This window comes from Aestuariivivens sediminis (assembly GCF_022662105.1).
GTDB lineage: Bacteria > Bacteroidota > Bacteroidia > Flavobacteriales > Flavobacteriaceae > Aestuariivivens > Aestuariivivens sediminis.
In genome coordinates this window covers 807,398-865,068 of record NZ_JAKMCP010000002.1, presented here as the reverse complement: position 1 = coordinate 865,068, position 57,671 = coordinate 807,398, and the positions used below count along the sequence as shown (strand labels likewise).

40 protein-coding genes (1 of these 40 cut by a window edge) are annotated in these 57,671 nt (G+C 33.9%); 27 read left to right on the top strand and 13 right to left on the bottom strand.

The window, feature by feature from the left end:
• The 15 genes from MR054_RS07880 to MR054_RS07810 all read left to right on the top strand — a co-directional run.
• Positions 1-661, top strand: the 3' portion of a protein-coding gene (locus MR054_RS07880) for an AAA family ATPase (RefSeq protein ID WP_242157341.1). 233 nt of this gene lie to the left of the window's left edge; the window shows 661 of its 894 coding nt (coding positions 234-894); its start codon lies off the left edge, out of view; it ends in the stop codon at positions 659-661.
• Complete coding sequence (locus tag MR054_RS07875) at positions 618-1,622, top strand: DUF3871 family protein (protein ID WP_242157340.1); 1,005 nt, start codon at positions 618-620, stop codon at positions 1,620-1,622. The genes MR054_RS07880 and MR054_RS07875 overlap by 44 nt, the downstream gene beginning before the upstream one ends.
• A 27-nt stretch (positions 1,623-1,649) precedes the next feature.
• Entirely contained in the window at positions 1,650-1,901 is a 252-nt protein-coding gene (locus MR054_RS07870; protein ID WP_242157339.1) for a hypothetical protein, read from the top strand.
• A 781-nt stretch (positions 1,902-2,682) separates the two neighbouring features.
• The gene (locus MR054_RS07865) at positions 2,683-3,783 is read left to right on the top strand and encodes an AAA family ATPase (protein ID WP_242157338.1); all 1,101 of its coding nucleotides are present in this window, start codon (positions 2,683-2,685) and stop codon (positions 3,781-3,783) included.
• A 96-nt stretch (positions 3,784-3,879) separates the two neighbouring features.
• Positions 3,880-4,524, top strand: coding sequence for an NUMOD1 domain-containing DNA-binding protein (locus tag MR054_RS07860; protein WP_242157337.1), 645 nt, complete (start codon positions 3,880-3,882; stop codon positions 4,522-4,524).
• Positions 4,525-4,795: 271 nt separating this feature from the next.
• Positions 4,796-5,518, top strand: coding sequence for a DUF6577 family protein (locus MR054_RS07855; protein WP_242157335.1), 723 nt, complete (start codon positions 4,796-4,798; stop codon positions 5,516-5,518).
• A gap of 2 nt (positions 5,519-5,520) precedes the next feature.
• The gene (gene mads2, locus MR054_RS07850) at positions 5,521-7,539 is read left to right on the top strand and encodes a methylation-associated defense system DNA methyltransferase MAD2 (protein ID WP_242157333.1); all 2,019 of its coding nucleotides are present in this window, start codon (positions 5,521-5,523) and stop codon (positions 7,537-7,539) included.
• Complete coding sequence (locus MR054_RS07845; RefSeq protein ID WP_242157331.1) at positions 7,529-8,935, top strand: restriction endonuclease subunit S domain-containing protein; 1,407 nt, start codon at positions 7,529-7,531, stop codon at positions 8,933-8,935. Before mads2 ends, MR054_RS07845 begins: the two co-directional genes overlap by 11 nt.
• The gene (gene mads6 / locus MR054_RS07840; RefSeq protein ID WP_242157329.1) at positions 8,923-13,395 is read left to right on the top strand and encodes a methylation-associated defense system protein kinase MAD6; all 4,473 of its coding nucleotides are present in this window, start codon (positions 8,923-8,925) and stop codon (positions 13,393-13,395) included. Before MR054_RS07845 ends, mads6 begins: the two co-directional genes overlap by 13 nt.
• Before the next feature lies 1 nt (position 13,396).
• On the top strand, positions 13,397-14,965 hold the full coding sequence (mads7, locus tag MR054_RS07835; RefSeq protein WP_242157327.1) for a methylation-associated defense system protein MAD7: 1,569 nt from the start codon (positions 13,397-13,399) through the stop codon (positions 14,963-14,965).
• Positions 14,962-20,334 carry a methylation-associated defense system ATP-binding protein MAD8 gene (mads8, locus tag MR054_RS07830; protein ID WP_242157325.1) on the top strand — a complete coding sequence of 1,791 codons (5,373 nt, stop codon included), beginning with the start codon at positions 14,962-14,964 and terminating at the stop codon, positions 20,332-20,334. The genes mads7 and mads8 overlap by 4 nt, the downstream gene beginning before the upstream one ends.
• A complete protein-coding gene (locus MR054_RS07825; protein ID WP_242157324.1) occupies positions 20,331-21,038 on the top strand; it encodes a PP2C family protein-serine/threonine phosphatase in 708 nt (235 codons plus the stop codon). The genes mads8 and MR054_RS07825 overlap by 4 nt, the downstream gene beginning before the upstream one ends.
• A 393-nt stretch (positions 21,039-21,431) precedes the next feature.
• On the top strand, positions 21,432-22,934 hold the full coding sequence (locus MR054_RS07820) for a DUF2779 domain-containing protein (protein WP_242157322.1): 1,503 nt from the start codon (positions 21,432-21,434) through the stop codon (positions 22,932-22,934).
• A 15-nt stretch (positions 22,935-22,949) separates the two neighbouring features.
• On the top strand, positions 22,950-24,254 hold the full coding sequence (locus MR054_RS07815; protein ID WP_242157321.1) for a hypothetical protein: 1,305 nt from the start codon (positions 22,950-22,952) through the stop codon (positions 24,252-24,254).
• Positions 24,255-24,431: 177 nt separating this feature from the next.
• A complete protein-coding gene (locus tag MR054_RS07810) occupies positions 24,432-25,547 on the top strand; it encodes a Swt1 family HEPN domain-containing protein (RefSeq protein ID WP_242157320.1) in 1,116 nt (371 codons plus the stop codon).
• A 483-nt stretch (positions 25,548-26,030) separates the two neighbouring features.
• On the opposite strand, the gene MR054_RS07805 is transcribed toward MR054_RS07810, so the two are convergent.
• Complete coding sequence (locus MR054_RS07805; protein ID WP_242157319.1) at positions 26,031-26,990, bottom strand: hypothetical protein; 960 nt, start codon at positions 26,988-26,990, stop codon at positions 26,031-26,033.
• 605 nt (positions 26,991-27,595) lie between these two features.
• On the opposite strand from MR054_RS07805, the gene MR054_RS07800 reads away from it, so the two are divergent.
• Positions 27,596-28,312 carry an SGNH/GDSL hydrolase family protein gene (locus MR054_RS07800; RefSeq protein ID WP_242083540.1) on the top strand — a complete coding sequence of 239 codons (717 nt, stop codon included), beginning with the start codon at positions 27,596-27,598 and terminating at the stop codon, positions 28,310-28,312.
• Positions 28,313-28,422: 110 nt separating this feature from the next.
• Here the strand turns inward: MR054_RS07800 and MR054_RS07795 are convergent, their stop codons facing one another.
• Both MR054_RS07795 and MR054_RS07790 read right to left on the bottom strand, forming a co-directional pair.
• Positions 28,423-28,902, bottom strand: coding sequence for a hypothetical protein (locus tag MR054_RS07795; RefSeq protein WP_242157318.1), 480 nt, complete (start codon positions 28,900-28,902; stop codon positions 28,423-28,425).
• 469 nt (positions 28,903-29,371) lie between these two features.
• Positions 29,372-30,184, bottom strand: a complete 813-nt coding sequence (locus MR054_RS07790; RefSeq protein ID WP_242083533.1) for a cyclase family protein — start codon at positions 30,182-30,184, stop codon at positions 29,372-29,374.
• A 406-nt stretch (positions 30,185-30,590) separates the two neighbouring features.
• Here MR054_RS07790 and MR054_RS07785 point away from each other — a divergent pair, with 406 nt between their 5' ends.
• Positions 30,591-31,010: a hypothetical protein gene (locus MR054_RS07785; RefSeq protein WP_242157317.1), complete on the top strand. Its 420-nt coding sequence runs from the start codon at positions 30,591-30,593 to the stop codon at positions 31,008-31,010.
• 214 nt (positions 31,011-31,224) lie between these two features.
• Here the strand turns inward: MR054_RS07785 and MR054_RS07780 are convergent, their stop codons facing one another.
• The 5 genes from MR054_RS07780 to MR054_RS07760 form a co-directional block, all read right to left on the bottom strand.
• A complete protein-coding gene (locus MR054_RS07780; protein WP_242157316.1) occupies positions 31,225-33,393 on the bottom strand; it encodes a hypothetical protein in 2,169 nt (722 codons plus the stop codon).
• Between the two features lie 11 nt (positions 33,394-33,404).
• The gene (locus MR054_RS07775; protein WP_242157315.1) at positions 33,405-35,567 is read right to left on the bottom strand and encodes a family 10 glycosylhydrolase; all 2,163 of its coding nucleotides are present in this window, start codon (positions 35,565-35,567) and stop codon (positions 33,405-33,407) included.
• 45 nt (positions 35,568-35,612) lie between these two features.
• Complete coding sequence (locus MR054_RS07770) at positions 35,613-38,417, bottom strand: Kelch repeat-containing protein (protein WP_242157313.1); 2,805 nt, start codon at positions 38,415-38,417, stop codon at positions 35,613-35,615.
• A gap of 79 nt (positions 38,418-38,496) precedes the next feature.
• Positions 38,497-39,162 carry a 3-keto-alpha-glucoside-1,2-lyase-like domain-containing protein gene (locus MR054_RS07765; RefSeq protein WP_242157311.1) on the bottom strand — a complete coding sequence of 222 codons (666 nt, stop codon included), beginning with the start codon at positions 39,160-39,162 and terminating at the stop codon, positions 38,497-38,499.
• Between the two features lie 264 nt (positions 39,163-39,426).
• The gene (locus MR054_RS07760) at positions 39,427-40,179 is read right to left on the bottom strand and encodes an SDR family NAD(P)-dependent oxidoreductase (protein WP_242157309.1); all 753 of its coding nucleotides are present in this window, start codon (positions 40,177-40,179) and stop codon (positions 39,427-39,429) included.
• Positions 40,180-40,274: 95 nt separating this feature from the next.
• Here MR054_RS07760 and MR054_RS07755 point away from each other — a divergent pair, with 95 nt between their 5' ends.
• Genes MR054_RS07755 through MR054_RS07740 form a run of 4 tightly spaced genes read left to right on the top strand, consistent with a single transcriptional unit; the run spans position 40,275 to position 43,731 of the window.
• Positions 40,275-40,904: a GntR family transcriptional regulator gene (locus tag MR054_RS07755; protein ID WP_242157307.1), complete on the top strand. Its 630-nt coding sequence runs from the start codon at positions 40,275-40,277 to the stop codon at positions 40,902-40,904.
• Positions 40,905-40,942: 38 nt separating this feature from the next.
• Complete coding sequence (locus MR054_RS07750) at positions 40,943-42,217, top strand: MFS transporter (RefSeq protein WP_242157305.1); 1,275 nt, start codon at positions 40,943-40,945, stop codon at positions 42,215-42,217.
• Positions 42,210-42,752: a D-lyxose/D-mannose family sugar isomerase gene (locus MR054_RS07745; protein WP_242157303.1), complete on the top strand. Its 543-nt coding sequence runs from the start codon at positions 42,210-42,212 to the stop codon at positions 42,750-42,752. The genes MR054_RS07750 and MR054_RS07745 overlap by 8 nt, the downstream gene beginning before the upstream one ends.
• Before the next feature lie 19 nt (positions 42,753-42,771).
• On the top strand, positions 42,772-43,731 hold the full coding sequence (locus MR054_RS07740; protein WP_242157302.1) for a sugar phosphate isomerase/epimerase family protein: 960 nt from the start codon (positions 42,772-42,774) through the stop codon (positions 43,729-43,731).
• 503 nt (positions 43,732-44,234) lie between these two features.
• Here the strand turns inward: MR054_RS07740 and MR054_RS07735 are convergent.
• Complete coding sequence (locus MR054_RS07735; RefSeq protein WP_242157301.1) at positions 44,235-46,739, bottom strand: cation-translocating P-type ATPase; 2,505 nt, start codon at positions 46,737-46,739, stop codon at positions 44,235-44,237.
• Between the two features lie 326 nt (positions 46,740-47,065).
• The gene (locus tag MR054_RS07730; RefSeq protein ID WP_242157300.1) at positions 47,066-47,770 is read right to left on the bottom strand and encodes a DUF4382 domain-containing protein; all 705 of its coding nucleotides are present in this window, start codon (positions 47,768-47,770) and stop codon (positions 47,066-47,068) included.
• 230 nt (positions 47,771-48,000) lie between these two features.
• Here MR054_RS07730 and MR054_RS07725 point away from each other — a divergent pair, with 230 nt between their 5' ends.
• Entirely contained in the window at positions 48,001-48,657 is a 657-nt protein-coding gene (locus MR054_RS07725) for a DUF6090 family protein (RefSeq protein WP_242157299.1), read from the top strand.
• 483 nt (positions 48,658-49,140) lie between these two features.
• On the opposite strand, the gene MR054_RS07720 is transcribed toward MR054_RS07725, so the two are convergent.
• Together MR054_RS07720 and MR054_RS07715 are read right to left on the bottom strand one after the other, a co-directional pair.
• Positions 49,141-50,589 (bottom strand): CehA/McbA family metallohydrolase domain-containing protein, encoded by a 1,449-nt coding sequence (locus MR054_RS07720; protein ID WP_242157298.1) that lies wholly within the window; start codon positions 50,587-50,589, stop codon positions 49,141-49,143.
• Between the two features lie 259 nt (positions 50,590-50,848).
• Positions 50,849-51,028, bottom strand: a complete 180-nt coding sequence (locus tag MR054_RS07715; RefSeq protein WP_242157297.1) for a hypothetical protein — start codon at positions 51,026-51,028, stop codon at positions 50,849-50,851.
• 253 nt (positions 51,029-51,281) lie between these two features.
• On the opposite strand from MR054_RS07715, the gene MR054_RS07710 reads away from it, so the two are divergent.
• The 4 genes from MR054_RS07710 (at position 51,282) to MR054_RS07695 (ending at position 55,147) form a co-directional block, all read left to right on the top strand.
• On the top strand, positions 51,282-52,442 hold the full coding sequence (locus MR054_RS07710; protein WP_242157296.1) for a glycosyl hydrolase family 18 protein: 1,161 nt from the start codon (positions 51,282-51,284) through the stop codon (positions 52,440-52,442).
• A gap of 870 nt (positions 52,443-53,312) precedes the next feature.
• On the top strand, positions 53,313-54,278 hold the full coding sequence (locus MR054_RS07705; RefSeq protein ID WP_242157294.1) for a Gfo/Idh/MocA family protein: 966 nt from the start codon (positions 53,313-53,315) through the stop codon (positions 54,276-54,278).
• 232 nt (positions 54,279-54,510) lie between these two features.
• On the top strand, positions 54,511-54,864 hold the full coding sequence (locus MR054_RS07700) for a hypothetical protein (RefSeq protein WP_242157293.1): 354 nt from the start codon (positions 54,511-54,513) through the stop codon (positions 54,862-54,864).
• Positions 54,851-55,147: a hypothetical protein gene (locus tag MR054_RS07695; protein WP_242157292.1), complete on the top strand. Its 297-nt coding sequence runs from the start codon at positions 54,851-54,853 to the stop codon at positions 55,145-55,147. Before MR054_RS07700 ends, MR054_RS07695 begins: the two co-directional genes overlap by 14 nt.
• Before the next feature lie 201 nt (positions 55,148-55,348).
• Here MR054_RS07695 and MR054_RS07690 read toward each other — a convergent pair whose 3' ends face one another.
• Positions 55,349-56,089, bottom strand: a complete 741-nt coding sequence (locus MR054_RS07690; protein ID WP_242157291.1) for a DUF1961 family protein — start codon at positions 56,087-56,089, stop codon at positions 55,349-55,351.
• Positions 56,090-56,817: 728 nt separating this feature from the next.
• On the opposite strand from MR054_RS07690, the gene MR054_RS07685 reads away from it, so the two are divergent.
• Positions 56,818-57,582, top strand: a complete 765-nt coding sequence (locus MR054_RS07685) for a DUF6090 family protein (protein ID WP_242157290.1) — start codon at positions 56,818-56,820, stop codon at positions 57,580-57,582.
• Positions 57,583-57,671 lie beyond the last annotated feature (89 nt).

The window sequence follows — 57,671 nt, the reverse complement described above, 5'->3', positions numbered from 1 at the left end:
GGCCATCAGAGCCTGTGAAGGGTATAGTCAAGAGGTCATCATTATAGACAGTATTACCCATGAATGGTCAGGAAAAGGGGGCTGTCTTCAAATACATGAAAGGCTAGGAGGAAGATTTCAAGACTGGGCGAAAGTAAGCCCCAGGCACCAAGCCTTTATAGATGCTATTTTACAATCCAGCTGCCATATTATAACTACAGTTAGACGAAAAATAGATTACTCATTGGATATGAATAATAGTGGTAGGACAAGAGTCATTAAACATGGTACAAAAGAAATCACAAGGGAAGGCTTTGAGTACGAACTGACAGCGAATTTTGAACTTATAAACGATAAGCACCAGGCCAAGGCATCAAAAGACCGTACAGGACTTTTTATGAACAAGCCAGAGTTTGTCATCAATGCCGCTACGGGAATGAAATTAATCCAATGGTGCAATATGGGAACGTCGCTAGAGATGGTAAAAAAGGAGATAGAGCAATGTTCTACTGTAGAAGACTTAAGATGCGTCTATAGTAAATATAAAACCTACCAAAAACAGATTCATCCAATGATAGTACAACGTAAAATAGAACTGGATTCTGTAAACGGTCAACTGGTAGATAAGCAAGAAATAATTGAAAACAAAACAAAAGAAAGCCATGGAACTGATAACCAATAGGAACCCACAGCAAATGATTCTGGATACATCAGACATAGTATCTAAAAGCGGCACTAACTTTATTGAAGCCAATACAAAATCGGTTAGTTTGAACCACTTAAGAAAGGACTGTACCATACCTGTCTTTGCTAAGGACAATGAAAGTACTATAAGCCATTTTGAATTTGTGGATGCGACTTTTGACTTGGTAAAACAACAGTTCCCAAATGAGATAATAAACAGACCAGAGATTAGAGTGTCACATATTATCAAGGGCAGGACACCTGATGCTATTGGCATACCAGCTAAAGAGCTAAAGGAACACCAAAAGACCATATACTATGAACGGATGGCATTTATTATTGAGATTCCTTCCTTAACTGAGAATGTCAATAGAAATTCCTTATCACTTACAGTTGGAGGGGTGCGTTCATACTCAGAACAGAATCTTTACAGTAAAAAAAGTTTAGAGAAGTTCAAGGTGTTCATAGGCTTTAAAAATATTGTATGCCTTAACCTTTGTGTGAGCACAGATGGTTTAATGGATAACATCAGGATTGGAACAATAGGAGATTTGGAACAGCATGTTAAGTTGTTGCTTTCCTCCTATAATAAAAAAAGGCATTTAGGGATGTTGGAGAAAATGTCAAAGTACCAACTCTTGGAAAACCAGTTTGCTCATTTGATAGGTAAACTCAGGATGTACCAGAACCTACCAAAAGATGAAAAGAAGGGTTTGTTTGCATTTGGTTTAAATGATAGCCAAGTAAACCATATAGTGAAGGATTATTATAGATGTCCAAATTTTGGAAGGAACGAGTATGGCTCAATAAATCTTTGGAGCATGTATAATTTATTTACTGAAGCAAATAAGAGCAGTTATATAGATTCAAACCTTGAGAGGAATGTAAATGCATACGAGTTTATCAATAAACTGGGTAATTCAATTGAATTTAAGACCCCCGATTGGTATATGTCTTAATTATTATATAGCTAAAACGTAATTTTTATGAATAAGAGGGAGTTGCGGGAATTGCTTAAATACTGCAATCCTAGGGAGCTATATATTATAGCATGGAACAATTTGCTAAAGCGTTTGTTCTGTCCTTTTAGGGTAGCTGTAATTGATGATATCGGTCAATTAAAGAAGGGCGAAATAGTAATGATTGATGAAATCAAGGTTACAATGGATTTAAAGACCGTGTATTTGATAAAGGGTTCATATTATTACTATCACCACTTTGATATTCTGATAGACTAAATCGGAGCATTATGCTGTATTTTCCATGCCTGCCTAGGTATGTTTTGAGACGGTTTTGGCTCTTAAAAACTAAAAACCACTGAAAATGATTTTGCACGATAAAAGGGGGCGAATAGCCTCCTTAAATTTTTAGCAACAAAGGTTTCTCTGAAACTCTTCCAAATATAATTTTTAGTAGTAATATATTATTATATAAAAATATATATAAATATATATACAAAAAGATACTATTTCTTTCTTTGCTCCATTTTCTTTGTTGGTTAAAAATCACACCTTTTATTTTTTATAAAACTGACTTCGATACAATCCTGTGTCCAACCTCAAATGCTAACATCCAATTTAAGGCCATTTTTAGCGCTTTTAAGCGACTTTTATGATTTCAGAGGGTTAATACCTATTAAGCATTCAGAAAAGATCTTAGAAATGTTAAAAATGTTAAAATATTGCGAATAATACAAAGAAATAATAAAATATAGATTTTTGATTATAAAAAATTCAATAAAAATGACATTATATTAAAAATAATACATAAAAAACTTGGAAAATTCAATTATTTTTTGTATATTTGTATTTGATATTTGGGTCAGAATGACCATGAAGAGAGAAGATGAAAAGCCCAAAAAGACAAATATTTCAATGTTATTTGGACATTTATTTTCTTCATTAGATTCTGAATAACTATTCCCAAAAGATTTAATGGAATTTTACAGTGTAATAGTTGCTGTAATATAACCTGATTACCCTGATTATACTGATTTTGGGTATTCATAAATGATTTTTAATGTTAAAGAATAATGATGAAGAAAAAATCAAGGTAAAAAAGTTAATTGATTTAATAAAAGAAGTAGAATTAGAGCCCGAGCCAAAATTTATATGGAATGGTATTATTGAAGGCTCTCATGGATTAATAGTAGGACAACCCAAAACAGGAAAAACCACTTTTGCTGAAAACTTAGCCATATCATTAAGTGTAGGCAGAAAGGAGTTTTTTGGGTTTAAATTAGATGGGCAACCTAAAAAGGTGTTATTCATCAATTTGGAGGAATCCTATAAGGTATTTGCCAGAAGAAATAAAAGGCAAATTGAAATACTAAATGACAAGGAACTGAAGTTATTTGAACAAAATTTTCAAACCACCCCTAAAGATTTCCTGGAATTTATAAATGATGACAAGGATTGGAAGCAATTACACAATTATATTGCAGCTTCTGATGCTGAAATCGTGTTTTTAGATAGTTTGACCAATATGTTTTCTGGAGTCATTGAGAGAAGTGATGACGGTAGATTATTTATAGAGAAGTTTTCAATGTATTTAAAATCATTGAACAAGACTTTTATAGTACTTCATCATAACACTAAGGGGAATGAACGCCCTCCTGAGCAGACCAATGTAGCTGGGAGTAGGGTCATTCTACAATATTTTGAATTTATATATGCCTTAGCAGAGATTCCAACAGAAAGTGGCGGACATTATTTTTGTGATATACAAAACAAGTATGCTCAAAAGGATACAACCTTAGCCCATTTGTATAGACTAGGGGAAGATTATTGGTTTGAAAATATCGGTAGGGCTAATAAATATAAACTCTATAAAGAAGGTAAATCCTCTAATACGGATGGTAGATTTAATGAAGATAATGAAAACTTGATCTATGATTATATGCTTAATCAATATAATCAGGGTAATCAGACTATTTCTACGTCTACAATGATGTCTGATTTAGTCTACTCTGATTTAGGGGTTATGTCACATGATACATTGCACAAAGCCAAAAACAAGCTGATAGCTAAAAGTAAGATAGAAAGAGTGAGCAGGGGAGTCTTTAAAATTATACAATCCGACGGTGATGAGCAATATAAAGAGGGGTTATTTGATATATGAATAACATAATTAACATCTTAATCAGATTAGTCAGGGTAATCAGGCTAAATACACCCCTTGCAAAAAGGTCTGATTAAGTAGTAATTTAATCGAAAAATGATAGGAATAATATATAAAGCTCAAAATGAGCAAACAGGAGAGATTTATATCGGTGCGACAACAAACAGCTTGTATCAAAGAAAATTAGATCAATGTGAGAGAGCCAAAAGAGGAGTGAAGGGAAAGTTCCATGAAGCAATCAGCACTTATGGTACAGATGCTTTTTCATGGGAACAAATTGATTCTGCTTCAAGTATTGGTGAACTAGCGCAAAAGGAGAAGGCTTTTATATTAAAATATAATTCTAAAGAAGAAGGGTATAACCAAGACAATGGAGGTTCTGGTATAAAAAGAACAGTTTACAAATATGATATAGCTAATGGTTTGCTTATTGAAAAGTATGAATGCTTGGAAAAAGCTGCTAAATCGGTCAGTTCATCTAAACAGCATATTAGTAGGGCTTGTTTAAGTGTGAATAATATTTATAAGGGATTTTATTGGAGTTATAATTATCCATTTGAGCCCAATGAGGATGCTAGAAAGAGAAAAGTAATCTATTATAACTTTAAAGATGAAACAGCTCGGGAGTTTGATTCTGTTGCTGAGGCCTCAAGAAAAACAGGTGTTTCAAAGTCATGTATAGCTCGGTTTTGTAGAAAGGAACGAAATCCTCCAGAAGGGATATTATGGGAATATGAATAAAATTTTTCATCAAAAGGACATCAAAACGGTGCCCTTTTTTTATTTCTTATTGATAAGCTTTTGGTGACTAGGGAACACTGAGAATATGTTCATCCTTACTGAGGGAATAACTAATCTAGTTTACTTTTTGATAGAAGAACTATAATAAGGATAATAGATTGATAAGGGGCGTAATATTAGACTCTTTTTTGATCCCAAAAAAAGGCAGTTAAAAATAAAATTTGCCAAAGTTTTGAATACATAATAATGTTTAGTACCTTGTGGGGATATTATGACAAATTTAGAACTCGCCAATAAAATTAAGTCTAATTTTAGTGATTTAGATATTATCACTACTCATCAAATAGCGGGTTTGATCGCAAAATTTTTCCCTGATTTATCAGATAGTACAATATCCTGGAAGCTTAATCAACTCAAAAGCGATGGATTAATAAATCAAGTTGGACGTGGGTTGTATGATTTTAAATTCAAACCGAGCTATTCACCTAATTTCAGTCTTAAATCAAAAAGATTATATAATCGAATTAAGATTTTAACAAAAGATGAAATAAGTTTATGGGATACCCAGATGATAAATAAGATAATTGGTAAAACTATTGATCGATATTGGGTGTTTGTATCAACAGATAAGACTAATCTAGACCATTTATTTAATGAAACTGTTGACTTTAGTAGGCAAGTTTTTCTTCATCCTGATCAGGACATAATAAACCGCTATTTATTACCACAAAGGGAAGCTATTATCATGTCGCCTCTTGTGTCTGAAACACCTTTATTTTATGATGCTGATTATATAACACTCTCAATAGAAGGGCTTTTGGTAAATATATGGCTTAAATATCAAAATTATCTTGAACCAATTGGTTACGATTTAAACGAGATTTTTAATATGGCATTTAAAAAGTACAATATAAATATTAGCAAGCTTTTACGATATGCCGCAAGAAGAGATAAAAGAAATGAAATAAGTAATTATATAAAATCTATTAATTAGATATGACATCTACTGACATTAAGGAACAAAATATAGTTTTAGAAGACAATCAACTAATATGTATTCTCTCGAGTGAAATAAAAAGAATAAGTACTCAGGAATCAAATTTGCAATCTGCTATCCGTATGCTAAATGAAGAATATGGTTTCGAACTCAATGATATGGAACGAGATTACAAGATTGTATATATCGATCCAGATACAGGAAAAACTAAAAGGCAAAAAGTTGAATTGGTAATCTTCCAAAACGATAAACCACACGAGCAAGAGTATATAATTAGAATTTGTGTTGTTCACGATAACAAAGTAAAAGAGAAAGATACTAAAAAGGGATTGGTAGCTACTTTGGAGAATGCCATGGGGGCTGTTGAAAGCTGTGAATTTGGTCTTTGGACTAACGGAGTAAGCTACCATTTTCTGCAGAAGGAAGAAGATGCCTTTGGCATTGACTACACTTTTTCTGATCTGTCTGACTTTCCAGGGCAAGGAGAAACTTTGGAAGACATTGATCGAATAGATAGATCTTCCGGACGGGTGGCAGCTGGGGATTCACTGGTAAAGGTTTTTAAGCGTTCTCATGATTACATTTACGGAAATGAGGGCAGAAAGAAAGATGCATTCTGGCAGTTACTCAATCTTATTTTTTGTAAGATTTACGATGAGAAACGTCGATTTATCTGTGATCAATATGGTGAAACCTATCGTCGTAAATTCTGGGTTGGTGTCAAGGAGCAAAATACTGAACAAGGTAGAAAAGCAATTTCTGAACGCATAAAGGGGCTGTTTGAAGAGTTAAAATCAGATGAAATCTTTTCAGAGGTTTTTGAAGGGAATGAGGCTATTGGGCTAACAGATAAAGGGCTAGCATTTATTGCGGGCGAGTTAGCCAAGTATTCTTTTTTGGACGCCTCTGTAGATGTTAAAGGCTTAGCTTATGAGACCATTGTTAGCAATACACTAAAACAAGAAGCAGGTCAATTTTTTACTCCAAGAAATATAGTAAAAGCCATGGTAGATATACTTGCTCCAACTGAAAATGATCGAGTATTGGATCCAGCTTGTGGTTCTGGTGGATTCCTTGTAATGGTTCTGGATCATGTACGAAGAGAAGTTGCAAGTGAACTGTTTCCTGATTTAGAAGGGCCTCTGTTAGAACAAAAATATAATTCCTTGGAGGTAAACGAAAGAGTCAAAAAATATGCTGAAAATAGCATTTTTGGTTTTGACTTTGATCCAGATTTAAAAAAGGCCGCTCGTATGAATATGGTTATGGCTGGTGATGGTCATGCGAATATTTTTCATGTGAACTCATTAGCTTACCCTAACTGGGAGCATCCAGAAGAAATTAAAAAGATTAATGAGTCTATAAATAGGAGTCTCTCCCAAATGGGTGACATTGATAACGACTATATGAAGGATGCCCGAGGTAAATTTGATTTACTATTTACAAATCCTCCTTTTGGTGCTAAAGTAAAAGTAGAGAAGGAAATTGCCAGTCAATATTTTTTATCAAAATACAGTGACGCGCCTGAAGTCCTATTTATTGAGGCCTGTTATAATTACTTAAAGGAAGGTGGTAGAATGGCAATAGTGTTACCGGATAGTATTTTGGGTAATCCAAATGCTTTTGAGGTAAGAGAATGGATTTTTAACCAATTCAAGATTTTAGCGTCCATTGATTTGGCCGTTGAGGCATTTTTACCTCAGGTTGGTGTACAAGCATCTTTATTGTTCTTACAAAAGAAGACTGAAAATGAAAGACAACTGGCTCAAGATGTAGCAGAAAACTACGAGGTATTTATGGCCATTGCTGAAAAACTTGGTAAAGATAGAAGGGGAAATCCTATTTACAAAAAGGATGAAAATGGATTAGAAATGCTATTTGATGTTGAGACTATATATTTAGTTAAAAAAAATAAAGGTCAATCTGAGCTAAGAGCCAGGTCTCAGAAATCAAAACTTATTGATGATGATTTACCAAATATTGTAATAGAGTATTTAAAAATGAATAATGAAATTTAGACCTGTTCAATATAAATTTATCCGCCAAGAAAATAGACTCAAAAGCAGTTTTTTTCTTTTAGAAGGGGCTGTAAATGAAGAGTTAATCAAAGCCAAACCACATGATCATTTAATTGATTTGCTTGACTATTGTTCGAATATTGGAGGTGTAAATAAACGAATATATGTAAAAAAGCCAAATGGATTGAAGTTTATGTCCATGACTGATATGATGAACTATAATTCATCAGAAAGCTGTAAAAATGTTTCTGCAACAATAGGAATCAACACATTAAAGCACAAATTTAAAAGAGGAATGATCTTGGCTTCGGTAGTTGGGGGAATTGGAGACGTTGCCATGGTAGACAAATGGAGTCAAGATGCAGTTACAGGTAATAACATCATAAAACTATATTCGCAAAAAGAAGAAATTAACTCATTGTTATATGCGTATTTAAAATCCACATATGGCAACTCTATTATTTTAAAGCTTGGCGGAGGAGCAGTACAATCTTATATTGATCCAGAGTTATTTAAAAAAATTCCTATTCCAAAATTCAAAGAAGATTTTATATTTAAGATCAACGATCTTATCCAACAATCGTTAATCTGCAGGGAAAGTTCAATTGAAGAGTTAATTAATACCCAAAAATTATTAAACGATCATTTACAAATAAAAAATTTCACCTATGAAGACTTTGAATATTATGGGCCTCGGACATATTCAAGAAAAGTAAGAGTATTTAAAATTAACATTCAAAATTTTAATCTTAATTCCTTTAAAGCATTTAATTATTCTGAAACTCTTGCTAAAAGAGTTTCTGACCTAAAAGAGAAGCACAAGGTGCTTCCATTAATTGATGTCATTGATACCAAAGGGTTATATCATTCTTCTGCATTTAAAAGGGTGGAAGTATCGTCCGGCCATGGTGTAGAATTAATAAATCAAAAACAAATATTTAACAATATAATTAAAGGGAAATATGTTTCTAAACTTTATCCTAAAAAGAGTGACTATGCCGTTACAAATGAAATTCTAATTTCAGGGGTGGGGAGTATGGGAGAAGGTGATGCATATTGCAGAGCCGTTTTAGTAGAAAATTTCTTGAGGAGTAAGTTATTAGTTGGGGAGTTCATAAGAATGAAAGCAAAAGATATACCAACAGGATATTTATACGCTTGGCTTTCTTCCCCCCTTGCATACAGATTAATAAGAAGTTATTCGTGCGGAGCCACCTTATGCAGACCAATTCCTTATTTCTTGGAAAGACTCCCAATTCCTATTTTGGATAAAGTCTTAATGGATAATATTAATGACAGAATAATAAATATCCATAATCAGAAGTCTAGATCTGTAGATTTGGAACAACAAGCAATCGACTTAATAGAAAAAGAAATTGAATCATGGCAAAAATAGTTAAACCACCCTATTTTGAATCGGTTGTGAATGCCGGAGAAAAGCGTCTTTTAGATTTTCTGGAAGTTAACTTACCGGACACCTATTATCTCATTCCAAATGTTGAGATTGCCTCGACTAATCCTCGGAATAACCGTACTCAATATTGGGAATATGATCTAATTGTAATAGCACCTCATGCGGTATTTAATATTGAGAATAAAGATTGGAAAGGACGTGTTGAAGGTGATGATAATTACTGGTATGTTAATGATCGTCAAAAACAAAACCCTCTAAAAACCTGTAGACAAAAAACTGCCATATTGGCTTCTAAATTAAAAGAGCAAGATATTTCATGGCGTAAGGCATGGATACAGACTATGGTTACTCTTTCTTTTCCAAACAGTCATGAACCGGAATTTTATGATGAGGCTGCAAAACTTACGTTTCAACTTAATATTGACTTGATAGACTTTCTTACTGACTCCTATAATGTTGGTAAAACAGCAAATGATATTTCAAGTATTCAAAGACCAATCGTTGAGTTTATTTCAGGTCAGCAAAGCAAGAAGTCACCTGAACAAAAGCGAGAGGTAGAAGGATATGAAATACTTGAAATCCTTCAACAAGAGCCAAATTTTACTGAATATTTAGTAAAACCAAAAGGAGTTACTTCTTCCATACGTAAGAGGGTTAAGGAATATTCGCTTCAAGTTACTGGACTTTCTCCGGATGAATTATCTAAGCGTGAGGAATCCATTAAAAATCAATATAAGGCGCTAAATAAAATTAAAGCAAAACCTTTCATTTTGAATGTGGAGTTTAAAATAGATGAGGAAAACCATCTTTTTTATGAAATATCTGATTTTCTGGATGAAAATTCACTGAGGGCGGAAGCGAGATCTAAGACCTTTACCTTTCAAGAAAAGATAGGGATCATTAATAATCTAGTTGCAGCTATTAAGGAGGCTCATAAAGAGAATGTTTATCATCGGGATATCAACCCAGATAATGTTTATTTAAGTAGCGGTTATGCCTATTTAGGCAATTTTGGCAAATCCTATTTCACAGATCATAATGAACAGGGATATACAGTCATGCCTACTATAAATGATCAGAATGCAACTGCATATCATCCTATGGATTTGATTTATAAAGATGCTTCAAGATCTTCTGATATCTATTCTTTAGGTGTTTTAGTTTATTGGTTATTCACGGGCTCGGAACCTTTTAAGACTCCCTTTGAACTTGACAAACTAGGAGGTTCGTTGCCTAATGATAAGCTCCCAACTTCAGTTAACAAGAACTTACCTAAATGGATTGATGATATATGCCTTAAAACAATACTTATTGACGATGCTGAAAGGCTTGATAATATAGAGGAATTTGAACAAATTATTGATCAAGCATTAAATACTGCAACAACTGACGCCGAAAAGTCAACAACTGAAACAAAAAGGTTGGATCGCATTGATACTTATGAACTCAAGGAAGGAGATCAAATTGCAGGATATACCATTCATCAGGTGCTAGGAAGAGGTGGATATTCAAGAGTTTTTAAGGTAAAACATGATCTTCAGGGAAGGGTCTTTACTTTAAAACTTTTTCATGAAAGTGTAAATATTCGCTCTGTTACCGATGAATATAATGCTTTAAAGAATTTAGACCACCCAAACATTGTAAAATTCATTTGGAATGGAACTGACTCAGCTTCAGGACAGTTTTATACCATCATGGAATATCTTGATGGAGAAAATCTGAGTACTTATACTAGAACGGATGCCAAACTACCGACGCATAGGATTTATGAGGTAGGAAAAGATATTTTAAGTGCATTGGTTTCAATGCAGGAGCTACCTCAAAAAGTTCTGCATAGAGATGTAAAACCACAGAATATTATTTGGGATAATCAAGAGAGATTTGTTCTTATAGATTTTAATGTGGCGTCATACGCAGATGATAATCAAGAATTTGTTGGTACCAATCCTTACCTGGCCCCAGATTTAATAGATGGCCATAATGTAAATTGGGATACTTCGGCAGATACATTTTCTTTGGGTATCACTTTGTATGAATTGGCATGTAAACAATATCCATGGGCGCCAGCTAAAGTTCCCTATCACAGTAAAAAGCCTAATATTCCGAAAAAATTAAATCCTGATCTATCTCACGCATTCTCAGAGTTTTTATTAAAGGCTATAACGACTGATGCTAATTTAAGATTTAAAAATGCTAAGGAAATGCTTGAGGCTCTTATTGAGATTGGTCCAGATGGGCTTAATGAAGAAAAGTTGAAGAAAATTGAGGTTGTAGAAAATGAATCACAGTTATATCACGTAGAGTTAAACATATTTCAACCAGGTGTTAAGATTAAGTTGTATGATAAAATGGTAATCTATCAAGATTTTGAAAACAATGTTTTAAACTCTATTGATCGTTTCAATAGTAAATTAGCTTCTTATAAACATAGTTTATCTCTTAAAGACCCTATTTCTGTTCAATTAAAGATGGACAGTAACACAATTTTTAAAGAACAATTCTGGAAAGGAGGGGCGCGCAATTTTAATGATGGTAACATTAAGCGTTTACACGAATCACTTGTAGAGGTATTTGGGAAACATAAGGATAATCTTCAAGCATATAAAATTGATATTGAAGGCCTTGATTTTATTGAATATTTAAACTCACTATATAGCCAGTCTAAAAGTGGAAATTTTGGAACTAGAGCAAGTCAATCTATGTCAAAATTTGATAATTTAACTTATACACCCTCTAAGTTAGATCTAAAATTACTTCCTGACATACTGGATGGGCGATACAAATTATTAATTATAACAGGTAACGCTGGTGATGGTAAAACTGCTTTTTTAAAACGTATAGAACATGATAATGCAATTCGTAATCTCGTCCGGTTAGAACATAACAATGGAGCGCAATTCGAAATAAATAGCACCGTTTATCAAAGTAACTACGATGGTTCACAGGATGAACAAGAAAAAGCTAACGATGATGTTTTAGAGTCCTTTTTTAAGCCATTTGAAAACTTAACAAATTACAATGATGCAAGTGAGGGAAGGATTATTGCCATAAATGAAGGTAGATTGGTTGAGTTTCTTAAATCTTCCACTAAACACCAAGAGTTAAATGATATAATAGATAGCTATTTTTATAACGAAGGCCATAAATCTCTGCCTCCTGGATTAATGGTGATTAATTTAAATTTAAGAAGTATAACAGCATCTAAACCTAATGAGCCAAGCTTATTTAGACAACAGGTCAAAGCACTCACTAGGAGTGAACTGTGGTCTAAGTGCGATGGCTGTTCTCTTGCAAATCAGTGCTTTATTAAATATAACGTTGATTCTCTTTCTGACCCAGCCGTTGGACAGGAAGTAATTAGTAGGATGGAATGGCTATTAAAAATTGCAAACTACAAAAGAGAACTGCACATAACTATGCGAGATCTAAGATCTATGATTGCATTTATGTTAACCCGAGACTATGAATGCTCGGAAGTAGATGACCTGTATAGAAATGCCATCAATAATCCTGAAGAATATTGGGATAAATACTATTTTAATCTTGTCAATTCTCAAGTTAATGATTCAGGTAATCAAGACAGGTTAATAAAATTACTTAGGGATACGGATATCGGTGAAGTAGCATTACCTGATTATGATAGAGATTTATTTTTTGGGATACACAGGTCAAAAAATTATCTCGAATTCTCTAAAAGAGAAATTAATTTGTTAGAAACATTTAATAATCATAAGATATCTGTACCTGCACACGAGCAAAATGAAAACCTGTTAGAAAGAATTCAAACTATCCACAAGATATTTGTCCGCCACCAATATTTTGAAGGCAAGGCGGAATTACTGGATGTTGATAATGGGGCTAGTTCAAAATCTGCAGAGAATCAAGCTCTAAAATTTCCATCCTACCTATTAAGGTTACCGTACCACTCTATTTTTAAGTTTAATTACCTGTTAAATGTCGGGGATAAAGATGGTCAAACAAAAATGAGTATTTCAAGGGCGATCTCATTAAATGAAGGCTGTGATAATAGCTCTATTGATAAAGACTATCTGGTATTAGCATCGACAGAGATTAATGACCCTTTTAGTAAATCTTTTAGATTATTCAATTTAGAAGATTTTGAACTATTTGTAAACAGCACTGATCATCTCGTGAAATACCTAGAGTATGAACCAGACAGTCTCATTTTTAGACACAAAAGTGAAACACATATTGAATTAGTAATATCATTAGATTTATACGAAATGCTATACTTCATTCAAAGGGGATTTAGTCCTTCATTAAATGATTTAAGGGGAAGATTCATTGAATTAATCATATTCAAAAACTTACTCGAGAACTTGGTATATAATGAAGTGATTGTCACAAAAGATAATAGAGAATTTTTCAAGATTAGTAAAAGTCAGGACAGAAAGTTACTGTTACAACCAATGAATATTTAATATGGCTATAAAATTAAATAAGGACGAAAGTTTATTTCGAAATGAGCTCATTTTTACTGTAGACGCGAAGGCAATAAACATCGATAATACTCTAGTAAATTTATTTATGCTTTTAAGGCATAATGGTATTAGGCCAAGACAGCGAGCAAGAGCGGGTAGCAAGACCTTTATTGAACTTAACAATTTAAAAGAAGTGTTTTCTCAATTAGAAAATGAAGGTGAGGTTTCTGGATTTTCTGATTATCCTGAAGCTACTGAACTTTGGTTGAGAAGCAACCTGGTTAATATGGTATATAGAGGAAAAATCGATAAAGAAAAAATTTCCTCTTTAAGACCGATTCACCTGGAATCTTATAGAGTGAGGAATTCTCCAAACACAAGAGATTATAACACTGCAGATCAAGTTTATTTAATGCTCGGAACTAATCCTCAAGTAAAGGAGGATTTAAAAAGCTTTTTAATGGAAGGTTGGGATCCAATTACAGATAAGATTGATATTGGTAAGGTCTTAGATGTTGACAGCTTAGGCTTATTACATTTAATAAAAAACATTAAACCAGGATTTCTGGACACTAATTCTACATTAAATCAGATCCGTCCATTACTCTTGGAACAATCAAAGTTGTATTGTGATGATGTTAGAAGACTTCTAGTATATAAGCGGTTAATGCCAAGGAATGTTTTAATTGATTATTTAAAGACAGTCACTTCATTCCATTTGTCAATTTATTCACAGAAGGTAATTCATCTTTTACCAAAAATGGTGGAACAAGGAACTATTGATGTTAAGGATAACTGGAATATTGTTATTGATGTCACCGATGATTTCGAAAGTAATATCTCTAAAATCGCTATTTCTGATACCGAGTATTTATTCAATGGCATGTACGAGTATATAAAATGCACTTATATGATTAATGCGGCATTGAGGAGATTAAAATTAGATAAGAATAACTCTAATAATCTTAGTCGAGCACTTCAAGCCCTTAAAAATAAAACCACTGAGTTTGAAATATATTTTGAATTACAATGGGACAATCTTTACAATTCTCTAATAAATGAAGACAAACTACTTGTAGATGATATAATGAAGTATGAAGACACATATTTTAATCGATATATAGAATTAATTTTAAAGGTAAGAGGGGCTTATAATTATAGATTTCACGTTCAACTTATTGACAATCTATCTCAAAAAAATAATGACAGAGGATTTTTGGCTCAAGGTAGAAGTAAAAAACATCCTAGACGTTTTGTATTAGGCACTCGATTACTTGAAACACTTGTTCAAATATTAGTCTTAAAGTCTGATGGAGATAAATTCACTACACAATCACTTTCTATAGAAGAATTAATGAATATTCTTAAAACAAGATATGGACTTATTATAAACGGACTTGAGGAGGAAAGGTTTAAAAATGCTGATTTAATCACACATATAGCGTATCGGGAAAACGTAGAAGCATTTAAACAAAAGTTAAGGCAAATTGGTTTTTACAATGACTTGAGCGACGCATATATATTACAAAGAATTAGACCGCGCTACGAACTTAAATCTGAATTAAAATGATTAATTCTATTGACAAATATTACAAAGAAATAATAGAAATTATTTTAGAGTTATATGCCAAGGATCTTGAAAAAAATATTCCAGGTCATTGCATGAAAATTAGTGGTCTTGGACTAAAAGAGTCCTGTCTTCTTTGGGAACTTATTAATGAAAAGCATGACAATGTTGACACTTTTGTAATCTCTGAAAAAGAGTCTGACCATGAAATGTTTATTTCTGCAACCAAATTAATAGAATATAGAAATAATCAAACTAATCCTTTGCTTGTTATTATTCCCTCTAATAGTAGAACAGCAGCAGAAGACTCTTATGGAAATGCTACGTTTAAAGAAATTTCATTAAAAGGAGTTGAAAACCAATTAAAAAGAAAATTAATTAAAAAGATTCCAATAGAATACAAATCACATATAGAGAATGATATTATTAAATATTTGGATTTTGGCGATGACAAGACCACAGATATTATTTATTATCTATTGGAATTAGAAAATCAAGGATATACTAAGAATAATATTGGTAACCTATTAGGAGTATTAGGTCTTATTCCTGATAAAAATTTATTGTTAGAGAAAGAAAAAATAAGATCTAGATTAAATTTCAATAATGAATGTATAAAGTTACTTACCGAATTCAATAGGCCTTTATATGATAGAATTTCAGATCTACCTTTAAAAACTAATTCGATTCAGAAGCAGATAATTCAATTTTTAAAAGATGAGAATAATGTTCGAAATGAAAAAGAAATATGTGATTTAATTTTGAGAAAATACCCCAGTTTGAATTTTGCTAATTGGGATATTCCAGATTTAGATTTTGAACATGTGAAGCTTATTGTGGAAGATATTAAATCTAAAAACTTAAAAATAGAAGCAGGAAGAAGAATTTTGGAATCTCCAACGGGATCAACTTCAAAGTTGAAAATCAGATTTAGTACACAGCCGCCTGCAAAAGATATTATTGATTTAAAATATTTCAGAGTGGTATTAATGGCGGTAGATGGAGAGTCAGGTGAAGAAATTTCTGATTTAAGAAAAGCCAAAAATTCATATTCAAATAGACCTTACAGAGAGGTAACTGTTGAGCTCAATTCAAGTATGATTGATGAAGGCTCGTATTTTCTTAAAGTTGTAGCAGAGGATGAGCACGGTAACACTTTAAACTATGATGATGATTTTAAAGAACATAAAATCCATCAGGAATATTTAAAAATCAAGGCTGAAAATGAAGAAACCCAGAAGTCAGACTTTCCATATAAACTCACTTGTGATTCTGATGACTTTGATTTTATAGTGGAGGATGAAATAGACGTTGAAGACAATCAGAAAAAAGACAAACTTCACAATGTATTACAAGCCTATTTTAAATATAGAATAGATCTTTTTAAAAACGGTGAGGACCAGAATATTCCTGAACCTGTTCAGAATTCTAACCACTGGTTACAGAACAAGTCAAGACATAATGCCGTCTTTTATATTAGTTATTCTAACAAACATAATTATCAAATTAATGTTTCGGAAAAACTTAAAATTATTGAGGAGGTGTTTCTTAATCACGATGAGCAATTTGGATATATAACAGCTAGATTACATCCTAACACCTTAGCTCAAGGATATGATTACATTGAGTTTGTTGATAGTGATATTAATAATATCGTGCCGGTAGAGCTCAGGAAGGCGCGTTCAAAGTTGTTTAGGAGAATCAAAAATTCGAATGATAAAAACACTGGAATTTTTGAATCATGTGACCTATTTAATTGTAAGAAAGAGCTTGAAGATTATCTCTTTATTTTTAGGGATTGGATAAGTAAACTAGATGAAGAAGTTAATAATCCAAATTTATCTGATGAAGGTAAAGTCGAAAGCAGTAAGGTTTTAATAGAGTTCCAATTATTAGATTTAACCAAGATCAGAGTTAAGCTTCCTAATGGAGAATTTTCAGAATCTCTATTAATGTCTCCTTTACACCCATTAAGACTGTCGTGGCATTTGAATTTAATGGAACTTTTTGATAATTGGGAAATAAAAACTTTAGAGAATCCAAACTATGTTAAAACTTGGTCTAACAATCTTGACAAATTATTTGATGGAGATATTACAGTAACAAATAATCCATTAGTATTTGTGGATTCAAAAAATATTCGTGGGTTTAGCTATGCTGGTGAGTTGTCATTCGGATGGGGCCTTTATCTAGATGTGATTCAAGATGAGCATAAGGCAGGGATGACATCACTATCACGACAAATGAAATATTACCTCCGTGAACAGTTTAATATTGCTAAAAGCAATTATGTTGATTCTGAGGTCAATCAAAAATTGGTTTTAAAACATATTCAAAATTATCTTTTGCAGCATCCATATGCTGATAAACTTATAATCAATTTATTTAATGCTGGTGATACAGATATTTTTGCTAATACATTAATTGAACTTGAAAAAGATAAAATTTTTACTAAGGTAAAATATGAAATTAGGCTTTTTAAGGGAGAAGAAAACATTGTTGACCATGGTAAATCATTGAAAGAATTAATCAATCCAGAAAGTACCGTATCAGAAGAAGCCGAGGCATTTTCACAGCCATCTAGAAACAGGTTATTTCCAAAATTAAGATTTTCAATTAATTCTATATCTGATTACTTAAAAACCCCCTCTAGGTTTACCTCACATTTATCGTTTTTAATTAGTCCCTTTCCTATAACAATTGAGCTTATAAAACCTATTAATAGGTTCAAAAACTTCTACCTTAATGGTGTTATTGTAGATTCGAATATCTCTACAACTGAGGATTCTAAGCATATAAAATGGAATCGGTACGTTACTACTAATAAGCTACAAGTAAAGTATGGTTCTACAGGGCAATATTCGATCGATTTATTCAATTTTATGCAATCATTTATTGCTGGATCATTGGCATCAAAACCCACGAACTCAATTCCTTCGACACAACTCAGACTTAGTGAAAAAGATAAAGTATTGCTAAGTCACTTACATGATAATTCTGATTGGGTCATAACATTCGATAAAAATTTAGGACCACAGATATTTGATCAACCCTCTCGAGATGGTCGCGTACCTTTTTTGTTGGATTACATCCCAGGAGAAGAAGTATCAGGTATTTCATCTTACCTTACAACTAGACCAACATCTGAAATAATTGGCTTGTTAGGACCTCATTTTGAAGAGTTCGATCTTGACGTACATAGTGATAAGGATAAAGAACGTATAAAAATACTTCTTGAAGATTTAAGGGCAGTAAGTAGTTCATTGGTTTTACAGTTAAATTCTTCTAAAAATAAAGCGTTTGAAGTAATTGGCTCGGCATTTACAAAGCGTGTATTAGAGAAAAAGGAATTTCTGAATGATTCATTTTTATTACCAATAGATTTACATCGAAATCTATTTGAAAAACTACCTACAGAAAGTAAGAGCAGGGCGGATAATCTTTTATTAACAATTGATACGGAAAAAAGAGAGATTCTGATTACAGTAATTGAGATTAAGTGCAGAAAGTCGATAGGAAATACTGAGAAAATTGAATTGAAAGAGAAAATGGTAAGCCAAATTAGGAATACAATAACAGCATTGAGATCCCATTTTGATCCAGAATTTGAAATTGCATTTGATCGACTGGATAGAGAATTGAAAAATAAAGAATTTAAGTCCTTATTAACATTTTATATTGAACGTGCATATCGATATGAATATTTAGAAGAAAAAAATTATTTTGACTATTTAAAATTTCTTCAAACTTTAGATGATGGCTTTAGTTTAAAGTTTAAAAAGCTAGGATTAATATATGATTTTTCAGCTTCCAAAAAACATAGCAAAGAAGAATTGGATGATATTACATTTTTTACATTTGGAAAAGGATTAATTACAGAAATATTAGATCCGGATTCTGATCTAAACACACGACGTCTTGAAGATGGTATACTAAATAATGAATTAGAGGAGACCATTGGATATCGCAAAAAGCTTATTCCTATTCTGGAAAAAGTAAAGTCCCACATCATGCATGATGGGCAGAACACTCCGACAACATTAGACAGCTCCGAGTCTGACATTTCCTCGTCTATTCCAAAAGTGGAGAATGAAATTGATTTGGAACAAAAAATAGATTTAGATAATTCGAATGTAAATGCAGTTCAAGAATATACATTGCCAAAATTTGATATTTTAATTGGAAAGAGTGGACCAAGCGCACAATTTGGAATTTTAGGGGAAAGTAATCACGGTAAAAAAATTGCAATTGATATAAGCGGCACTAATACCATAAGTCTTTTTGGAGTGCAAGGTGGAGGAAAAAGTTATACTATTGGATCAATAACGGAAATGGTCTTAAAACAGTTTAGTTCCATTAACAAGTTGCCATCACCACTAGCGGGTGTAATATTTCATTACAGTGAAAGTATAGATTATGAACCTGAGTTTACCTCAATGATTTACCCAAATGATGAACAATCAGAACTTGCGAAATTAAAAGAAAGATATGGAGCAAATCCAGATCGTATTGAAGATATAATTATTCTTACTCCTAGAGATAAAATTGAGGAACGCCAAGAGGAGTTTCCATCCGTAACAGTTCTACCTATAGCATTTAACTCTCAAGAATTAAATATTCAAGATTGGATGTTTTTGCTTGGAGCTATTGGAAACGATTCTACCTACATTAAACAGCTCAAATCGATAATGAAGCAACATCGAAGAAACATAACAATAGATGCCATAACGCAAAGTGTAGAAGATTCGGAACTGCTTTCAAATTCACAAAAGGCTTTAGCTAGACAGAAGTTAAGTTTTGCCCGAGAGTATATTGATGATGATTATTTATTACGCGAAACCCTAAATCCCGGAAGACTTATTATAGTTGACCTAAGAGATGAGTTTATTGTAAAAGACGAGGCTCTTGGATTATTTGTGATTATGTTAAATATATTTTCATCTGTAAAAAAAATAGATAATAAACATTTTAATAAGTTCATTGTCTTTGATGAAGCGCATAAATATATGAATAATAAGGATCTAACTAACCATATAGTAACGGCTATACGTGAAATGAGACACAAAGGTGTAAGCATAATGATTGCCAGCCAAGACCCACCTAGTCTTCCTAACGAGATAATTGAATTAAGTTCAGTAGTACTTTTACATAAATTCAATAGTCCACAATGGCTTAAACATGTTCAGAAGTCCATTACGCAGTTATCTGCATTGACTTCAAATGACATGAGTACATTGACTCCAGGAGAAGGGTTTTTATGGTCTACAAAGGCAACAGAAAAAGGAATTACACATAGGCCAATTAAGATTTCAACTAGACCTCGTGTTACTAAACATGGTGGAGGTACAATACAAGCTACGGGCAACACATGAAATATTCAACTTTTTCACATAAAGGAAGTCGGAGTGTAAATGAGGACAAAATCCATATTGAAAGCTTAAAAAATTATTCTGAATTATTTTTAATAGCTGACGGAATGGGTGGGTATGAAGATGGCGAAAATGCGGCATCGATGATTGTGGAAAGTATATCTACTTATTTGAATACTTTAAAAGAAATTATACCTAAAGACATTCAAAAGGCCATTAATAAGGCTAATCTAGCTATTAGACAATATCAACAAATAGCGGGGTATAAATCAGGAGCAACATTGGCAGGTTCAATAGTAATGATTGATAAGATAATTTGCTTTTGGGTAGGAGATGTAAAAATATTTCATTTTAGAAATAACAAGTTAATAAAGGAATCTAAGCCTCATAGTTTAGTTAATGAATTAATCCAAATTAACTCTTATGTTGAACCAGAGAGAATCAAGAACATAAAACATGTAGTCACAAGATCAATTCAAGGAGATTTGAAAAAGTCTGAAATGGATTATTTCGAAGTTATTAATCCAGAAAAAGATGATGTTTTGATAATTTGTTCTGACGGAGTTCATGATAAATTAAATGGATTGCAGATTGAGAGAATGTTATCAAACTCTGATTTTATTGATAAAAATGTATTGGCAATAGAAGATGTATTGCATGATGTTGCAAAGGATAATTACTCACTTATAGCAATTACTAATTTTTGATAAAATTAAATAAGGATCTATTAAAAAAGAGATGCTATTCGGGCCCATATTTACAATGAAATCAAGGTCTATACATTGAGGCAGACGGGTTTTGCCAAGCAAAAGGAGGAAGTCAAAAATTTAAGCTTTTGCTTGAACGATATTCCTTCTTCAAGATATTTCATCATCACCCCAATGCCTTTTTTGAATTCTACAAATCTTTGTAAAAAAAATTTTGCTTCCATTGAACCTTCTGAATTTGATAATGTATGAACAATATAGAGCCCTTTCTGGCGATTAGGTTGCAGACTCAAGGAAGCCTGTAAAACTATATTGTTTTTTTTAAAACTAGGAGAGTGAGAGGATATAAATTCTTAAAAAAGCGCTAAATTGTATGACAACAAAATAATCATTTTGGAAAAGTTTGTTCTTTCAAAATCAACCTTCATTAGAGGGGTCCAATGTGAAAAGTCATTGTATCTCTACAAACATCATTACGAATTAAAGGATAAGGTGTCACCTCAACTTCAGGCAATCTTCACACAAGGAACCAATGTCGGTTTAATTGCGCAAAAACTCTTCCCATATGGTGTAGATGCTTCCCCATCTAGCCACTTCAAAATTCATGAATCTGTTTTTAAAACCAAAGATTACATATATAATGGGGAATCGATAATCTATGAGGCTACTTTTCAATTTAATGGTGTTATTGCCGCCTTAGATATATTGGTAAAAGATGAAAAGGAATGGAAAGCCTATGAGGTAAAAAGCTCGACAAGTGTTTCGGATGTTTACATAAATGATGCGGCAATTCAATATTATACCATTATAAATTCAGGGATAGACCTGAAGGATATTTCTATAGTTTACATTAATAATCAATACCTAAAAAACGGCAGTTTGGATATTAATGAACTCTTCATTATTGAGTCTGTTTATGATAGAGTTCAAGAGGTTCTCTCTAAAATCCCAAACCAAATTGAGCATTTTAAGAACGTAATTAATCAGGATGAGGTTCCAGATATTGATATTGGGCCACACTGTTCAAAACCATACGATTGTGATTTCAAAGGGTATTGCTGGAGTCATGTTCCAGATTATTCCGTATTTAATATTTCTCGATTAAACATCAAAAAGAAGTTTGAATTATATCAGAAAGGAGTTGTATCCTTTGAAGAGATTGATTTGGAAGTAACGTCATTTAATGCCAACCAACTATTGCAGATCACGAGTGAACTCGATAATAAAACCTATATCGATAAGTCTAGTATCATTGAATTTTTGGAAGATTTGAATTTCCCACTCCATTTTTTGGATTTTGAGACTATGTCAACTGCTATACCAATTTATGACAATAGCAGACCATATCAGCAATTGGTATTTCAGTATTCGCTCCATATTCGAAACCAGTTTGGAAATTTAGAGCATAGAGAATATCTTGCTCAAACCAGTTCTGGTATAGACCCTAGGAAAACCCTTGTAAAGCAATTAATTGAAGATTGTGACGAATCAGGAGATATTTTAGTTTACAATGTTTCATTTGAGAGAGGAAAATTAAATGACCTCGCATCTATTTATCCAGAATATTCAATTGAATTGAAAAGTATCATTTCAAGATTGAAAGATTTAATGATTCCTTTTCAAAAAAAATGGTATTATACTCCAGAGATGAAAGGAAGTTATTCCATAAAGGCAGTGTTACCAGCATTAGTTCCTGAACTGTCGTATGAAGATTTGGAAATAAAAGAGGGAGGCATGGCCAGTACTGTTTTTACCCAAATGGTCAATGGTGAATTCGAAGGGAATTATCAAAAAGCAAGAAATAATTTATTAGAATACTGTAAATTGGATACTTTGGCAATGGTAATGGTTTATGAACATATAAAAGAAATTGTAAATGATGATTTTGGGTCATAAAAAAAATTTTAGTTTATGGATTTAGAATTTGCTGAATATTATATTGATTTTAATGGAAGTGAATATGTTTTAATCAAGGATGAGAAGAATATGTTGACACCTGCTGGAAATCTAATAAAACATCATAATAGGAGACTGATAGAACATATCATGTTTGAGCTGGAATGCGAAATTGAGTTGGACATTACTCAGTTATCAACCTATACTCTTTATTCTGCCATGGTTGATTTACTTCAAGGAAATTGTCATCAAGGGAATTTATTTACAATAGAAAATTTCAGAACAGGAATATTAAATGACCCTGTACTTAAAGCTTGTGCCGGACCCGAAAAAATTCAACAATTTAAAAAATGGGCTGATTTATTCAGTGATTTGGAACTACTAGGTTTAGATTATCCTGACATAGTTCAAATTCCGGACATAGATACTATTGAAGATTGGATAAAAGGAAATGGAAAAGAGTACGAAGATTCAATAGACAAAATTGTAAACCATTATTATGCCGAGTTTAATCTGTTGTCCGATTGTCAAAAAACGGTTGTATTACATAGTGCAAACCTCCATGCCTCCCTTGTTTATGGAATACTTTTGGCATCAAAAAAATGTACAGAGATAAATTATGTAGCGGCGATATTGGCTGGTCAATGTTTATTGCCAAATATTTTTGGCGACATAAACACTGAGGATTACAAAGAAGCATTTGAAGAAATTAAAAGTGATGCCCACATATTCAGTAATTTTATAGACTGCTGTCTTACTCCAGACGAAGGGTTAAATGAATTCATTAAAGCCAAAATTCCGGCCTGGGCCTTCTTGCCCGATGGCTCTAAAACATCATTGATAGAAGGCCTTAGCAAGATTCATGAAGCAAGTAGTAGTGATTATTCTTCTTATGTAATGTTAATGGGAAAGGCCATAGAAATAGCTTTAAAGAAAAATGTATTTGACGAGTTTCAAATACGGTCCAAATATAATTTTAAGGAACAGAAAGATGTCAAATTGTTTATTGAATCTAATGAAGTGATCAAAAACCTTGCAAGATATCTAGTAAAAGAGCCCCATTTCATTGAATTAGGATCTATGCTTTTTATTTTGGAAAAAAATGGAGGAAAGACAGCTTCAAGGAATGAAGTGTTAATTAAATTCTTTGAATTTGTCAAGGAAGAATTGAATAAGGTGAAGATCTTGGATAAGGAATGGATAAAACTTGCGAATCATTTAAAGGACCATAGAAATAGAGCTTCCCATTCAGAGCGTTACTCCCAGGAACAGGCACAAGAGGTAAAGGAAATTGCATTGCAACTATTGGAAGCCTTTTAGGTAATAAAAAATTAAAATCATAAAAAAGCATCTAAAAGGGTCACCATAAAAGTTGTCAAGTTGTCCAGTACTTATCCTTCTTATGCTTTATTAATTAATGTCTGAACTCATTACTAGCATATACTCTTGATGGAACTTTTTTCAAATTGAGTTATAAATTTTTTGATTGGAAAATAAATGGATGAAAGAATAGTTACGATACTACATTTACCGCTTAATTCAAGCTTTTATGTAGAAAAATTAAAAAAAATATTTGAAGATTATTCAAAAAGGGTTGTATTCAAAAGCATATGTGAACGGGACTCCATAGATGATGTAAAAGAATTGATTAGAAATTCTGATATAGTTTTTTTAGAGGATTTTCATTTTTTAAGCTATTATGGTCTCCCAATGGAATTGTTTCTTCGAGAATGGGTGTTGGCAGGAGGTCAATTAATAGTAAAAATACATTTAATAAATGGAGGCACCAATGGTCCAAGTTTAGAGTTCAGACTTCAAGATAAATTTTTACGTCCATTTGGCATGCAGCAAAAAGGTATAAAGTTAAGGCCCCTTTACGGTTATGATGTGAAATTTAAGAAAAAACGATCATCATTCCTCGATAGAAAATTATTTGAAGGGATAGAGGTGTTGAGTATTAATGCACCAAACCATATTCATGTTGAAAAACCCGCTGAACCTTTATTGGTAAACGATGATAAAACTTATATTACTGTTGCCATTCAAACCGATTATCAAGTCGAAGTTGAGGAAGCATGTCCTTTAGCCATATATGAGAATTCCGAAACGGGTTGTATAATAGGTTTTTCTGGTGATTTTATTGATTTTGAAGAAAATGAAAATAATATATTGATTATAAATATTGTAGATTATTTATTGAAGAAAAGAAATGCCTATGAATTAGCTTATAAGCTTTATTATGAAATAGAGATATCTTTGGCTTTATGTATTAAAAACTTGTTGGTGGAAAAGTTTAATGAAGAATGGATTAAAATGATTCCAGAAGATATTATTAGTAAAATTTCTTCAGGTGAAGGTAAAAATGATGATGTTATGCAAAAAATGTTTTTTATTGGACTTAAAAAAATAATAAGACATAATTGGGAAGACGTGTTTAAAAAATATTTTCCTGGTCAGAGCAAAAGCAAAGCCTTAAACTGGATAGGTAAGGTAAATGAATATAGACAAATAATCGCACACCCCATTAAATCGATTGATGAAAGAAAACTAGATGTTTTTAGTGTAAAAGATCTCAAAGAATACAAAAATTTTATCGATTTGACTTTTAAATAAAATTTTTAAAGGAACTTATATAATAGGAGTATAATTAGGACACACTTAAAAGAGTTAAATGATTAAGTATATGAAATCCAAATAGATAACTTCCCTGGTTCGAGCCCAGGTGGGACCACCATTTAAATCAAGTCATACAAATATGTATGGCTTTTTTTATGCAGTAAACGCAACTACACTTTATAAATAACTGTATTGTATGCATTGATTGCATTTTGCTCTAAAACGCCAACTACCAAAGGCAAGTTAACCTGCTTTTGGTAGGTTAACTTGCTAATTTTTTCGTCACAAATAAACAGCTATTAGGGCCTCATTGTTCTATGTTTTGCCGGCCTAACAAAGTTTTCAGTTTTTTCTCCTTCGCAATAGATTTGAGTAGGTTTATTACTTTATTTTTTAGTTGACGTTATTTAACGTCAGCAAAAAGTGAAAATTGAGTCTGGGTTTTTTATCACCTTCCAAGATCTTCCATTCTAGTATTTTTCAATTTGTTTCAAACACATTATATGTTCTGTTCCATTCAATAACCTGATTCGCCTCGACTCTTAAATCAAAAAACAACTCTGGACTAATGACGTGTTTCCACCCCCAAAGATTTATTTTAGCTGTTTTAAAACTTGCTTTTTCACTTATTCCTATTTTGCTTTTAATATTTATTAATTCCCAGGCGGCATCAACGATTTCATTTCCTGAAAGATTACTAAAAAAGAACTGTTCGTTTGGTGTACTGTTAAAGGTAATTTTATTTTGTCCAATTTCAATTTTTCCTTCAGGATTAATTGTATCCCCAAATAATTCAGGTTTGATTTGAAATGGAAATTTCAAGATGTAGTCACTACTTATTAAATCATTGTTAATGGCTAAAAAATTGTGGTTGTATTCGTTCGTTGCAATTGTTTTTTCACCTGTGTTGTGTAAATAATATCTAATCACAAAACCACTTTCTAATAATTCAATTTCTTTTTTCAAAAAATACGCATAACCATTAATGTTTGAAGATGTACATTCAATAATTATTTTATTCGATTTCTTAGTAACTTTAAATTCTGCTGGTTTAATTTCATAACTATTGCTAAATAGGTATTGTGCACTGTCTTTTTTCAATAGCCCAACTCCTATTTTATGAAAATAATCTCCTTTTTTTGTTTCATTATATGCTATTGGAGTATCAATTCCAAATTCATTATAAAAACCTTTTCCGAAATCGCTGTTGTCCTCAGTGGTCATTTTTTCAGTACCCGAAACATAAATGTTTTTGTATTTTACAGCTGTAATTTTACCAGTCCAATCAAATCTTGCAAGGTTATAATTTTCAAAAGGAAGATCGATATGAATTTGAAGATTCTTATTTTTGAGAATGTGCGTCATGTTAGTTTCGTTTTGATGCTGGCAATTAATAACAAAAGGTAAAAGTAAAAATAACAACAATTGTGTTTTATTCATTTTGTTCAAATTGGAGTAAACCATAATTATTTTTAGATAAATGTAGGTCCTTAAACTAATGTACACCAGTTGGAATTAAAATTAAGTTATACGGAAAGATAAGGAAAATGTGAGTAAGGGTTGGAATTGAATATTTTAAATTGTTGGTTACCCAAGATTGTTATTGCAAAGATTTTGAGAAGAAGATGAGTAAAGGGGTTAACTATCTATGAGAGGCATATTAAGGATCCCTTGTATAAGTCCTATCCCTGTTATTTAATTGCATTGAATGCATTTTGTACTAAAAATGCCAAGGTGCCAAGTTTTCAGTTTTTCTCCTTCGTTATAGATTTGAGTAGGTTTATTACTTTGTTTTTTAATTGACTTATTTAACCTCGGCAAAAAGAAAACTTTTCTACTAGTCCACTTTAACTTCTATTTCTTCATACTTATCAAATCATCAAAAAATGTATCTTTAACCCTCTATGATTCATGATCCAAATATCCTACAGATATTTCTGCCCATCGGAATCATAGCCAAATTATTATGCATAAGTTTAACCCGTTGTAAAAACAGCTGCATTAAAATATTATTTCGTTTAACATGAGTTAAAATTTGTACTATTATGAAAAGAAGTATTATTCTTTTGATTGTTCTATTTTTTCTCTTCTCAAATAGTGTTTTTTCACAAAAAGAGTTTGAGACAATATCACTTAAAGCATCTTTCAATTATGGAAAGTCAGTAGCAGTATTTGGGGGCTCTGTTTCAGTTATACCAGCAAGCGATAGCGCAAAAATCTTGTGGGAGAAATATCTGGGAATGACAATTACTAATTTTGGAGTTCCGGGGGCAGGATTTTCGTCATTGCAAGGAAAATCTATTCAACAGCAAGTTGATGAAGCAGGGTTGTTTGATATTTATATATTATGGGCATCAACAAATGATTATACCAATAAAAGGGAGATTGGCTCCTATACAGATTATACAGAATTTGATGGTTACGACCAGGGAAAACTGACCACCCAGGCAGGAGGAATTAATTATTGTATAAAAAAAATTTATGAAATTAATCCCCAGGCTATTACTTATTTATTCACATCGAGTAAAGCTTTCAATGATAGAGGCGCATATGATCCTTTTTATGAACATGGTATGGCCCAATATGTTGAAATGCAAAAAATGATTTGTGAACTTCACGGCATACCGTTTCTTGATCAGTTTACCTTAGGAGGCTATAACATATTCAATAAGGATTTATATTATAGAGACCCTATTCATATGAATGCATTGGGTTACAAAAAATTAGGTGAATTACAGGTGTCATTTTTAGCTTTTCCATAGATAAATACGCTGACTATTATACCATAAAGCCTAAATTACAGATGTGGTTTAGCCATTTTTTGTACTTTCATTTCACGGTATGCATAGATTATGAAAAGGCAAAATCAAGTTTAATCAATTGGGATCACAAAGGTGATCCCAATATTTTTTGGAGTGCTAAAGGTGGTATTATTAAATGGACTCTGAGATGTACTCAATAAAAGATTAGCTTTTTTCTTATGGTCATCTGCTTTAACAAAAAAAGGGATACTTGCTAAAGAGGCACAGACACCTCCTATCATAAAACCGTTAAGTTTTAAACCTGCTTCGCCTTCACCATCCACAAAAGCGTCTCCCATAGCATCCCAAAGTGCATCATCAGCCGATATTACTAAACCTGTTATTAAACTGACTCCACCGGCTGCAGCAAGAATGAACCCGATGGTTCGGGTCTCTTTATATTTCTGAATGTGAAAATCATAGGATTCTATATTTGAACTGACAGAAGAGGGTTCAAGTTTTTGAGCGTGTGTGATACTACAAAACATCAAAAGATTAATTATTGTTAACCGAATTGCTTTGAGAGTGAGCCGAAGTGATTGCGTTCTCATGACTTTTACTGTTAAAGGACTATTCAAAATTAGTATGGAATAGGAGAATCTGTATCCTGAATAATGGTTTGTAGATGAATCAGGACATTTACTTGGTATAACCATATACAATTTGTCTTTAAGTTAAGTGCATTAACTTCTGAAAACAGCAGCTTGCTAAAGGCAGGAAGCAACAGTTGGGGCCACCCAAGTGGTAGAAACCTCAGCGCAAGCTGGGGTTTTTTTATTTCCTGAAGTTCCATTTAGATTTTCATTATCTTTAGTGGGAAAACCAACATTTAATGATAAAATTCTTTAGTGGTTGGTCATAATGAAGGACAACTTTTGGTGTATGGTTTGTCATGTGTTTGAGCACTTAATTTAGTGAATAAAAACCTAGAAGAAAAACGGCAAGTATTTTCATAAATAGGCTAGAACTGGTAATAAATAATATGCGGTGTTAGATCTATGTTTTATTGTTCGTTACATCTCATTTTAAGACTATTGCCACTGGTCTCACTAATATTCCATCACCATTTTTGATATTTATTGGTACACCACAAAAAATCATATTGCTTTTGTCTAGAAGTTGTTCAATATTAAATAATTGTTCATATACAGGTATGCCTCTTGACAAAAAGGAATGATGAATTGGAGCGGCTCGTATAATGTCTGTCTCAGCGACTACAGATGTTGTATCTGTTAAACTAGCTACACTAAGGGCGTCAGTTCCAAAAGCACGAATCGGTAGTTTGGCTAAATATTCCGATGCTTTATAAGTTAATGTAATTGTTGTGGGAAGTTCATCTTTGGACTTAGGTGGGGAATAACCAGTAAAAATTAATACAACATCTCCTGGAATTACTTTATCTTGAAAAATCTCTTTGGTTATAGTTCTTCCATTTGAAAATTTAGATACGTCAAAAACTTTAAGTGGGCCTATAAAGTTATCGATGGAATATGAATCCAGTCCACCTCCAACATCAATATGATTAGGGGCATCGATGTGTGGACCACCATGATTGAATAAAGTGTAATAAGCATTTGATCCAGTTACTTTACCATCTTTTGTCTTAAACTCCCATTCTCGAATGTCAAACTCATTATTTTTCTCAAACCCCAATTGATTCATTAAAGCTTTCCCCCAAATCTTTTCTGGAAGGTCTTCAGTGACAACAGTTCCTAGATCTATGATTTCTTTTGGATTATACTTAAATTCATCACTTTTTTTGGTGGTACAAGCACAAATTATGGCAAATGCAATTGGCAGTAATATCTTCCTATGTCTAAATTGATATTTCATATCCTAAAGGTTGTATTTAATTCGATCTAGTGGTTCGTATAAGAATAGTTGCGGTTTTATGTCTGAGGATTTTCCCTAGGTAAATCAGATTTAACAAAACAACAACGACCTTAGTTTAAGTCTAAAAATAGTAATTATAATTATATGGTTTTATCCCCGATAAGCTTTTATTTACCTTATCTTAATAATCAAGTAAACCATTTTTTGATTTAAAGTTTGTTAGTGTTCACGGTATCTTTATTAATCTTAGTTGTTCTTATGTCAAGATAATCTAACTGTTACTGAATAGTTCTAATATTATATTCATTTACTGCGCAGTAAACTATGCTGAAAAAAGGTAACTATTAAAAATTTTATCTATATTGTATATATTCATTTTTCTGTATTCGATAATAAAAAAAGTATAATGGCAAAATTCATTAAGTTCAATATCATAGCTGTTGTGTTCATAATTGCTATCCCAGCTAGAGTTTTGGGGCAAGAAATGAGTAAAAAAGAAAATAGCACCATAGTGGGTTACAAAACTGTTCACCTCATAAATATAATATCTGTTGAAGATGAAGCTGAATTTATTGCAATTGCAGATGATTTCAATAGGGTAGTTGCAGAATTAGGGTATCAAAACATCCGTTACCATTTTTGGAAAGAAGCTAGAAGCCACGAAGGACAATACAAGTACATTTTCGAATCCACCTGGCCCGATCAAGAGACATATGATAAGGTGCATGAGTATGAGAAATTCAAGTTGGTTTGGGAAAAGAACTATGCTAAATGGAAAAAGATGATAGCTGAAGATATCTATAACAGATATATTCCTTTGAATTAGGTTAAATGTCTATTGCAAAATATATTCGTGAATTTATAACAGCAATTGGTTATAAAGTTTAACCATATGAAATGGTTGGGTGTTCGTAGCGTGTCTTTATATTGCAAAAAAAGGTTGAGAAGTTTCAACGCAAACTACCGAACCCCAAATGTTTTGTATTGTATATGGTATCCCTTTGTTTATTTATGGAGTAACATTGAATTTACATATCATGCTAAATACTCTTTATATATTCAATATCATACTCAACCTCTTTCAAGTAATCTTTCCAATGAAAACCTCTAAAATTAGGCCACCTGTTCTCAGGATGCGTCATCATTACATAAGGCATTCTTTGATATCTGGTTTCTGTTAGTTCCACAATTTTTTTCCAATGCTGTAATGCTTTCTTTGCATGTTTCAGTGCCGCTTCCTTGTCGTTTACATCAGCAGATAATAAATAAGTTTTCAATTCAATGCCTGCGTGAATTTTTTCCGCAAAATAATATCCAAGATAGCACCAGGTTTTAAGATCCTCAATTTCGGATTGGAGTGTAGGGTTGTTACTCTGTTTTTCAAGACTTGCGATGATCCCTAATGATTTAGCGCAGTTGCTTTTGGTTGTTTCTGCAAGCTCAATAGGAGTTATCATTTCCTTGTCTATTGGAATATTTCCATGAACTTTCATAACGTAGTCCCCGATATTCATGTGCTTTTTATCCAATGTTTCCTGATCAATTAACTCCCGAAGTGAAATAAATGATGATCTTCCATCTTCAATATCAGGTTGCCAGGGGGCTAAAAAGCCCTCGCTATATAATGTGAAATCCCATGTGCCTTTGTAAAATGTGGCAATATTCAAAGGAACCTTTGAGGCCAGTGAATATGCTTTTAAGAAAGAAATCACATCAATGGCCGGATATCTTTTTTTAATCTCTTTGGCAAGGGTACGTTCCTTTTCATTGGGGTCAAAAAGTAATCGTCCCCATAGGTGATAAAACATCCACTGTTTTTCAAAAGCATAATCCCATGTTTTTTGAGGATGAGGTTCAAGATGAGAATAATCTTTTGCCGGAATATAGCCCTCGGAACCAATGAAATATCCTTGAACATAATCTTTTTTATTCATATTAATATGGTTTCTGATAAATTCATGATCACCCCAGCGTAATACAAAAAAATCCTCATTTCGTACCATCCAGGCGATAAAAAAATTCTCAGGTTTTGGATTCCAAAACCCACTCATAACGGTACCGTCGTCATTGGCATGGGTTAATGAAAGTTTAGGTGTTGAGTGTCCATGCGACCAGTTAAATTTTATCTCTACTATGGTTTTTTCGGGAAGATTAGCATAATCAATAACTTCTCTCATCAATTTTGGGTTACCTGATAGAACGGCTCTATGAATGAACTTTACTTTTCTGTCTGCATTTTTAATGCCTTTTACTATGGTTTCTTTTACCCAGTCTTCACGTTCCTGCGGCGTCATTTTTTCATCGCCCCAATTTCCCATCCAGTCTGCCAGTGTAGTTCCAAATCCTGTCAGATCTTCATATTCGTTGAGCAATTGCGTTACCGATTCTCTCGTGTATTTTTTCACCAATTCTGATCGGTCAAAATATTCTTTTGCTCCATAATTTTCTGCAAATTCGGGCGATACTACAATGTTCCAATTAACAAGATAGGTTTCGAGCCCCCTTTCTTTAGCCATTTTAAAAAGGGTTTTGTAAAAATCTTTCCATTTCGCAAGCTCATCGTCTTTAAATGGAGTGGCTTTGGGATAATTCTTTGCCCGAATCATATAGGGGAAAGGGTGGTTATTCCACAGACTCACCGCATTGAACCTGTTTTTTACGAGCATGTCTAAAAATGCTTCCCAAAATTTTAAGTCCTTGCAAGTTTCTATGTGCACATCATTTGTTGGACCTGGTCGGTATGGTGACCACGGTAAATTTATTTTTACTGCCCTAAACGCGATAGTAGGATTTATTTGTTTGGCCTTAACTTTAGAAATATCACAATCTATTCCTATCTGCTCTATCAAATCGAATAAACCATATAAGCATCCCTGTTCAGAGTTCCCGATAATATAAATTTGATCCTCGTTTCTAATAATTTTATATCCGTCATCTTTTATATTTGAAATACTTTCTTGGCGGAAACCTTCCAGTTTAGGGTTAATCGTATCGTTTTTAGTGATAATAATTATTTCTTCGTTTACCTTGTCAAGAACATTTTTCCGAACCACAAATCCCGATTCTTGAGCATGTTCTTCAAGTTTCGATACTCCGTAACTTAGCACCGAAGAACCTTGGTTAAAAGTGATGTGAATTGTTTTATTATTTCCACATGAAAAGAATATTAGAATTATGAATGCACACAATAGCTTTGGTATATTTGTCATTTACTCTTGTTTTATTCAATTACTATTGCTTCAAAATCCCGAAGGCTATCTAAGGTAAATTTAATTATTGAGTCACCCTCAAATTTTATGGTTTTTCCCGACTTTAAACCATATACTTTTTCCGGTTTTAAATCCACTTTAATTTCAAAGTTGATATTATTTATTTCTAAAGGCTCAAAATAGCTTCGGCCATTAAATCCCGACAAGTTGATCAAATTAATGATGTATTTATTATACGAATCTGTTGCGAATGAATTATATCTGAATTTGTTAAAAGTTATTTCTACCTGAGGAGGAGCGCTTGTTTTGAAATCTTGCCTAATTTCTGGATTAATAAAATCAATCACATCAAGCAATATATCTCTATGGGCAAAAAAGCCATACTGGTAGTACATTCTTCCAATTTCCCATGGAATATAAACTGTTTTTGCGCTGTTTCTATCCAATATACTTATGCCATACCACCCTGTGGGCACATGTCCTCCAATCATTTCCGGCGGACCTTCTCTGCCTTTGTCAAGTAAGGGAAGGAAAAGTTGGCATTTCTCGTCAAATTCGCATTTCATGAAATTACACTTCAAAAATGCCTGTTGAAGCTTATCCTGACGTTTTAGAATATCCTGATCTTTTAATTGCAAGTAGTACTTGAAAGCATCAAGTTCTTTCTCAATCACTGTTGCTCCAAATAATTCTTTTAATGCCTCAGGATTGTCTGCCATTGATTGATTAGTAGCAATAATATTTACACCTTCTTCGGTTAGCTTTTTTAAGACTTCGATTTCACGATCACTAAAATTATTTAAATGTGCAATGAGAATGATCTTGTAGTCTTTTAATTTATCGAACCTAAGAGAAAGATACTTTTTAAGGATTAAATCAAACTGAACATGTTCTTCTTTTAAGAGCTGTTCTATGCCTCGCATTTCTTCCATTTCTGGTCCGCCCGGCCAATAATCCTGTTTGATAATGGCTATTTGTGCAGTACTTTTAAAATCACCATAATATTTCTCATTATTTTTGTGATAGGCATACACCTCTTTTATTACTCCAAATCCTCTTTCATCTTCATAGTTTCTCATATCACCCATAAGGCTAATATCTAAACCGGAACCATGAGCAATATTTTGATACAATCTGTTTCGAATCCGAACAGGTGGTACAGCGTGATACCTTGATCCGAATGTTATTTGCTGGATACTCGCACTACTGGATATTTTATCATCAAAAGTGGCCTCAACCGTATTTACATTTTCGGATGCGATATATGCGAAATATGGAATATGGTGCAATTCCCCCTGTGCTTCATGTCTCATTATATCAATAAAATCATCATTATAAGTACATAATGCAATATTGGGGCGTTGGGATTTAATCAGGTTATGCATTCTTTCCAATAATTCATTTGTGGTGAATTCTTTAAATTCAACATACTTTTGAAAAACAGGATCATCGGAATCTTCAACGGTTGGTAGTGTCATACCATTTGAGAATTCTTCGAATCTTCTTTTATCGTTTTTATTCTGATCGATCCCATGGTAAATCCCGTGATAATAATCGGTTGTTTTATAACCGAACATATTAATGAACATACCATCAATTGGATAATTGTCAATTACTTCCTGAACAATTTCAAAGGCATGTTTTTGCATATATTCACCGTTAACTGAAGTTACTATCATTCCGTAATTGTCGGCTCTAGATCCTTGTGGAGATAGATAGAACCAATCGGGATGTTCTTCCAGAAAACTTTCATGAGCTCGGCTAAAATCAAACCTTACAATAACACGGATTCCATTTGCATGGCAAAGCGAAATAACACGTCCAAGCATATCATCTTTCACATAGGGGTTTTGATAGTGAAAAGGAAGTTTTGTGGGGTAAAAAGCCATGATACCCCCGGCATTAATCAATAAAGTATTTGCCGAATATTCAAGTAAATCTACCAATAATGAGTCCGGATTTAAAGCACCTTCTGCAGCTGGCAAATTGGTTTGTATCATTCTTAGGTTATTCTTTTCCCACCAAATTGATGTATCAACGATTGGATCAATTATTTCAACCTCGTGAACCACCCCATTTTTTGTTGTTTGCTGACAAGAGAATATTACAATAACGCAGATGCTTAATAGAATGTATTTGATTTGAAATGATACCATGTTTTTATAATTCACCATTTTTTATAATTTTTTAAACGTAATTATGATTTGTTTCGATATCAATTATAACCGTTTTATCAATACCACCCAATCTTGATTAGGTAAATTATTCTTAATTTTTGGAGGAATTCCCAACGATCGAATTCCACCTCCTTCTATAGATTTTACCGAACCTATCTGTAATTCGCCTCCTGCAAGTAAATGGAACCACTCAATGCTATATTTGCCTTTTGCAGCCTTTAAGTCAAGCGTATAGGTTTTCGAATTTGGCAAATAAATAGCATAAATCTCATCCTGCTTGCGTAAGCAATATGCTTCTTTCGAGTTTACTAAACCATGATCGGGTTGCATTTCCCAATACGGCAGGTAGGTATTAAAAAATACCTTTGCGTAATTTGTGATTTCCCAAAGGCGATCTCTTTGTCGCCAGTCTTCCGAAGTTAAATCCGTGTGTGGATGCTTGGCTCCAAAATACCATTCAACACCGGCTCCTCCAGATAATAAGACACCCCAAAGGGCGTAACGCCGAAGTGTATTATGATTTGGATCTTCGGGATCCGTCATGGCACCATCGTACCACATCCCAATTTCATCCATCGTAATCAGCCATGGGTGACCAACGCTATCGGATTTTGCTTTCCAGTCTGATACTGTTTTAGGTGCTGTTTCTCTTTCGGCATGCTGAAGGGAAATACCATCCACATATTCGTATCCCAGCATATTGTTTAAAATATCCTTTCTAATATCATCATTAGGTAAGGTATGTAATACGACCGGATGGTTGTAAGGATCATGTTCTTTTATGAACCTGGCCATTGATTTTCGCTGTTTATCATCCTGGTAAGGATTATCTGGAGCCCATGGTGTTAGTCCATTCTCCTCACCCAAATTCCATACCAGGCCAAGATGATGACCAAACCTCGCAATAAGTTCCCTCAAGTATAATTTGCGATTAGGACCAGTATCTCCATTATCGAGCATGGTTTCATTTTCTGTTTCCTGTAAAACCACATGCAATAAAATGCCTTTAGATTGCATGTACTCAAATATGATTTCCCATTGATCTAGTTTGCTTACATCAAAACGGGAAAAATCATCGGGACTCACATAAGGCCATACATCTTTTCCGTCGCCCAAAATGTTTAGAGTTAAGAAATAGTCAGCGTTCATGCCTTTTGAAGCTAAATAATTGATAGCTCCAATCAGCGATTTCCCTTTTCCATTCTTCCATGTTGGATCTCCTGTTTTCCAATCTTTGAGGTGTGGTTCATACGCATGAATATACGTAGGTGCTACTGCTTCTCCATCTCTGGCTTCTGCTTTTATTCGATAGGTGCCATCAATATCAACATATGCCAATAGGTTTTCAGGACTGTTCGTTCCGGCTTTAAGCCAATAGTTTTCGGTATCACGAAATTTAAAATATCCGTTAGATGCTTCAATTCGTCCGTGTGCTCTAAAATCATCTCCTTCCTTATCCGATCTTACCAGCAAAAACTCTCCATCGGGATCTGATATTGACACTGGTTTTCCAGCATTTAAATCATCGCTAAGCGCAATGTTATCTTCTTGACTAAGCTTAGCCGAATAAGACCATTTGCCCATTTTATCGGGGGTAAAACGTACTTGCCAATACGAACCAGCGTTTGAGCTCGTTTCAGAAGCATTTCCATCAGCGGCAAAAAATCCAGGTATAGTTTGTTGCGTTTCTCCGTTTTTAAATTCAACAGTTAATCTATAGTTTAGAAATGGATTTTCTTGAGCTGATTCAGATGTTTTAGGCCCTTTGAAAGAAAGGGTAATAGTGTGCCATTGCATATGTACTGGTGTACTATCTAATCTTTCTGATATGGGCTCGGGATTTCCTTTAGGTAATTCTAAACGTTCAACTGACGTTAATTCGGGTTCTCCTCCATGTTTCCCACAACCTGAAGCAGTATAAACAAAGTTTCCAATTACGGCAAATCCAGTTCCATGTCTGCCCTTATTAAAAGAAGGCCATTTACTCCATAATTTTGTTTTGGTATTGAATGCTTCCACCTCATTATGGGCCTCCACTTTTTCGGCGGTTTCGCCCCCTCCAATTACAATTGAATTGTTCCAGCCAAACGCAAAATTTCCGGCTCTCATGGTTGGAATGGCTAAGTTATTTGTTACTGCTTCCCATTCTTGCGTGTTGAAATCATAAATATTGCCATGACTCACGGTTAAACTCATATCTTGATCGGTTATTTTCGATGTGGTTCGGCCAGCAAATGCATAAAGTTTGCCATCAACAACAACTGCTTGAAAATGATCACGTGCATTCGGTGCATCAGCCAATGTTTTCCATTCGCCAGTTTCGGGATTATATTCATCCAACCAGGGTTTGTAGCCATTCAAATGACCATTTGTAATACCACCCACTAAATAGATCTTATTCTTATAAACCACAGCACCAGCTCCACCTCTTCTTCGATGTTCGGGAATAGTATCAGCATATACATATTCATCACGTTCAGGATAATAAATAATAACCCTATCAACAGGTGTTTCGTTTGGCCAGGTTCCTGTCATGGCACCAATCAAATAAATTGCATCGTTCAAAACTACGGGCTGAAAATGATGCAACTCAATAGGCGTAGCCGACTTCTCTGTCCATTTATTTGTGGCAGGATCAAATACCGAAGTGGGATTAATCCTTCTACCTCCCATTAAATATAATTGGTCTTTATAAGCTACAAGACCTGCCTCATGGCGAGCTGTTGGTTTTCCTACTGTCGTGATAGTTTCCCATTGCCAATTGCTTGGTGTTGCGTTGTTGCAACTTACAAGAAATAAAATACTGATGAGAGGAAAAAAAACTAATGCTTTAAAAATATGGTTCATAGAAAACTATTAATGATTATTCGTAATATTTAGCATGCTCAGCTGGAAGATATTTTAAACTTGAAATCTCAATATTTTTTTAAAATACTTCAGCAGCTTCGCATTGAGTTTGAATTTTATCTTTTTGCAATGTAATTTCGGTGCCGCCATACATATATCGCGAATTCTTAAGAATCATTACCACTTCTCCATTAACAACATGCAGACTTTTATCTTCAGAACAAATTAATTCTAAAGTGGTCCATTCGCTTTCTCTACGCTCATAGTCGACTCTTCCAGAGCAAAAACCATATCCTTTGGCAGCATCTGGGATTTCTAAAAACGAATACTTCTCATTTGCAATTGTATTCATGATCCATAAGTCTGGAATAGCCTTGATTTCCATTGCTGTTGGTCCAATAGTCCAATAATCACCAGTGCGACCTTTTATTACTTGAAACTCTTGAGAAAACATCCACGATCGCCAATGCTCAGCTCCGTATTCACCAGAAGAATGGTATAATAATTCGGAATCTTTGCCTTTCGTTAATCGTGGTGGATATACTGCATCACCCCTTTTTACTTTCAGTTTAAGACGATAATTATCATTCTCTTTTTTTGTTATAATACAGCCAAAAATTTCTCTAATTCTTAAAACAGATTCATTATTAATTATATTCATCCTAAATACACCATATCCATTTTTCTTCAAACCAATAGGGGGCAATAACACCACCTGTGCCATTAACTGGAGTACTTCCATCATAACCGTCGCTATGCTTATAGTTCAGGTATTTATCCCATTATGTTAGGTTTTCTTCCAATAGCTTCGTCCCGTTTTCTTTTGGATCATTTTTTTGATTGTTGCAAGAGATAAAAGCTAGGGGAGTGAAAAGGAGTATTAGAAATGTTTTCATCCGTTTAAAATTTTCGAGTTTCTAAAAATTTACTTTATCTATTGCTGATCTCAGTTGATTTAATCTCTGAAAAGATATCATTCTGTAAAAAGAAAATGTTTTAGGGGAATGACTCATGATCTGTTTAATGTTGTAACAGCAGATTGTGCCTTAGGCAAAATAGTAACGTCTGCAATATTAACCCTTTCAGGAAGATGCAAGATGTAAGATATGAAATCTGCAATATCCTCAGCTATAAGGGGTTCAAACCCCTCGTAAATTTTCTCTGCTCTTTTTTTGTCTCCTTTAAAACGCACTTCAGAAAATTCAGTTTCTATGGCACCTGGTGCAATATTGGTTACTTTAATATTATGCTTGGTAAGTTCTAGCCTCATACCCTCGCTAATTGCTTCAACGGCTTTTTTTGAAGCACAATAAACCGTGCCACCTACATAGGTTTGTTTTCCTGCAATTGAGCTAACGTTTATAATGTGACCTGTTTTACGTTTAACCATCTGTGGAATAACAGATCTTGAAATGTAAAGAAGCCCTTTTGTGTTACCATCAATCATGGCATCCCAATCATTTATATCACCTTCATGAATGTCTCCTAAGCCATGAGCATTTCCAGCATTATTTATTAATATGTCAATGTTTTTCCAATCATCTGGTAATGTATTTATGTTTTCTGCAACTTCAGATCTATTTCTGAGATCAAATGCAAGATGAAGTATTTTTGTTTTCGGCGTAAGAGATTCCTTAAGTTCTTCTAAGATGTTTTTTCTTCTTCCACATATAATTAAATTATAACCATGATCGGCCAGTTTTTTTGCGGTTGCTTTACCAACGCCTGAAGTCGCTCCTGTTATTAAAGCTGTTTTTTCCATTTGTAATAATTATTCAGAAAGTTTTTAAATGCAAAATAATTAACATAATTTTGTATACCGTATACGAAAATACAATAATATACGTACTATTCCAAATGAAAATATCAAACGATGAGTTAAGTGTGAAGGCCTATCATAAGGTTAAAAATATGATAGTTTCTGGTAAATTACAGCTCGGCCAAAAGATAGTTCAGGATAAACTTGCCGAGAAGTTAGGAATCAGTAGAACACCACTTCGCTCTGCTTTGCAAATGCTTGAGGCAGAATCGTTGGTAGAGTCATTGCCACGTAAAGGAATGGCGGTGAAAATCTTCTCTAATAAAGAAGTCTTAGAAATTTATGATTGCAGGATTGCATTGGAATCTATGGCGGTAAAAACGTTTGTAAAAGTCTCAGTGAAATCAGATATCGAAAAATTATATAATTTGTTTAAACCTTTTCTTGGATCTAAGGATATTGATGTCATGAAATATAAAAAGGCTGATAGCTTGTTTCATGAAATGATTATAAAAAAAAGCGGTAATGAGTTCCTCTACAAACTTTTTAATCGTGGCAATCTTTTAATTTGTATTGATCTTATTGGCTTAGTTAGGTCACCACAAGAGACACTTAGTGAGCATATGGATATAATTGAAGCAATTGAAGAAAAAAACTCGAAACTTGCAGAAGATTTAATAAAAGAACATCTCGAAAAGTCAAAGAAATTGATTTCAAGAAGGTTCTAAAGTTTCCTCGAATTCGGTTAAGATATACTTAATATGTTATGAAAAATAAACTCAAAGTACCTTTGCGTTTTATAATGGTGTTCAACACTTTTATATTAGCCATGATAGTTTTATTCGACAGGATAATGATTTCTGTTGCTAAGGATCCTATCGCCTCAGATTTATCACTCTCAGATAAGCAAATGGGGTGGGTACTTTCTGTTTTTGCATTAGGATATGCATTGTTCCAATCTCCTTCAGGATATATGGCTGATAAATTTGGAGCACGTAAGGTGCTTGCTGGAGTTGTCACTTTATGGTCGATATTTACAGCCCTAACCGGTGCCGTTTTTGGTTTTGTATCACTCATATTTGTAAGATTTATATTTGGAGTAGGTGAGGCTGGCGCTTTTCCTTCAATGGCAAGGGCAATTTATAATTGGATTCCATTGAATGAACGTGGAATAGTAAATGGTATTAACTTTTCTGGAGGTAGAATTGGAGCCGCTATTGCGCTTCCTTTCGCAGCGTGGTTAATAGATTTAACCGGATGGCGAATGAGCTTTGTAGTTTTAGGAGCGGTTGGTGTTTTCTGGGCAATAATATGGTATGTATGGTTCAGAGACAATCCACAAGATCATCCCAAAATTAGCGAAAGGGAATTAAAATTTATTAAAGAGAATATTCAAAAAGCTGATGAGAATGAAAAATCAAAGGTTTCGGTGAACAAGCTTTTCCATTCAAAAAGCATGTGGATGCTTATGGGACAGTATTTTAGTAGTAATTTCACATTCTTTTTTACTTTAACTTGGCTTTTCCCTCATATAAAAGACAAATTTGGTTTGGATACATTAGAAGCAGGAATGTTTACTTCGCTACCTCTTATTTGTGGGGCTCTGGGTAATTGGACTTCTGGATTTTTGGTTGATTATATCTATAAAAAGAAGAAGTGGGCCCTATCAAGAAAACTACCTGCAATTATTGGATTCTTTCTTGCAGCAGTTGGTATTATTTCAAGTGCTTATATGGATGAAGTTATTCCAGCCATTATATTTATTTCTATTGCTGTATTTGGAGCTGATATGACTTTGAGTCCATCTTGGTCAGCATGCGTAGATGTGGGCAAAGAACATTCCGGAGTTGTTAGTGGAACGATGAATATGGCAGGGAACTTGGGTTCTTTTCTTACAGCGCTGGCCTTTCCATATATGTTGTCTTTTACCGGCTCTGCATTGCCATTCTTTTACTTGGCTGCAGCATTAAATATTCTAGCGATTCCTATTTGGTTAGGAATTAATCCAAATAATCCTTTAAAAATATATGTAGATGATTAAAAGAAAAGAATTTAATAAGGTTTGTGATGAAGCCTTAAAAATGATTGAGGATGCAGGTTTATTCTTAACTCCTCAGGATAAATTGAAGATCACAGCAGTTGATTTTGGATTAAGTGATATTCGAAAAGAAGGAATCCAGATTCTAACTATGTTTGAGACAGATAGAATTGCAGGTAAAATACTGGTATTATTACCAAATCAAACAGAACCTGAACACTGGCATCCTACAGTTGGTGATGATGCAGGTAAAGAAGAAATTATACGTGCTATTAGTGGAGAGCTATACTTTTATATTCCGGGTGAAGATAATATGAAACATGGATTTATTGTAGACGGGAAAGAAAACTGCTATACGCTTAGAAATGAAATCGTTTTAAAACCAGGAGAGCAACTTGTCCTTCCTGCCGGAACAAAACATTGGTTTCAAGCTGGTAAAGCTGGTGCTATAATGTATTCCTTTTCTACAAAAGTAACCGATTTACTGGATCAGTTTACCGACAAAAGTATTATTAGAGATACAGTAATAAGTGAATAATTTTTAATAAAAGTAAAATATGAAACAGAGTATAATAACAGCTTTTTTAGGCAAAACACAAGATCGTTTTTCTGATTATCAGGAAACAACAAATCTTGAAGAACGCCTAGAATTTGTAAATAAGATAGAAGGCGTAAAGGGTATTGAAATTGTTTATCCATATGAAACAGGAGAGCCTGCTGAAACGAAGCTATTACTTGAAAAGTATAAACTAGAATTTGCAGCAGTAAATGCAAATATTAAAAAGGAACCTATTTTTGTTCCGGGAGCAATTTCTCGACCTCAAAAAGAGATTCGACAAAAAGCGGTCGATATAATTAAAAGAGCAAAGGATTACGCTAAAGAGGTAGGTGCCCCTTTGGTTACATGTTGTCCGCTTTCGGATGGATTTGATAATTTGTTTCAGGTTGATTATCCCAAGTCGTGGCGAAATATGATAGATTCAGTTGCCGAAGCTTCTGAATATTTGCCTGAGATACCGTTGTTTATTGAATACAAATTCAATGAAACTCGCGTAAACTGTAACCTAGATACTTGTGCAAAGTCAATAGTGCTATTAAAAGAAGTAAACAACCCAGCTACAGGTATCACAATTGATTTTGGTCATTCATTATTGGCTAAAGAAAATCCAGCTCAAGCAATTGCATTATGTGAAGAGTCAGGTATTGACTATTATTTGCATACCAATGATAATGACTGGAATTTTGATTGGGACCTAATTGGTGCATCTCGAAACTTTTTACACACAGTAGAATTTTTCTTTTATGCTAAAGAATTTGGTTATAATAAGTTTTTTACCGCCGATGCTTCACCACGTATTTTTGATATGGTAGATTTTTTCAATGAACATATTAGTATGAATCAGGCTGTTTGGAATTTGGTTGAAAAGCTCGATAGAGAAAATTACCGTCAATTGATGAAAGAAGAAAAGTCTATGGAATTGATGCGTCTTGTTCGTAAGGAAATTTACAGAATATAATTATCACTAACACTAATTATTCAATAGCATTCGATGAGGCTCAATTATTGTTAAATCATTGCATTGAAGGTGCTAATTTGCAAAAACTGTCTGGTGCAACTATTGCTATAGGTAAAGCTGCTAAAGCTGTCGCTTTCCAAAGAAATACTAATATACTAGAAGATGTAATTCAAGAATGAAGATCAACTATGTTAGTTTTTAATAGCGTTACACTGCAACCATATGTGCCACTAAAAGGAGGATAAAAATAACGGATAGTAGAAGGCATATGATATTTTTCTCCATCTCTGGAAAAGTAAACAGCAAATTGCAGCTCCACCAGAACCAGATGCGGAACTAAAGAACATGCAATTGAGCCTGATTAAGACCAAACTTAATCGGGCTTTTTTAATGCTCTGGGATTTTATATCTTCAGATAGTGACTTTATAAAAGTCAGCAGAACATTTGGCTAATCCTGTTATTAAGTAATACAGTATTGAAGCCTTCCATTTTTGTTTTTTAGTCAAGATAGAGTCAAACTTTTTTTTCTGTTCTTCAAATATTTTAGTATTTCCAGAATCAGCAAAATTAAACTGGAGCCAATTAGTGATGAAATGAAATGTTTTAGACCTGGAAATTCAAAGCTGAAAATGTTTTGCAAGAATGGGATTGAAATAATCAGTAATAACATAATAATGGCTATGGAGAGAATTATCCATACTGCCCAATTCTTCTCTGTGATAACTTTAAAAAAGTTTCTTGTTTTGGAAAGATTGGTAAGAATTAAAAATATGTTTCCTATAACCAATGACGAAAATGCAATTGCTCTGACTTCTGCACTGGTATGTCCCTCATGAATGGAAAGAAAGTAAATGGTCATTGTCATTCCCAGAAGCAGTAATCCTTGAAATACACTTGCGAATATTTTATTTCTTCCAAAAAACTTTTCTTGAGGATCCCTTGGTTTTCTTTTCATGATATTCTCTTCCTCTTGTTCATTTTCAAAGGCTACAGAGCAAATAGGATCAATTATTAATTCCAAAATCACAATATGTAATGGCATCAATAAAATCGGTAATGAGGAGAAAAAAGCAGGCAATAAGGTTAGTCCTATAATTGGGATATGAATGGCTATAATGTATGACATAGCTTTCTGAAGGTTATCAAAGATTTTTCTTCCTAAGCGTATTGCAGAAACAATGGAAGAAAAATTATCATCCAACAGAACCAATGATGAGGCCTCTCTGGCTACATCGGTTCCCTTATTACCCATAGCAATTCCAATGTTAGCAGCTTTTAATGCAGGGGCATCATTTACTCCATCACCGGTCATGGCAACAATTTCATTATTATCTTGAAGTGCTTTTACAATACGAAGTTTTTGTTTTGGAACGACTCGTGCAAAAACACTTATGTTAGAAATTCTTTTTTGTAGTTGGTTATCACTCAATTTATCCAAATCGCTTCCCGTAATCAGATTATGATCAACACCCAGGCCTATTTGTTTGGCAATACTTTTGGCGGTCGTGGGAAAATCTCCAGTTATCATAATGACTTTCACACCTGCGTCATGACATTCTTGAATAGCTATTGGAACTTCAGGACGTATGGGATCTTCCAAACCGATTAACCCTTGAAATTTAAATTCAAAATCAATTTGGGAATTTGGTAAAGCGGTTGATTCCATTGTTGCATTCGCAACAGCAATTACTCTGTATCCTTTTTCTGCATAAGATTCTACAATATTTAGATATTTCTTGGTGTCTTGAGGATTTAATTGGCATAATTTAAAAATGGTTTCCGGAGCGCCTTTTGATGCCACAAAAGTTTCATTATTAGCTTTATTTTTTAAAACTCTCGTCATTGCCAAAAAGGATTTGCTTAAGGAATATTCCTTTAGTAATTTATAGGGGGTATTTGAATTTTCATTTAATAATTGATGTGTATTATAGAATGCTTTTTCCATTGGATCAATGGGATTTTCTTGTGAGGCCAAATAGGCATAATTAATAATTTCAAGAATTTGGTTTTTGTTCTCCGAAAATGAATCTTTGAAATATGAGCTGTCTCCATTATACACGACAGAAACCTCCATTTTGTTTTGAGTAATGGTACCTGTTTTATCACTGCACAAAACAGTTGCAGACCCAAGTGTTTCTATTGCAGATGGTTTTCTTGTTAATACATTTATTTTTGATAAACGCCATGCACCCAAGGCAAGAAAGACAGTTAGTACCACTGGAAATTCTTCAGGCAGAATAGCCATTGCATTTGCAAGCCCATTTAACAAAGAATGTATAAAATTGCCTCTTACCAAATAAAAAGCTATTATAACAACTACACTTAGTATTGCACCTAAAATGAACAGATTCCGAATCAAGGATTTCATTTCATTATGTAAACGGGTTTCCCGTTTTTCAATATTCAGTAAAGTGCGCCCTATTTCACCAAACTTGGTGTGCAATCCTGTAGCAAGTATTTTGGAATATCCCTTCCCCTGAACCACAAGTGTACCGCTAAAAACGTGTCCGTTGATATTTGAAGGATCTATATGAGAAGATTTAATTACAGGCACAGATTCCCCTGTCAATATAGATTCATCAACGGTTAGGTTTACAGTGTCAAACAAAACCCCATCGGCTGGAATTCGGTCACCTTCGTTTAGAATAACAATATCATCTGGTACGACTTCACGACCGGCAATTCTAAATTCTTTTCCATCTCGAATGACCAATGCTCTAGGGGAAGAAAGATTTTTAAGTGCATTTAAAGCCTTTTCAGTTTTTTGATATTGATAAAAAGTAATAAAAATAATAATGAAAATCGTAGATAAAAGAATTATCCCTTCATTAACATCTCCCAAAATTATGTAGAGTACACCACAGGCAATTAAGAGTAAAAACATAGGCTCTTTAATTACTTCCATCGCAATTCCAAAAATATTCTTTGGTTTTTCAGAAGGCAGTTCATTGTAGCCGAAAGAGGAGAGTCTTTCTTTTACTTCATCTGTACTTAAGCCATTTTTCAATTTTCTAAATTATATTCATTAAAAATTAACAGGGTACTCTTAAATGTCAGGCCCTACTGGACAAAACAAAGTTTTGAATTCAACTTTAAAAGGACCTTGAAAAATACTATTTTCCTCTTGAATATCTGATTTGTTAAAACTAAATAATTTTTACATAGTGAGACCCTTTTGGTTAAGTAGCCTGTCCATCTGCTAGCTGGAAGAACAAGAGAGGGGACAAAAGATAAAAATCCATACGAGAAATAGTAAGGGTTTTGTGGTGTTTTTGGGTTACTAAAAAAGCCACCTACATAGATGGCTTTTTAAATATTATTTTCATAAAAAAATTAATTTAACAAATCAGCAGCCATTTTAATATTGTCTTTTAAAGCATCAGCGATATCCTGATTTCCATCTTCATCATTAGGGAAAATTTCAATCAACCCATCATTATTATTATCCGTTGCCTGACTTAAATCAATCTGATTAAGAGAGCTCAAAAATTGTGAAATATTAAATTGTACAGTAAAGTTAACTTTATTGCCTTGAACCAGAACACCTGTACTTCTGCCAACATCAAGGTTTTCACTGGTATCATGCCAGAAAACAAACGGAACCCCATCTATTGTACCCTCAATATAAATAGATTTATCAAAAAGGTCATCCGTAGTAGGCAGGTCCTCATCCTTGTGAAACTTAAAGCGCATTTCTTTATATTTTCCATCAGGGACAAATGCATTTCCTATGGTTTGAGATAAGGCATCTGTGTTATCCAGTAAATCAATTTGGTATGGACCTCTAAATTGAATTTCATCTGTATCAAGACTGCTATTAATGTCGTCATCGTTTTTAAATACAACGTCCCTTATAGAAATCTTGAAGTCGGTAAAAACGACTTCGGCATTAGCTGTTTTAATACTGGAATTAAGTTTAGAAGCACTTGAATTACTGGCACTAATAGTTAAATTAATACCTCCATTTTCATCATTACTTGAGCAACTAAAAATAAAAACACATAGTAGGCATAAAATTTTAAAATTTAATTTTTTCATGATTTTTAATTATTTGGGTTTATAAGAATATAACAACTGAATAACTTAAACTCCTAACTTTTATTATATTTTATTCGAGTTTAAAAGGAAAATAAGATGAGATAGAAGCTAAATTACAGATGTAGTTTAGGTTTTTTTGTGTCCTAAAGTTTCATTTAGATTTTCTGTATCTTTAGAAAGTCAACCAACAACCCTTGATTAAATTCTTTCGTAAAATACGTCAGCAACTATTGTCTCAGAATAGATTTAGCAACTATCTGCTTTATGCTATTGGTGAGATTATACTGGTTGTTGTTGGGATTTTGATTGCCTTGAGTATTAACAATTGGAATGAGGATAAAAAAGAAAGGCAGAAGGAAATAAAATCCTTAGTTGAGTTAAAAGATAATCTGAAAAGTAATATCGATGAATTCAATAAATTTATGAGTAATCAGAACAGGTATATTGAAAATATATCACAGATTGTTAAATACAAAGAATCGAATCTAAATTACCACGATAGTATAAGTAAATATTTTAGCGGGATAGGATTTTTGGAACAAATTAATATAACGATTTCTTCTTATGAAACCATGAAAACGTATGGATTAGATCTGATTTCTTCCGATTCACTGAGATTAGAAATAATTGAACTTTACGATGTGCATTACAATCACTTTGAAAGACTTATTCAGAATGTTGGTCTCGCACTTTTTTCTGGAGATGTCCTGCCAATTAGAAATAAATATTATTTAATAAATGAAAGATATGAAAGTGAAGAGTTCTTATACTTCTTGAAAGATAGAATATCTTGGAAAAAAGATGCTATTGAAAATTGTAATTTTATCAGTGAAAGAACGAAAGAATTAATGAAATCGATAGAGGAGGAATTGGATAAAATGGAATAATTGACCCTTTTTGAGCGAGTTTACCTGCCTGTGATAGGAAGTTTATCCCACTTCAAGGAGGAAGTCAAAGGCTGGACCACCAGTTAAATCAAGTCATACAGATATGTATGGCTTTTTTATGCAGTAAACTCAACTATACATTATAAATAACTGCATTGTATGTATTGATTGCATTTTTCTCTAAAACGCCAACCGACCAAAGGCAGGTAAACTTGCCAGGTTTTTTTCTAAAAAGAGGGGTAGAACAGGTATCCTTAAGGATTTAAAGGATGTCCCTCTTAATTGTACTTAAAATATTTATTGGAATGGTTAAATATTGAATTACATTAATTCAGCAGAATAACAAGAATATTAATCAAAACCTCATGGAATACCTTAATTCAAATGGCGTGGAATAAAAATATTAGATAATTTCATCTTGAAACTACAGCGCTTCTAAGGCTTTTTTTATTTTCTCTGCAAAATTATATAACCCTGTGTCAATCATTCTACATCAATAAATATAGGATTAGAGTAGAACCATAATTCATCCCACGGACTTTCGCCTTTTTTATCTTCTTGAGGTTCCAGTTCATTACTATTGGTACCTCTAATACGGATATAGCTATCCTTACCCAGCTCCGAAATCGTGTATGTCATCTCCTTATAGGCACCATTGACAGTCCAGTCAGACTCAGTAAAACGTGCAATAACCTGTGTGGTAGGATTGCTGTCACTATTTCGATTGGTAACCGGCCCTCTTAATTCTCCCATGATCAAATCCACACGGGTAACTTCAGGGTTTTGTTTCCAAGAATTCAGGGTGTCAGGGTCTTTAAAGCGAATGGTAACCGTTACATCTTCTCCACGGGCAATATGAATTGCGCCTCCAATATCAGCAGTATGATGGCCTCCTTCTACCCGAACATAAAGCTCTGAGATTAAATCTCCCAGAGTTACAAAAACGCGGCCATTTCGAATGCCATCTATAATATCGTCGTGATTTTTTTGGGCAAAGACATAAGTTTTGGAATATTCGCCGGGCCAGAAATCGCTACCACCTTCCCGCCAGTTCACATGTGAGTCGGAGTTTGCGGTTATCCACCAACGGCGACCTTCGCCCAACATGGAATCCCAAAATCCGCCCAGTTTAGCAGTCATCTGATCAAAACCTCCCATAGTAGGAAATTGTCCATATCCTCCCCTGGGACGTTCCCGAAAAGTACGGTCTGGATTTAAGGCAGCAGCTTGGTGACCAGGTGCTCCGGCCATACCTACGGCAATGTCTGGGGCGGTATCATTCCAGTCCCTAAGTTCGGCAGGATCATCTTTTCCGTACACGCCTAAATCTAATGCAGATCGGGAAGGGTGATTGGCAATAACCACCGGTTTTGTGGTCATTTTATTCATGAATGCCAATGCTTCAAGCATTCTTGGTTCGGTATCCCAACTTGGATCCGATGGGTGAGGTTCTCTTTTATTGAATTGAGATTCTATGCTGTGTAAGTGGGTGGATTCATCGTGCGAATGGGGGATAATTAAACTGGAGTGATCGGCGCCGGGAGTATCGAATTCCATCCCATAAAACTGAATCACTTCGGGTACAACTTTTCTGGAATACAACAATTCGGGATAAGCCATTTCCAGATTTACTTTACTGTGATTGGGGCCGCCATGATCGGTGGTTACCATCCATGAAAGGCCATAATACTTAGCCATTAAGGCATTCATGGGAGTTGGATAAATGGCATCGCCTCCTTTAATGGGGGTAGGAGGATCCACTTCACGATTCCAGCCTACACTATATCTGGAATGAATATGATGATCTCCTGCCAGCCATGTTCGGTTGGATTTATCTTGTGCTAAAGCTGGATTCTGAAATCCAAGTACCAGAAACAGAATTGATAGATAAGCAGAGGGTGATAGGAATGAAGTTGAGAAAAGGTTACGCATGATATGGATAGACTAATACCTTGAATTTAAATTAAGCCACAAAAATAGTATTTTTTTACGACAGATTCCATACAATTACCCTTTTGAGATCATTGCATAACCGGAGGCTAATAAAATAAAAACACAGGGGTTACCTCTTTTCTGCTGGAATTTACCTCTAATCTGATGTCTCATCGATACGTGCGTCTAAGACCTTAATCACGACATGATCAGCAATTCGAACACCTTTTTTGCCGATGATGAAGCCAAGCATTCCACTCTATATGGCAGTAGGGTTATCAGAGTCCCTGCCGGTGGAAGCTCTAATTTTGAAGGCTTCTTCCCAAAGAAGTCCTTCCTTGTATTTCGATTTCACAAAATCAATCATTGCCGCGAGATAGGTGACTTCGGGAAGATATGTCCCGGCGATTTCTACATTTTCCAGGAGCCGTGGGACCACCCAAGGCCTAAATTACAGATGTGGTTTAGGCCTTTTTAATACTCTGAACTTACCTTTCAGATTTTCAGTATATTTAGAAGGCTATAAACATGCATTAAAATGGCTGGTGAGAGATGTATGGGTTGTTTTGGGACTGGCAACATAAATGACAGGAACTATACTTATATTTTGTTATAGTTTACAATCTAGTTCTGGATTCATTTTAAATCGAACAATCACGTAAAGACACCTGAAATTTTTTTATATGGAAATTATGACACACATTCAGCGGTACGGAAAGTCCTTAATTATGATTCAATTAATGATGTTGTTCTCATGTAATCTAAAAGACAAAAAGCCATATAGTATTGGCCCGGATACCTATGTTGAAAACACGGAATTTAAGATTGTAGGGTATTTAAGTGGAGGCGGATTTGATAAAATCGATAATCTCGAACTCAATAGACTAACTCATTTAAACCTGGCATTTGCGAATCCAAACAAAAACGGGGAACTCATTTTTAGTCGCAATGTTGACATCAAAAAGGTCGTTGAAAAAGGTCATGCTGCCGGGGTGAAAGTGTTTATATCCCTAGCCGGAGGTGGTAAACCAGACACATCAATTTGGAATTCACAATTGCAACCGGAGCATAGGCCAACTTTCGTGAAGCACATATTGGATTATGTAGATGAAAACAATCTGGATGGAGTCGATGTGGATATTGAAGGCAATTTATTGCCATATATAGGGGATTCCTATACGCCATTTGTTCTTGAACTAAAGGATGCGCTGCATGCCAAAGGAAAGGGCATAACATCTGCCTTGGGCGCCACCTGGTTGCATGAATCCGTTAGTCAGGAATCGATAGAGGCGTATGACTTTATTAATGTAATGGTATATGACAAAACCGGACCCTGGAGACCTCAAGATGTTGGTGCGCATGCCCCCATTTCCTATGCAGAAGAAGCTATAGAATTCTGGATTAATGAAAAAAGGATTCCTTCTGAACGAATTGTGCTAGGCATGCCATTTTATGGATGGGATTTTTCGCATCCCGCTCGATCAAAAACATACAGACAAATAGTAAAGGACAATCCTAAACATGCTTATGTAGATCAAATGGACAGCTTGTTCTATAATGGGATTCATACAATTGTCCATAAAACACAATTGGCAAAAGACAAACTAGGAGGCGTAATGTTTTGGGAGATTTCTCAAGACACTGTTCATGAATTGTCATTATTAAGAGCTGCCCACCAGACACTAGAGGCTGATAATGGTATAGTAAGCACATTTTACAAGGATTTGGACGGTGATGGATTTGGTGACCCGACAAAACCGCTTCAGGCATGCCTGAGACCCGTTGGATATGTAGCTAACCGAGGTGATGATAATGATACGGACCCGAAAATCCATTCACTTGCAACCGACTAAATAAAGTATTTAAACCATAATTGAAGTCAATGTTTTTTTTGGCTTAGCAAATAAAGCATTATCGGCCATTTAATGAATTGAGCGACTTTTTTTGTTTCCCAACCTCATAAAACGACTGCACTGTATGCACTATGTTTAGAAACTCCTAAAATACCAACCTACCAAAGGCAGGTAAACTTGCCAAGGTGTTTATCAAAAAAAAGACTCCCGTTTTGTTGAAATCTAAAAATTATGAAACTAAACATAATATTTACTATTAATAAGCATAAAGTAAACAGTAAAGATACATGTGGACCACTAAGTGATAGAAGCCTGAATATAAGCTGAGGTTTTTTTTGTGACACAAAATAAATTATAAATTAGTTTTCTGATTCTTTTTTGAAATATCCAAAATATATTACTCTAAGAAAAATAAATACCAAGACAGAAATAATCATTCCTACAACAATTTCGATTCCATAATTACTATAAATGTTTTCCATTTAATCCTTTTGTTTTTTACAATTTACAAAGTGTAATTCTAATTAAGCTAACACTATAACCCTTAAATATTAATCTTACCATATTGTGGAACGCGTCAGGAGGAGCAGCCTGTCCCGCCGGAAGCGGGAAGCCTAAGGTGGTCCCCCTATAACCTAAGCTGTAGTCTTTTTGTGGGAAACATTTGGGTTTTATTCCTATTCTTTAATTATGATTTTAAACAAGGATTTATACTTAAACCATAAATAAAGGGGTCAGCAAAGGGTTATAATAGGCATTATTCGCTGAGGCATACATTAATTTGATTATTTTTAAATACGGTTACCTCAACCTTTTAAAGGGTTAAATTTGTATAATAAAAAAGGTATTTGAAACACACAAAATTCATATATGGGTAAAACTAATATTGTTTGGGGTATTATTGGTTGCGGTGATGTAGCAGAGGTTAAAAGCGGACCCGCATTTCAAAAATGTGAAAACTCTAAACTTTTGGCGGTTATGCGTCGAAATGGGGGATTGGCAAAAGATTTTGCGCAACGACACGGCGTCCCTTTATGGTATGATGATGCCGAGAAACTATTAAACCATCCTGATATCGACGCCGTCTATATAGCGACGCCACCTAATAGGCATTTAAACTATGCTTTAAAGGCTCTAAATAAAGGGAAACACGTCTATATCGAAAAACCAATGGTACTCCATACGGATGAGGCTTTGGAATTGGCATCAGCCGTAAAAACCACTAAGTATAAATTGGTAGTTGCGCATTACAGAAGGTTTTTACCGATGTACATAAAGATATCAGAATTATTAAGTACTAAAGCGATAGGTCCAATAATATCTGTAGACCTGCAATTTTTACAACCCTTAAATTTTAATACCAAAGCAACATGGCGATTGGATAAGAATGTATCCGGAGGGGGGTATTTTCATGATATCGCACCGCATCAATTAGATTTGATGTATTACTTCTTTGGTGCGTATGATCAGGCCAAAGGTATTTCTGTTAACCAGTCTAAAATGAATACGGTAGATGATATGGTGAACGGGATCATAAATTTTAAAAATGGCATTCAGTTCAGGGGAATTTGGTCCTTTGCCTTTCCAAAACAGTTTGAACGGGATAAATGTATCATTTATGGAGAAAAGGGAAGTATTGAATTTTCTTTTTATAAGGATGAATTGGTTATGAAATCTGAAAAAGGGAATAGCACTTTTCAATTTAAGAATCCGACACATATTCAACAGCCAATGATACAACAAACAGTTCATTATTTTTTAGGAAATAGAAGTAACCCTTGTTCAGTTGAAGATGGAATGGTTGTGACAAATTTGATGGAAACCTTTACGAACTAAAAAGAGTTCTTTATATCGTATTTTATAATCTGAACCCGATACTTTGGTAATCTAATAATGAGTATCCCCGTCAATAAAGAAAGTATGCTCTTCAATAGTTTAAGAAGCTTTTTTTAAGTCTTAAAGTTTCATTTAGAATTTCTGTATCTTTAGAAAACTACCTTACACGATAATTCGTGGTCATAATACGAGCAAGTATCTTAAATATGTTCTGGGAAAGATTCTTCTGGTAATGATAGGTATCCTATTGGCATTACAGGTTAAGAATTGGAATGAGGAGAGAAAAGTAAGGGTATTAGAAAAAGAAGTCCTTAGCAATTTATTAATATCACTATCATCCGATGCAGAAAATCAAATAAACTATAATATCGGAAGGTTAAAGGCTGACCTTATGAGTATAAATTATATTAAACAATTACGGAATGGTGATATAATTTACAATGATTCGTTGGATGTTCATTTTGGATGCTTAATGATTAGTAAAGGGTTCTCACCGGAATTGAACGCCTATGGAGAACTTGAAAATAGGGGAATGGAAATTATAAGAAATTCAGAATTAAAAAACCGGTATATTGAAAATATATAACAACCACTATCCAGAGGTTCAAAGGCGAATAGAAGATTATCAGCAAAACCTTATGGCATTTTTTAGACCTGTCATGTATGAAACCTTTGCTTTTAATGTAAATAGTGAAGGCAATAACGCTTATAAACCCTTAAACATTGAAGCGTTATCAGAAAATCACTTATTTATAAATGTCGTGGAAACAGCCCATTTAAATTTTATCAAAAACTATAACCATTTAATTGAAATTCGGGAAGGCGCTAAGGCTGTGATAGACCTTTTAAACATGGAATTAAATAATTAAATTAAAATAATTATCTCAAAAGGGGGACCACAAATAAAAAATCATAACAATTGCAAATCAATTAGTTAGGATTTTTATTTTTTTATCTTAGTCCACATATAGAACACATTACATTATAAAACTGAACTGATGTTTAAAATTTAATGGTCAAAATAGTAAAATAGAGTGATATTGATGTATAAGGGTTTGACATCATTTGACCTATTTTAGCTCCCAAACTTTAATATTCTTGTATCTGGCCTTACGCGTGAACATTTGTCTGAACCCAATTCTTCCTTCATTGTATGAAGGCAGGTTTGAAATATCCCATTCACAGTTCAGATATTCTGAGGAATTATTTTTGTTTTCAATATGCATTTTGATTTTATCGGTGTGTTTAAAGACTTTGACATGATAGGTTATATCGGTTTTAAAAAGCCCTGTCTTAAAATAATCTCCTTTTACTTCCGTGCCTAGAAGGCCTTTATCTGAAGGATTGTATATGCGCAATCTAATATAGTCGTTATCCCCAGAATATTCCTTTGCTGAAAAAGCCGCATAACTGATATGATAGGCATTCATATTATTAAAGTATAAGGACATTTGCGGTACCGTTCTTTTGTCGTTCCAAAGTGAAATATCCTTGGGAAATTCTTTCCCTCCCTTGCCTGTTGCATGAAAGTACAAAATATTGACTCCCCTGGTGGTCGTATCCGTCCGTGTGTAGTCGTATTCAATACATATATTACCCTTAAAGCTCTTCTTGGTCCATAAGACCGCATGGCTTGAATCGCTGCCAAACCTTGGTCCGGCAATGAGTGCTATGCCTTCTTGTGTATTTATAACTTTAGCCTGTATACCATCCAAAAACCAATTTTGTTTCCAAGCCGTGGTGCCCACATCACCAAATAATAATTTAGGGCTGGAGGAGCGTTTTTCATACGTCTTTTTGTTGCATGACAAAAAACAGATTGAAATTAAGAAAAATAATATCTTGTAGAAGTGCATGTAAGTCGTCAAAGAGTGTTCACCAGTTAGGTTTAAAATTAAGTTATTAATTCAATGTTTGCAATAGATGCTGTTTCCTTCTATTGCTCATAGTTTTTTGTTTAATCATTTCTCTTTGTTTTAATAATTGATATGGTCTTCCAATATATACATCTAAGGGTGTTAGGTTCTGTAAGGACTCATGATAGCGATGATTATTATAGTACTCTACAGATTCCTTCCAGGCGTTTAATTAAATCACTTTGGAGGTAATAAGCCCCCAATTATGATATTGAATCATTCCGGAATTCCAGCATCACTTGAAGAACTCGAGTCAAAGACTTGTATATCCTCACTCATGATACTAACACTTATGTAAGTTACGAACGCCCCTATTAAGAAAAGGGCAATCGCGATTTTATGAGGCAGGTTTTTTAAATTCATAAAATAACTTGTTTTGTTCTTTGCATACCACGAATATAGGTGCTTTAATAAAGCCCTAATGGAATTTCAAAATATTTTAATTTATTTTTGGGACAACCTTTATATAGTAGAGGGCACCTCTTAATAGATAATTACCCTTCCCCAATTTTGAGAAGGGTGGGACGACCTTAAGGCCTAAAATACATTAGTGGTTAAGGCTTTTTTAGGTCCTAAAGTTGCATTTAGATTTTCATTATCTTTAGAAACTCATCCAACAATCCATGATAAAATTCTTTCGTACTATCCGGCGAAACCTCCTTAAGGAGGGTAAAACCTCGAAATACCTGAAATATGCTGTCGGTGAAATTGTATTGGTGGTTATAGGAATTTTAATCGCTCTTCAAATTAACAATTGGAATGAAGAACGGAAATTACGGGACCAGGAGCGAAAAATATTATTTGAACTTTCAGCCACTTTGCAAACGAACTGTGAAGAAATGATCCGGGATTCCTTAGTGAGGGCCAGATGGAACACATCGAGTGACATCATCATTTCTGCTTTGCAGAAGGAGTTGCCATTTTCAGATTCATTGAATATACATTTTCAGAATGCCAGAATCCCGGGAACTAATTTGTCATTGTCCACCGCCGGTTATGAGGGTCTAAAAAATATTGGATTTAATATTATAACTTCAGACCCTTTAAGAAGAGCTGTTGTGGAACTATTTGAGGTCACACAAAAAAAATTAAATGACGAAATGGAATACTTCGGTTCCTTTCAACCCAATAGACAAATTATTGTGGATCAGCTCTTTAGTTATAACGATGAGAATTTTGATTATTCAAACCCGATAGATGTTCCCATTATTCCTCATGATTATGATGCCTTGAAAAGGAATACGGTTTATCTGGCAATGATTAAATCTGTAAAAGTGCAAAGAAACGTGATTGCTGCCCATGCCTTCAAAAACTTGAGGGAAACCCGAAGGCTAATTCAAATGATAAAGACCGAATTAAATAAAACCTCCAGGGATAACCGTCCTTAAAAATTTCAAAACAATTCTTCTTGACCAAAGCGAATATGCGAATTTCTTTAATTAGCCCATTGGAGAATAGGTTAATGGGCAGTGGATAG

Bases quoted from the DNA above. Each gene is read 5' to 3' on its own strand.
- MR054_RS07855 (WP_242157335.1), top strand. From the start codon at position 4,796: ATGACAAATTTAGAACTCGCCAATAAAATTAAGTCTAATTTTAGTGAT.
- MR054_RS07815 (WP_242157321.1), top strand. From the start codon at position 22,950: ATGGATTTAGAATTTGCTGAATATTATATTGATTTTAATGGAAGTGAA.
- MR054_RS07740 (WP_242157302.1), top strand. From the start codon at position 42,772: ATGAAACAGAGTATAATAACAGCTTTTTTAGGCAAAACACAAGATCGT.
- MR054_RS07785 (WP_242157317.1), top strand. From the start codon at position 30,591: ATGGCAAAATTCATTAAGTTCAATATCATAGCTGTTGTGTTCATAATT.
- mads8 (WP_242157325.1), top strand. From the start codon at position 14,962: ATGATTAATTCTATTGACAAATATTACAAAGAAATAATAGAAATTATT.
- MR054_RS07775 (WP_242157315.1), bottom strand. From the start codon at position 35,567: ATGGTGAATTATAAAAACATGGTATCATTTCAAATCAAATACATTCTA.
- MR054_RS07870 (WP_242157339.1), top strand. From the start codon at position 1,650: ATGAATAAGAGGGAGTTGCGGGAATTGCTTAAATACTGCAATCCTAGG.
- MR054_RS07810 (WP_242157320.1), top strand. From the start codon at position 24,432: ATGGATGAAAGAATAGTTACGATACTACATTTACCGCTTAATTCAAGC.
- MR054_RS07700 (WP_242157293.1), top strand. From the start codon at position 54,511: ATGATAGGTATCCTATTGGCATTACAGGTTAAGAATTGGAATGAGGAG.
- mads6 (WP_242157329.1), top strand. From the start codon at position 8,923: ATGGCAAAAATAGTTAAACCACCCTATTTTGAATCGGTTGTGAATGCC.
- MR054_RS07865 (WP_242157338.1), top strand. From the start codon at position 2,683: ATGTTAAAGAATAATGATGAAGAAAAAATCAAGGTAAAAAAGTTAATT.
- MR054_RS07825 (WP_242157324.1), top strand. From the start codon at position 20,331: ATGAAATATTCAACTTTTTCACATAAAGGAAGTCGGAGTGTAAATGAG.
- MR054_RS07845 (WP_242157331.1), top strand. From the start codon at position 7,529: ATGAAATTTAGACCTGTTCAATATAAATTTATCCGCCAAGAAAATAGA.
- MR054_RS07795 (WP_242157318.1), bottom strand. From the start codon at position 28,902: ATGAGAACGCAATCACTTCGGCTCACTCTCAAAGCAATTCGGTTAACA.
- MR054_RS07805 (WP_242157319.1), bottom strand. From the start codon at position 26,990: ATGAATAAAACACAATTGTTGTTATTTTTACTTTTACCTTTTGTTATT.
- MR054_RS07720 (WP_242157298.1), bottom strand. From the start codon at position 50,589: ATGCGTAACCTTTTCTCAACTTCATTCCTATCACCCTCTGCTTATCTA.
- MR054_RS07770 (WP_242157313.1), bottom strand. From the start codon at position 38,417: ATGAACCATATTTTTAAAGCATTAGTTTTTTTTCCTCTCATCAGTATT.
- MR054_RS07745 (WP_242157303.1), top strand. From the start codon at position 42,210: ATGATTAAAAGAAAAGAATTTAATAAGGTTTGTGATGAAGCCTTAAAA.
- MR054_RS07765 (WP_242157311.1), bottom strand. From the start codon at position 39,162: ATGATGGAAGTACTCCAGTTAATGGCACAGGTGGTGTTATTGCCCCCT.
- MR054_RS07750 (WP_242157305.1), top strand. From the start codon at position 40,943: ATGAAAAATAAACTCAAAGTACCTTTGCGTTTTATAATGGTGTTCAAC.
- MR054_RS07860 (WP_242157337.1), top strand. From the start codon at position 3,880: ATGATAGGAATAATATATAAAGCTCAAAATGAGCAAACAGGAGAGATT.
- mads7 (WP_242157327.1), top strand. From the start codon at position 13,397: ATGGCTATAAAATTAAATAAGGACGAAAGTTTATTTCGAAATGAGCTC.
- MR054_RS07780 (WP_242157316.1), bottom strand. From the start codon at position 33,393: ATGACAAATATACCAAAGCTATTGTGTGCATTCATAATTCTAATATTC.
- mads2 (WP_242157333.1), top strand. From the start codon at position 5,521: ATGACATCTACTGACATTAAGGAACAAAATATAGTTTTAGAAGACAAT.
- MR054_RS07730 (WP_242157300.1), bottom strand. From the start codon at position 47,770: ATGAAAAAATTAAATTTTAAAATTTTATGCCTACTATGTGTTTTTATT.
- MR054_RS07685 (WP_242157290.1), top strand. From the start codon at position 56,818: ATGATAAAATTCTTTCGTACTATCCGGCGAAACCTCCTTAAGGAGGGT.
- MR054_RS07755 (WP_242157307.1), top strand. From the start codon at position 40,275: ATGAAAATATCAAACGATGAGTTAAGTGTGAAGGCCTATCATAAGGTT.
- MR054_RS07760 (WP_242157309.1), bottom strand. From the start codon at position 40,179: ATGGAAAAAACAGCTTTAATAACAGGAGCGACTTCAGGCGTTGGTAAA.
- MR054_RS07705 (WP_242157294.1), top strand. From the start codon at position 53,313: ATGGGTAAAACTAATATTGTTTGGGGTATTATTGGTTGCGGTGATGTA.
- MR054_RS07800 (WP_242083540.1), top strand. From the start codon at position 27,596: ATGAAAAGAAGTATTATTCTTTTGATTGTTCTATTTTTTCTCTTCTCA.
- MR054_RS07710 (WP_242157296.1), top strand. From the start codon at position 51,282: ATGACACACATTCAGCGGTACGGAAAGTCCTTAATTATGATTCAATTA.
- MR054_RS07790 (WP_242083533.1), bottom strand. From the start codon at position 30,184: ATGAAATATCAATTTAGACATAGGAAGATATTACTGCCAATTGCATTT.